This is a genomic window from Bartonella jaculi, assembly GCF_039543045.1.
GTDB classification, from domain to species: Bacteria; Pseudomonadota; Alphaproteobacteria; order Rhizobiales; family Rhizobiaceae; genus Bartonella; species Bartonella jaculi.
Map to the genome: position 1 here is coordinate 1 of NZ_BAABIZ010000014.1, position 43,304 is coordinate 43,304.

The 43,304-nt window shown below is 37.0% G+C and carries 30 protein-coding genes, 1 tRNA gene and 2 pseudogenes; 18 read left to right on the forward strand and 15 right to left on the reverse strand.

Annotated elements, in window-relative coordinates; translation table 11 throughout:
• The 8 genes and pseudogenes from ABD915_RS06155 to parE all read left to right on the forward strand — a co-directional run.
• Positions 1-343, forward strand: a pseudogene (locus ABD915_RS06155) (recombinase); the annotation flags it as partial.
• A 1-nt stretch (position 344) separates the two neighbouring features.
• Positions 345-968 carry a lambda exonuclease family protein gene (locus ABD915_RS06160; RefSeq protein WP_345116605.1) on the forward strand — a complete coding sequence of 208 codons (624 nt, stop codon included), beginning with the start codon at positions 345-347 and terminating at the stop codon, positions 966-968.
• A gap of 113 nt (positions 969-1,081) precedes the next feature.
• Positions 1,082-1,300, forward strand: coding sequence for a hypothetical protein (locus ABD915_RS06165; protein ID WP_345116607.1), 219 nt, complete (start codon positions 1,082-1,084; stop codon positions 1,298-1,300).
• 7 nt (positions 1,301-1,307) lie between these two features.
• Positions 1,308-2,351 (forward strand): tyrosine-type recombinase/integrase, encoded by a 1,044-nt coding sequence (locus tag ABD915_RS06170; protein ID WP_345116609.1) that lies wholly within the window; start codon positions 1,308-1,310, stop codon positions 2,349-2,351.
• Between the two features lie 999 nt (positions 2,352-3,350).
• Positions 3,351-3,995 carry a LemA family protein gene (locus tag ABD915_RS06175; protein ID WP_345116611.1) on the forward strand — a complete coding sequence of 215 codons (645 nt, stop codon included), beginning with the start codon at positions 3,351-3,353 and terminating at the stop codon, positions 3,993-3,995.
• The gene (locus ABD915_RS06180; protein WP_345116613.1) at positions 3,995-4,846 is read left to right on the forward strand and encodes a TPM domain-containing protein; all 852 of its coding nucleotides are present in this window, start codon (positions 3,995-3,997) and stop codon (positions 4,844-4,846) included. The genes ABD915_RS06175 and ABD915_RS06180 overlap by 1 nt, the downstream gene beginning before the upstream one ends.
• Before the next feature lie 146 nt (positions 4,847-4,992).
• On the forward strand, positions 4,993-5,730 hold the full coding sequence (gene lipB / locus ABD915_RS06185; protein WP_345116615.1) for a lipoyl(octanoyl) transferase LipB: 738 nt from the start codon (positions 4,993-4,995) through the stop codon (positions 5,728-5,730).
• 83 nt (positions 5,731-5,813) lie between these two features.
• The gene (gene parE, locus ABD915_RS06190) at positions 5,814-7,871 is read left to right on the forward strand and encodes a DNA topoisomerase IV subunit B (protein ID WP_345116617.1); all 2,058 of its coding nucleotides are present in this window, start codon (positions 5,814-5,816) and stop codon (positions 7,869-7,871) included.
• A gap of 19 nt (positions 7,872-7,890) precedes the next feature.
• On the opposite strand, the gene recJ is transcribed toward parE, so the two are convergent.
• Positions 7,891-9,675, reverse strand: a complete 1,785-nt coding sequence (recJ, locus tag ABD915_RS06195; RefSeq protein ID WP_345116620.1) for a single-stranded-DNA-specific exonuclease RecJ — start codon at positions 9,673-9,675, stop codon at positions 7,891-7,893.
• 290 nt (positions 9,676-9,965) lie between these two features.
• Here recJ and rplM point away from each other — a divergent pair, with 290 nt between their 5' ends.
• Together rplM and rpsI are read left to right on the forward strand one after the other, a co-directional pair.
• Entirely contained in the window at positions 9,966-10,430 is a 465-nt protein-coding gene (gene rplM / locus ABD915_RS06200) for a 50S ribosomal protein L13 (RefSeq protein ID WP_345116622.1), read from the forward strand.
• 2 nt (positions 10,431-10,432) lie between these two features.
• Positions 10,433-10,918 (forward strand): 30S ribosomal protein S9, encoded by a 486-nt coding sequence (gene rpsI, locus ABD915_RS06205; protein ID WP_345116624.1) that lies wholly within the window; start codon positions 10,433-10,435, stop codon positions 10,916-10,918.
• Between the two features lie 314 nt (positions 10,919-11,232).
• Here rpsI and ABD915_RS06210 read toward each other — a convergent pair whose 3' ends face one another.
• The 5 genes from ABD915_RS06210 to ABD915_RS06230 all read right to left on the reverse strand — a co-directional run bounded on the left by ABD915_RS06210 (position 11,233) and on the right by ABD915_RS06230 (position 22,622).
• Positions 11,233-11,598 (reverse strand): response regulator, encoded by a 366-nt coding sequence (locus ABD915_RS06210; RefSeq protein ID WP_345096953.1) that lies wholly within the window; start codon positions 11,596-11,598, stop codon positions 11,233-11,235.
• A gap of 1,962 nt (positions 11,599-13,560) precedes the next feature.
• Positions 13,561-13,875, reverse strand: a complete 315-nt coding sequence (locus ABD915_RS06215; protein ID WP_345116626.1) for a hypothetical protein — start codon at positions 13,873-13,875, stop codon at positions 13,561-13,563.
• Between the two features lie 2,662 nt (positions 13,876-16,537).
• A complete protein-coding gene (locus ABD915_RS06220; protein ID WP_345116658.1) occupies positions 16,538-19,306 on the reverse strand; it encodes an autotransporter outer membrane beta-barrel domain-containing protein in 2,769 nt (922 codons plus the stop codon).
• 993 nt (positions 19,307-20,299) lie between these two features.
• Positions 20,300-20,785, reverse strand: a complete 486-nt coding sequence (locus ABD915_RS06225; protein WP_345116628.1) for a hypothetical protein — start codon at positions 20,783-20,785, stop codon at positions 20,300-20,302.
• 442 nt (positions 20,786-21,227) lie between these two features.
• Positions 21,228-22,622 (reverse strand): amino acid permease, encoded by a 1,395-nt coding sequence (locus ABD915_RS06230; protein ID WP_345116630.1) that lies wholly within the window; start codon positions 22,620-22,622, stop codon positions 21,228-21,230.
• A gap of 456 nt (positions 22,623-23,078) precedes the next feature.
• On the opposite strand from ABD915_RS06230, the gene ABD915_RS06235 reads away from it, so the two are divergent.
• Together ABD915_RS06235 and ABD915_RS06240 are read left to right on the forward strand one after the other, a co-directional pair.
• On the forward strand, positions 23,079-23,288 hold the full coding sequence (locus ABD915_RS06235) for a hypothetical protein (RefSeq protein WP_345116632.1): 210 nt from the start codon (positions 23,079-23,081) through the stop codon (positions 23,286-23,288).
• 168 nt (positions 23,289-23,456) lie between these two features.
• A complete protein-coding gene (locus tag ABD915_RS06240) occupies positions 23,457-23,822 on the forward strand; it encodes a hypothetical protein (protein WP_345116634.1) in 366 nt (121 codons plus the stop codon).
• Between the two features lie 201 nt (positions 23,823-24,023).
• On the opposite strand, the gene hutH is transcribed toward ABD915_RS06240, so the two are convergent.
• A complete protein-coding gene (gene hutH, locus ABD915_RS06245) occupies positions 24,024-25,562 on the reverse strand; it encodes a histidine ammonia-lyase (protein ID WP_345116636.1) in 1,539 nt (512 codons plus the stop codon).
• Between the two features lie 488 nt (positions 25,563-26,050).
• Positions 26,051-26,127, reverse strand: a tRNA-Arg gene (locus ABD915_RS06250).
• A gap of 269 nt (positions 26,128-26,396) precedes the next feature.
• On the opposite strand from ABD915_RS06250, the gene ABD915_RS06255 reads away from it, so the two are divergent.
• Both ABD915_RS06255 and ABD915_RS06260 read left to right on the forward strand, forming a co-directional pair.
• Positions 26,397-27,170, forward strand: a complete 774-nt coding sequence (locus tag ABD915_RS06255; protein ID WP_345116638.1) for an NAD kinase — start codon at positions 26,397-26,399, stop codon at positions 27,168-27,170.
• A gap of 155 nt (positions 27,171-27,325) precedes the next feature.
• Positions 27,326-28,729: a DEAD/DEAH box helicase gene (locus tag ABD915_RS06260; protein ID WP_345116640.1), complete on the forward strand. Its 1,404-nt coding sequence runs from the start codon at positions 27,326-27,328 to the stop codon at positions 28,727-28,729.
• Positions 28,730-28,788: 59 nt separating this feature from the next.
• Here the strand turns inward: ABD915_RS06260 and gltX (ABD915_RS06265) are convergent, their stop codons facing one another.
• The 7 genes from gltX (ABD915_RS06265) to ABD915_RS06295 form a co-directional block, all read right to left on the reverse strand.
• The gene (gene gltX, locus ABD915_RS06265) at positions 28,789-30,168 is read right to left on the reverse strand and encodes a glutamate--tRNA ligase (RefSeq protein ID WP_345116642.1); all 1,380 of its coding nucleotides are present in this window, start codon (positions 30,166-30,168) and stop codon (positions 28,789-28,791) included.
• Positions 30,169-30,180: 12 nt separating this feature from the next.
• On the reverse strand, positions 30,181-31,842 hold the full coding sequence (locus ABD915_RS06270; RefSeq protein WP_345116644.1) for an NAD+ synthase: 1,662 nt from the start codon (positions 31,840-31,842) through the stop codon (positions 30,181-30,183).
• 126 nt (positions 31,843-31,968) lie between these two features.
• Positions 31,969-33,348, reverse strand: a complete 1,380-nt coding sequence (locus ABD915_RS06275; RefSeq protein ID WP_345116646.1) for a class II 3-deoxy-7-phosphoheptulonate synthase — start codon at positions 33,346-33,348, stop codon at positions 31,969-31,971.
• Between the two features lie 68 nt (positions 33,349-33,416).
• Positions 33,417-34,808 (reverse strand): glutathione-disulfide reductase, encoded by a 1,392-nt coding sequence (gor, locus tag ABD915_RS06280; RefSeq protein ID WP_345116648.1) that lies wholly within the window; start codon positions 34,806-34,808, stop codon positions 33,417-33,419.
• Positions 34,809-35,010: 202 nt separating this feature from the next.
• Positions 35,011-35,568, reverse strand: coding sequence for a DUF2059 domain-containing protein (locus tag ABD915_RS06285; RefSeq protein WP_345116649.1), 558 nt, complete (start codon positions 35,566-35,568; stop codon positions 35,011-35,013).
• A 108-nt stretch (positions 35,569-35,676) separates the two neighbouring features.
• A complete protein-coding gene (gene rpiA, locus ABD915_RS06290; RefSeq protein ID WP_345116651.1) occupies positions 35,677-36,381 on the reverse strand; it encodes a ribose-5-phosphate isomerase RpiA in 705 nt (234 codons plus the stop codon).
• Between the two features lie 379 nt (positions 36,382-36,760).
• Entirely contained in the window at positions 36,761-39,040 is a 2,280-nt protein-coding gene (locus tag ABD915_RS06295; RefSeq protein WP_345116652.1) for a ComEC/Rec2 family competence protein, read from the reverse strand.
• 112 nt (positions 39,041-39,152) lie between these two features.
• Here ABD915_RS06295 and gltX (ABD915_RS06300) point away from each other — a divergent pair, with 112 nt between their 5' ends.
• From gltX (ABD915_RS06300) to ABD915_RS06315, 4 genes and pseudogenes are all read left to right on the forward strand, one after another.
• Positions 39,153-40,580, forward strand: a complete 1,428-nt coding sequence (gene gltX / locus ABD915_RS06300) for a glutamate--tRNA ligase (protein ID WP_345116653.1) — start codon at positions 39,153-39,155, stop codon at positions 40,578-40,580.
• Positions 40,581-40,850: 270 nt separating this feature from the next.
• Positions 40,851-42,146: a citrate synthase gene (gltA, locus tag ABD915_RS06305; RefSeq protein WP_345116655.1), complete on the forward strand. Its 1,296-nt coding sequence runs from the start codon at positions 40,851-40,853 to the stop codon at positions 42,144-42,146.
• 417 nt (positions 42,147-42,563) lie between these two features.
• Positions 42,564-43,001: a hypothetical protein gene (locus ABD915_RS06310; RefSeq protein WP_345116656.1), complete on the forward strand. Its 438-nt coding sequence runs from the start codon at positions 42,564-42,566 to the stop codon at positions 42,999-43,001.
• A gap of 82 nt (positions 43,002-43,083) precedes the next feature.
• Positions 43,084-43,304 (forward strand): annotated as a pseudogene (locus ABD915_RS06315) (hypothetical protein); the annotation flags it as partial.

The window sequence follows — 43,304 nt, forward strand, 5'->3', positions numbered from 1 at the left end:
AGGCATTTATGAAGAAGATGAAGCAGCACGTATCAATGACGCAAACCATACCATACAAAAACAATTGGTGTCTCATGATATGCTTATGAACATCAGAACACTTATAGCACAAACGCAAACAGAAGAGAAAAAGGTACTTGCTTATGCAAAGGTCGAAAAACTTGATGATATGTCTGATGATCAAGCTAAAACAGTGTTGGATATCTTGATAGATAGACAAAATAAGCAAATAGCTCAAACACAACAAGAGCAAACAGACGCTCCTATACAAGATGTCGAATATATTCACGTCCAAGACATCGAATATGAACCAATACAACAAGAACAACAAACGGCGGTGTAAGATGGAACAAAGAACAGCACAATGGTTTCAAGCGCGCTTGGGTAAAGTCACCGCATCTAATGTTTACAACATACTCAGTAAGACAGCAAAAGGATTGCCTACAAGCAAATATGAAGACTACAAAATCAAACTCATTACAGAACGCTTAACGGGCGAAGCCAGCCACCATTATGAAACTGAAGATATGCGTTGGGGCATTGAAAATGAAGAAGACGCCTTGAGAGAATATGCATTCATTTATGATGCCGATATAACAAAATGCGGCTTTATCCAACATCCTACAATGGAAATGGCGGGGGCAAGCCCTGATGGGCTTATTGGAGAAGATGGTTTAATCGAGGTCAAATGCCCAAGATCAGCAAATCATATGCGCTTCTGTATAGATAACGTGATCAAGCCTGAATATATCGCGCAGATGCAATTCCAAATGGCTTGTACTGGACGCCAGTGGTGTGATTTCGTAAGTTATGACCCACGTTTTACTGGTCAATCAACGCACTTGCGCATAAAAGTCAAACGCATCCACCGTGATAAAGAACAAATTGAAGAAATCAATAAAGCCGTTGAAACCTTTTTAGCAGAAATAGAACGAGAGATAGAACGACTCTCGACAAAAGCTGCTTAACCTTATGGGGGTGCTCTTACAGCCTCTAGCACCCCCACCCCTTTCCTAACAACTTTCAAGCAATGCGTGATTCACGCCACACGTGAATTGCATCTAATGTAAGGAGAAAAGATATGGCGCCTCGTCCAGCTGCTATAACGCAACCAGCCATTGCACGCGCTTTAAGAGAAGCTAAAAAGCAAGGGTGCGAACTCGTAGAAATCAAACCTACCGGCGAACTGCTTATCTATCTTAAATCCGATATCCCAATACCAAATTCAGTTAACCACCCAGACAAACTTTTAGATTTGTCAAAGAATGAATATTACGAAAAAAAGCTCTTACAAATGTGAAACCTCTATGCCCAAGCCTCGTCCTCCTCATCTTGTGAAACAAATTACACAACATGGAAAAATTGTATGGTATGTGCGTATTGGTCATGGAAAACGCATTAGAATCCGTGGAACCTATGGAACGCAAGACTTTGTTGACAACTACAAAAACGCTCTTGCCGAATTACAAGGGATTATACCTCCTAAACCTAAAATCGGTAAACTTACTGAAGGTTCATTTGCATGGCTGCTTAAACAATATTTTAATAGCGTCAATTGGTATAGCCTCGCTAAAGCTACAAAAAGACAACGGGAACTCATTCTGATGAAAGTTTCTGACACCATAGGAAACATTCCATACCAAGCAATTGATAAGAAACATATCATAGCTGGTGTTGAACGGCGTAAAGAAACACCTTCAGCTGCCCAAAATTTTCTGAAAGCCCTTAATGGACTTTTTAATTGGGCAATTGAACAAGATCTTTTGGAAAGCAATCCAACAATAGGAGTCAAAAGACCAGCTCTTAGCAATAAAGATGGATTTGCTGCTTGGACAGAAGAAGATGTTGAAAAATATTACCAACACTGGTCACATGGTACCCATGAACGTGTTTGGATTGACGTTCTTCTCTACACGGGTTTGCGTCGTGGTGATGTCGTTCGTATTGGTTGGAAAGACGTCAAAGATAATATCATTCATCTCAAAACAGAAAAAAGCAAATTCCAAACAGATGTTTTTCTTCCCATTTTACCAGAATTAGCAGTGACACTTAAAATTGGTCCTGTTGGAGAGGAAACATTCATCTGTAGTAAAGTTAATCAAAAATTTATCAAAGAAAGCTTTGGTAATGCATTTAGAGACGCTTGTAATGCGGCTGGAATTAAAAAATCAGCCCATGGGTTGCGAAAATTAGCAGCGACGCGTGCCGCTAATTCCGGTGCAACAGTATCACAATTGAAAGCAATTTTTGGCTGGACAGAAGATAAAATGGCGTCCCTTTATACAAAGAGCGCAGACCGCAAAAGGCTGGCACTAGAAGCAATAAAAAAGCTACAAAAAAATGAGGGATAGGAACAAAAAAAACGTAATAATTCAATACCTATAAAGTTCCCTCATATCTTATTAAGATACTGATTTTGTTAAAATAAACTAGAACGCGCTTGGTTAAAAGCCATTGATTTTTAAATTATGGTCTTTATTCCCTTCGCTATTCGATTTTTAAAAATTATAGCTTGTCACCACATTTTGTATAACGTGTCACTAGCTTGTGTGCCAATTTATTTTTTGGAGTTCTTTCAAAGGATATTTGACTTCTCCTGTCTTTTTATTTGAAAGAGAACATCAAAAAAGTATATCTTGCTCTTATTCTAAAATAGCAGAATCTGAAGCTTTTTCTCGGCACATAGACAGTTTTGCATATGTACTTCTGCTTTTAATTCGTTCTTTTTCATCCAGTGGCATTATTTCTGCCCTATTATTAAAACGCGTTTATCTATAGGAATTTCTTTCAGTCCCTGTGATCTAATTGATTTATGAGATAGTAAAACATACCTCACCATAGCAAGGGATAAAAATAAAAGAGAGCGTGAGACAAGTTTTTCTCTTATCGCCCATGCTTATTAACGTAGCTTTACTCTTTTTGTGATGCAAGTTTCTTAAATAAAAATTTTAACCATATATTGCTTTCTTAAAGGAAATTACTCATAATTTATCAATAACGTATTGTTTTTACTGATTTTTTAATGATATCTTTATCTCCAAGTCATCCAGAACTTTCTTTCCTATTGTTATCTCATGAAAACAAGCAAGTTCTGAATCAAAAAGCGAAAAGAGGAGAAAATTTTATAATAATAATTAAAATTAAAAATAAACAATATAAATTGTTTTATAAATTGGTTGATAGAGTCATTATTACTTTCATATTAACTCATCGCCTTAAATACGATACATGCGATAAAAACGCATATAAATATAAATTTCTTCATAAAATGTCTTTTTATAAAATCAGAAATACTTTTTATAGAAAAGGTAAATCCTATATAATCATAAAATGGCTACGGAGATATCTTTATGTTAAATGTACAAAATGCTTCAATTATATTTATTTATCCCATAATCAAAATGTTAAGACGATTCTTAATTGCTATTCTCTTGGCATGTTTAATACCATCTTTAAGTGGTTGCGGATTTAATACAATACCAACAAATGAAGAAAAAGCACATGCAGCATGGAGTGAAGTGTTGAACCAATATCAACGCCGAGCAGATCTCATTCCCAATCTTGTAGAAACTGTCAAAGCCTACGCATCACATGAACAGGCTGTTTTTACGAACGTCATCGAAGCACGTGCAAAAGCAACACAAGTGAACATTAATGCCGACATGTTGAATAACCCAGAAATAATGCAACAGTATCTCAACAATCAAGCAAATTTATCAACTGCACTTTCACGTCTTATGGCCGTTGTTGAGAACTATCCTGATCTTAAAGCAAACCAGAATTTTCTTGCTCTTCAATCACAATTAGAAGGGACTGAAAACCGTATCTCTGTTGCACGCCGTGATTATATTGAAACAGTACGTGTATATAATACTGCATTAAAAACAATGCCAACAATGATTTGGGCAAAACTATGGTTTCGTGATGCTAAGCCTATGCCCACATTTACGATCGATACCAATAGTCAACAAACACCGAAGGTCAATTTTAATTAATGAAATCATTTCGATACTCTTCGCAACGTATTGTATTTATACAATTATGGGCTTTTATCTGCTCTCTGTATTTAGTTGCTGCATTGGGGAGTATTGCTTGTTCACAGACAAAATTTCCTCCTTTAACAGGCTATGTTAACGACGTGGCTCATTTGCTCGATAATGCAACAAAGGAAAACTTGACAAAAAAACTGGCTGCACTCGAAGAAAAAACAGGTGACCAAATTGTTCTTGTAACTCTCCCCACCCTTTCAGGAAGTGATATAGAAACCTACAGTAATTCTCTTTTTCGCACATGGGGATTAGGTCAAAAACAGCTCAATAATGGTGTATTACTGGTCATTGTACCGAATGAACGCATAGTACGTATTGAAGTAGGATATGGTTTGGAAGGAGAGTTAACAGACGCTCTTTCCTCCGTCATCATTAATAACTTTGTTGTTCCCAATTTTCGCGAAGGAAATTATCAAAAAGGAATTGTTGAAGCAGTTGATGCAATTATTAAGGTTATTACAGAAAGTGATTCTGATTTTACCTTTCGAATCAAAGAAAAAGCTAAAATTGTTGAAGAGCAACGTAAACAAGCTGAAAAAGAAGAAATGCTAATCAGTGCAATTCTGTTTTTAGTCTTTTTTATAATGTTTGGTCTCCCCATTCTTGCAATGATTTTTGGTAAAAAAATAGGTCCACAAAAGTATCTCTGGCTAGGTATCATCTTCACACCTTGGTTTCTTAACTTAAGTGCCGGTGGCAGATACCCTGGTGGAAGATTCGGTGGTCCTCCAAGTGGAGGAGGTTTCAGGGGTGGTGGTGGATCATCAGGTGGTGGTGGTGCAACAGGGAGATGGTAAAAAGAAGTGTAGATTTTTGGGCGTAACGAATTTTCTTAAAATAAAATTTATAGACCTATTATCTTTTAATAAATAGCTCTATACCTTACTCTGCAATCACCTTCGTTGATTACAATATAAACTCGAACGCCAATGTAAATCCTGCCATGACATTTGAATTGAAACATACTGATCGTAATCACTTACAACATCACTTTAAAACAATCGCTGGCAATCCACCTGTCGAATGGAAAATAAGCGATAGCTTGGTCGAATATCCTGAAGCACTGCATTATATGGAAAAGCGCGTAGAAAATATTCTTGCAAAAACCGCACGTGAACAAGTATGGCTTCTTGAGCATCCTTCCCTTTATACAGCTGGTACAAGCGCGAAAAAAAAAGATCTTTTAGCACCTCACTTATTCCCTGTTTATGAGGCCGGCCGTGGCGGTGAATTTACGTATCATGGTCCAGGACAGCGTATCGCTTATATTATGCTTGATCTTAAACGTCGAAAACAAGACATTCGTGCTTTTATTGGTGCGTTAGAAGAATGGATCATACAGATGCTTGCAAAATTTAATATTAAAGGTGAACGCCGCGAAGATCGCGTCGGTGTTTGGGTTAAACGTCCCAACAACCCTTTAATACAAAGCAACTTCTCTCCAGAAGATAAAATCGCGGCTATTGGCATTCGTGTACGCAAATGGGTAAGCTTTCATGGCGTTTCTATCAATGTTAATCCAAATTTAGCGCATTATTCAGGAATTGTTCCTTGTGGAATTACAAATCATGGTGTAACCAGTTTTCTTGATCTAGGTTTCCCTGTAATAATGCATGATATTGATATTGCTCTGAAACAAGCATTTGAACAAATTTTTGGTCCAACAGTTGATGTTTCCTAAGTTCATTGATTTTTAAATAAAAAACAGGCATAAAATCTATTTTGATTAAATAGTTTATTGAATGAGGTGGATAATCAAACGCCATGAGCGATAATAACAAAGATCTTTTTAGTGTCTTAAATAATACTCAGTCTCGGATAAATACAAAAGAAAAAAGTCCGCAAATTCCAGTGAGCTCAGAAGCGATGACTTCGAAAAAAGATACACACGAAGATAACTATAACGCGCACTCAATTCGAGTTCTTGAAGGCTTAGAACCTGTGCGTTTACGTCCTGGAATGTATATCGGTGGAACAGATAGTAAAGCGCTTCATCATTTGTTTGCTGAAATTATTGATAATGCGATGGATGAAGCCGTTGCTGGTTATGCGGACTTAATTGATGTATCTTTAGATAAAAATGGTTATTTAACGGTTACAGATAATGGACGTGGCATTCCTGTTGAAAATCATCCTCAAATGCCTGAAAAATCTACTCTCGAAGTCATTATGACGCAACTCCATTCAGGTGGAAAATTTGATGGAAAAGCTTATCAAACTGCTGGTGGGCTCCATGGAGTAGGAATTTCTGTCGTCAATGCTCTTTCCGATGATATGGAAGTAGAGGTAGCACGAGAACGAAAACTTTACCGACAACGCTTTTCGCGCGGTATTCCTCAATCTGGATTGGAAGATTTGGGCGATGTGTATAATCGTCGTGGCACACGTGTTCGTTTTCACCCTGATGGTAAAATTTTTGGTGAAAAAGCAGCTTTTGATCCAGAAAAAATTTATAAGATGACGCGCTCTAAAGCCTATCTTTTTGGCGGCGTAAAAATTCGCTGGAACTGCGATCCTGCCATACTCGAAGGTACAAAAAATATTCCTGAGAAAGCTGTTTTCCACTTTCCTGATGGACTTAAAGACTATTTACTCTCGTCTTTGGAAAATGAATATCGGGTCACATCAGAAATTTTTTCTGGTAAGACAAAACACTATAATGGTCATGGCTCTGTTGAATGGGCTGTCGCTTGGCATGGTGGTGATGCCTGCGTACAATCTTACTGCAATACTATTCCCACTGGAGAAGGTGGAACACACGAAATAGGACTGCGTCAAGCTCTTTTGCGCGGATTGAAATCCTACGCTGAATTAATAGGAAATAAGCGTGCTGCTATCATTACCTCCGATGATGTTATGATTTCAACCGCTGCAATACTTTCAATTTTCATCAAAGATCCTGAATTTGTTGGACAAACCAAAGATCGATTAGCTACAATCGAAGCACAGCGTATCGTTGAAAATGCAATACGCGATCCTTTCGATCATTGGCTGACAAATTCTCCACAGGAATCAACAAAACTTCTCGATTGGGTTATTGAACGTGCTGAAGAACGCGTTAAACGGCGCCAAGACAGAGAAATAAGTCGAAAAACTGCTGTACGTAAATTACGTCTACCTGGCAAACTCGCAGATTGTAGCCAAAATTCTGCCGCTGGTGCTGAATTGTTCATTGTTGAAGGTGATTCTGCCGGTGGTTCCGCTAAACAAGCGCGGAACAGAGCAAACCAAGCAATTTTGCCTCTTCGTGGTAAAATCTTAAATGTGGCCAGTGCCGCACACGATAAAATGAACTCAAGCCAAACAATTGGTGATCTTATACTTGCTCTTGGATGTGGAACGCGGTCTAAGTATCGCGAAAAAGATCTCAGATATGAACGTATTATCATTATGACGGATGCGGATGTTGATGGTGCTCATATTGCCTCACTCCTTATCACCTTCTTTTTTCAAGAAATGCCTGATCTTATTCGTCAAGGACATTTATACCTTGCTGTACCTCCCCTTTACAGGATATCGCAAGGAGGAAAAGTTGCTTATGCACGTGACGATGCCCATAAGGAAGAATTACTAAAAACTGAATTCACTGGGAAAACTAAAATCGAGATTGGACGCTTTAAAGGGCTTGGAGAGATGCGTGCTGAACAGCTTAAAGAAACCACTATGCATCCTCAAAAACGTACCCTGTTACGCGTTTCTATTGACGCTGTAGAAATGCAAGAAACAAAACATATAGTAGAAAGCCTCATGGGAACAAAGCCAGAAGCAAGATTTCGATTTATACAAGAAAATTCTACTTTTGCTTCTAATCTAGATATATGATTTTCAAACAATATTCCTCTCAAACCACTGCTGCTGCATCAATAACGCGTAATTGTGGATTGATAGTTCCATTCCAATAATTCAAACTAAGATTACCAGCCAAATGGATCATTTCACCAATGTTTTTAGAAAGGAAATCACCAAGTGATGTCCCTATCGCACGGAAAGCTATTCCTTGCAGTTTTTTTCCTTCCATATTAGAAATAACAAGGCGGAGATGCCCTTTTCCCACCTCACTTAAATTGATTAACCGATGAGAGGGAAAAACAAAGACAGGTGTCGTATTCCCTGAACCAAATGGCCCTGCTTTTTCTATCATATCAAAAAGCGCTTTATTGGCTCCAGAAGCAGAAAGACAACCATCTATACTAAGAGACCTTTTAGCATGCAACTGTGAAACTCTTAAAGAAACTTTTTCTTCCAGCCACTCTCGAAAATGATCAATTTTTGTCGATTGAATTGTGATTCCAGCTGCCATACTATGCCCTCCCCCCTTTTCTAATAAATTTAATGCAACAGCTTCACGAACAAGTTCTCCTAAGTCTATACCGCTCATTGAGCGCCCAGATCCTACTGCGCTTCCATCTTCTTTCAAAGCAATTGCAAAAACAGGACAAAAAAAACGCTCTTTTAAGCGGGATGCAAGAATACCAATGATTCCAGGATGCCATTCTTGATGAGCAATCACAAGTGACAACGGTGTTTCTCGCTCTTGACAGAAAGAAGCAATATAAGATTCTGCTTGCGCTAATTGAATACCCTCCATTTCTTGGCGTTCTTGATTAAGCCGATCCAATTGTTCTGCTATTTTGTCAGCTTCATCTTTATCATCACAGCAGAGCAAACGTGCTCCCAAAGCTTGGTTTCCAATACGGCCTCCTGCATTAATTCTAGGACCTAATAAAAAACCTAAATGAAAACTATTAAGCGGCTCACCTATACGCGCAACTTTAGTTAAAGCTGCTATCCCGAAATTATGCATAGAACGAGCAACTTGAAGCCCTTTCACGACAAAAGCGCGATTAACGCCTTGTAACGGAACGACATCACATATGGTCGCCAATGCAACAAGATCAAGCATGCTTAAAAGGTCAGGAAGCTTTCCAGCAAAGTTTTTCTTCCGCAACAAATGATGAACCCAAGCTAATGTAACAAAGACAACGCCAGCGGCACATAAATGCCCTTGTCCAGAAAAATCATCAGGACGATTAGGGTTGACAAGAGCAACAGCTTCCTGATGGATCTCTGACATTTGATGATGATCTAAAATCACAACATCAGCCCCTGCAAGCCTTACTGCTTTTACTGCATCTGGACTGTTGGCACCACAGTCAACGGTGATAATCAAATGGGCACCTTCTTGCACAAGCATTCTCATTGCTTGTTCATTTGGGCCATATCCTTCAACAATACGATCAGGAATATAAATTTTTACTTTGATACCCAAATAACGAAGAAAGCGCGCTACAAGTGCCGATGAACAAGCACCATCAACGTCATAATCACCAAAAACAGCAACCTTCTCTTGATTTAAAATAGCTTTAACGATGCGCTCTGCTGCTATTTCCATATCCATAAAACTTTCTGGATCAGGCATGAGCGTACGCAATGTGGGATTGATAAAAGCAACAGCTTCAGATTCATCCACATTTCTTGCCGAGAGAACGCGCGCTAACGCATCTGGAAAACCAAATTTTTGAGAAATAGCGCGCGCATTATTTATTCCTCGAATATCAAGGGCATCTAACCAAGCCTGACTACAAGCAGAAGATTCAACATTGAGAAAATAACGAGGACGCTGCATCGTCGTTCGTTTTACAATGAAAGCAAATAAAATACAATCAACAGTTAGAGATAAAGCACTCTTTTGGAATATCCATTCTCACTTAAAATGTATCTACACCCCAATGTGGAGTACCATAATACCTCAATCATAAGACTCTGTTTTTATAAGTTTTTATTTTCTCTTGACGTGCAACAAAAGACATTATATCAGAGCGGATGATACGCGTTAAATATCGCTATGGTAACAATTTTCAACGCAAAGCAACAAAAATGCCCTTATGTTAAAGGGTTTTAATAAAGGATACTTCTATGGCAACTTTTTCACAAAAGCCAACTGAAGTGGTGAAAAAATGGGTTATTATTGACGCAGAGAACCTCGTTTTAGGTCGTCTTGCCACATTCGTTGCTAACCGCTTACGTGGCAAACATAAAGCTACATTTACTCCACATGTCGATGATGGTGATAATGTTATCGTCATTAATGCAGACAAAATATCTCTTACTGGTAAAAAATATACAGATAAAAAATATTATTGGCATACCGGATATATTGGTGGAATCAAAGAGCGCACAGCACGCCAAATCCTTGAAGGACGTTTTCCTGAACGCGTTATTGAAAAGGCTGTGGAGCGCATGATTCCTCGTGGACCACTTGGTCGTCGCCAATTGAAGAATTTACGTGTTTATGCTGGAAGCCAACACCCGCATGCGGCACAACAGCCCGAAGCTCTTGACGTTGGTGCTTTAAACCGCAAAAACAAAAGGATTGCTTGATTATGGCTGAAATTAATTCTCTTTCTGAGCTTGGTGCAGTAACAAATATTGTAGAAGCCAATGAAAATGTCGCTCCTGTCCATGTGCAAAAACTTGATTCACAAGGACGTGCCTATGCAACAGGAAAACGTAAGGATGCTGTTGCTCGCGTATGGATCAAACCAGGCTCTGGAAAAATCATCATTAACAATAAAGAATTCGACAAATATTTTGCGCGTCCTGTTCTTAGAATGATTCTTCGTCAACCGATTGTTGCAACCAACAGAGATAGCCAATTTGATATTGTTGCGACCGTTGCAGGCGGTGGTCTTTCTGGACAAGCAGGTGCAGTACGCCATGGTATTTCCAAAGCTTTAACCTATTACGAGCCAGAACTTCGCGCAATTTTGAAAAAGGGGGGCTTTCTTACCCGTGATAGCCGCGTTGTTGAACGTAAAAAATACGGTAAAGCAAAAGCGCGTCGTTCTTTCCAATTCTCAAAGCGCTAATTTCAACTTTTGTTGCAAGACATCGAGCCCCGTTTTTGCGGGGCTTTATGCTTATTAAAGCGATTTTTTGAAGAGAACGGGGGTAACCAATCCTTCTCTATCGTGAGAAAAATTTAAGGGCGTAAAACGATTATTTTTTTCCTGATAGATAAGAGCTCAAAGGAGCTTGATCGGAAGCCTTTGGAAATCTTGGATTCAATTTTTAAGATCTATACTTCAGTAGCTCAGACCTAACTGTGCGCCCGTTTACAAAAACATTCGCGATACAACTGCAGTTCCCTCATTAGCTTTTTCTATCATCACTTAGTATAGCTTCAGTCTAAAAAGTGCTTTACCATTGTGATAAAATGCGGAACAGAGATCGGCTTTGACATATATTCTTCACATCCACTTGCACGAATTCGCTCTTCATCCCCTTTCATAGCAAAGGCCGTTACGGCAACAACAGGAATAGATCTCAATTTTTCATCTTCTTTTAATTGTTTAATGACATCGATTCCTGATACCTCTGGCAACTGAATATCCACAAGGATAAGAGAAGGCATTGATGAACGCGCTAAATCTAATGCCATAAGACCATTACGTGTTTCAACGGTTTCATAACCACTCGCCTCTACAAGATCACGAAATAATTTCATATTTAGTTCGTTATCTTCCACGATCATGACTTTTTTTGACATTAATATAACTCCACCCTTTTTAGATAAAATAGATAAATGAAACTTAGTACATATTACCTCTTAGCTAAAGTAAGATGATAAAAAAAATTGTAAATCACAAAGAGACTAAATAGCTCCTGATAAACGCATTTTGCACAACCATTCGTAATGCTAATCATTATGCTTCTTTTAGTTTATAAGAATGAAATCCATAATAATCATAAGATTGTATTATTGTATTTTTTGGGGAGGGATGCAAAAGTTTCTGGATATCAAAATCACAGCGCATACCCTTTTATCGTAAGACAAGGTATCAATCACGAAAATTAGTTCAAATGCCAACTTTAAATAAAAAAATTAAGTAACTTTGAGGTGCATAGATTGTTTTGATCAATAAGCAATCCAGTGTTGTGTATGTGAATTCAAAAGCGTTTACTATTGTGATGTTTTGTTATCTCAAACACTTGTATTATATATTAATACAGCTATTGAATAACAAATCAGAAAAAGGTTATCTACGGATTTCAAATGAAATTTTAGAACAAATCATACCATGCAATTAATACATTATTAAATGCAAAAGCGTTAGCATCAATGGAAAATCTCATTATAAATGCTCAGTATTTTCTTAGCACTTATTTCCTCTCTTGTATTATTTTCAAAAGGTGTTGGTAAGAAGGTATGAATTTCAGGCAAAAAAAATCTCACTCTTTTTTAACCTCTACATCATCAATCACATTAGTTTTATCATCGATAAGCAACAACATCCATATAGCTATAGGTTTATTTTGTACAACATCAGATTAAAGAATCATCTTTGTTTATTGAAAAGAGGATACAAATTTTTATTTTGCTCTTTGACCCATTAGCCACGAAAAATAAGCTCATTAAGATTTTAAAATAAGAAAAATAAATTTTATACAATATAATAATAGCAATTGTAATAAATAATAAAAAATACAGTTTATTTTATAAAGTTTAATATAGAATTAAGTAAATTAAACTTATAAAATATAATAATAAATGTAACAAAAGACATTATGGAAGAAAAATATAAAAAATAAATTTACTAGTGATAATAGCTTTTTCTTAGTCTATTTTTTACTGTAACCTTTAGATTCATAGTACAAAAAAATATAATTGTAAATGTAATTACAATTATGATTGAATGCAACAATTCTACAATAAAATTAATAAAATCCATCCACATCAATAACGCCCACCATAACAATTAAAAACTAAAATATACATATATTTCAATAACATCTACCGATAGCACCTACTTGCCTGATATGAAGCTTTCATTATCCACTTTGTAGAGTTGAAAAAGTATAAATACTGTTTACGTTTATTAAAAATTTATATATTTAATTAGTTTAATAAATAATAAAGTCCAAAATATATTATAAAGTAAATAACAATTATAATTGATCCTAACTTTATAGACTGACACCAAGTAGGAAAAGTTGATTTAGAAAAATATATACTCAAAAGTACAAAAATATTTGTTGCAAATAATGCGTTTTTAATAATAAAAATAATATCAGTCATAATATACTTCATTTAAAATAGTATAAATATCACAATAATAGTTATTTATTATATTATTTTTACTTTTTATATATAAAATAGTTAATTAAAATAAATGATTAATTACATAAAACTTAATATAATAAAATAATATAAAAAATGAAATTACTCTTATTAATTACTTTTTTCTTAATACCGTTTTTACTACATCCTTTATAAGTATAATATAATTCAATAAAAGATATAAATATAATCAAGCAACATATTGCTAAAAATAACTCAAAAAATAATATTAAAAATATTCATAACAAATAAAATTTCCGAATAAAATATATATAATTATATATTATATATAACTGAAACTCATTTCACAAACAAATGTAGGCATATTTAATTAAAATATGTCTACAAATATATTATTATTTTAAGTATATATCGTGTATGTTTTATAAATTACTTATTAATACATTGATAAGTATTATATACGAGACCCATCCCACCCCCAGTAATATAACCAGCTGCACCATCGATTACTGAACCCACATAACCTCCCGCTGTAGCGGCTCCTAAGGCACCCGCTACAACACTTAAACCTCCTGTTTCCGGTGCAAGTGCTAGTGCTGCACCCCCTCCTAATATAGCTCCTTCAACTTCATCTACATGCGATCCTATCGAGTGACCTACTTGCCCTGCTGAATGCGCTGTATTAAAAAAAACTGAAGGACTACATGTATTGCCTGAATCATGTGATAAACTTGAAATACTCATTTTAATTCTCTTTATATATTTAAATGACATATCATAACGATACAGTTGAAATTGCCTATCATACGATTTAGAACAAAATCAATACAGTATTAAATAATAAAAATACGCATAAATATATAAAATACATTATTCTTATATTATTTTATATAAATTGTATATTTTAATTAAGCAATAATAGTATTTACAATACTTTTAAAACATGGACATGAAATACAGTTTTCTCTTAACAAAATAATAAAATCAAATGTATTATTTACCCGAAAATTTGCTATCCTTCTCTTGTTTTACAAAAACCATCAAGAAATATATTCACACCGTCATCGAACTCAGTTTTGTTGCTATTGTCTTGCGTGCGCACTGATTAATCCTTTTATTTTTCAGATGATTATCTGATCGCATCTTTACCATATCAGCGCATTGATTTATAAAGATAAGTTATTGTTTTGCATATTGAATGAGAATACCGAATACAAGTAAGATTCTTTCATTTCATCCCCTCTTACAGTGAATCAAAAAATATTCGCTTGAACATCATAAGCGGGATCGCCTGTGTTGATAACAAACCGTTTAATAAAGGAGTGAAATGCCTCTAATAAATCGTTTCAATACAAGGGCTGTCACAACATTCCGGCGAGCAGAAAACCCCTATATTATTCGTTGATCCCGATGATTGTTATCATGTTGTTTAGCATAATTCTTAGCACTATGTCAGGCACTTTAAGAGCTTATTTAGCCAATCGGCTTACACTAGAATTTGAGTGTCGCATTCACAGTCACGTTTTCAGCTTCTCCTCATCTGTTTTACACACTTAACACGTAGAAAAACTATCCAAACGTATCTGAAAAGTTTCTACATTGCTATAAATAAACATATGTTAATAACATAATGAAAAAAAACATAATCGTATAAACACTAAAACTCTTATTGTTAGTGATTTTTTTCAGATTTTTCCAACCATAACCGCTAAATTTAAAGAGAAAAATAACTATAAAAATACATATTTTTTAATATTACAAAATTACCAATAATGTCTACAACAAAAAATAAATTAATATATTTCATTATAAATATACATGAATTATTTTATATGAAAAATGAACATGAATCATTATGTTGCAATAATACATATAAATAAAAAACGATATAATAAACAAAAATATTTTCAATTTCTTTTAGTGCAACACTTATATTCATGGTACAAAAAAATAATTCTACAACAATATTAATAAAATCAATTATAAAAAGAAGAAAAATTTTAAATATATAACTTTGCAAAGTAAAAATATTCTTTAAGTCTTTTTTATTAAGAGCTGTAAACACATAATCTCGTATATTCATTGCCATAAATCTATGCTTCATAGGCTCCTGATAACATTGAGTTACCAAAAATTAAAAAAATCGCATTTATTACAACTACAAAAATAATAAATTGATGAGAAAGATCACGCAAGATTGGAAACAATAAAAGCATCGAAGCATTTCTAACGTAAAGCATTCCATCAAAAAAACACTTTTTTATGCTTCACGCGATCAGCTAAAATACCGGTAGGAATATCGGCAAAAATTCTAATGCAAAGATATTGATACGAAAAGCACAAATATTTCATAAGAAAACCCGCCTATAACACCTAAAACAAGCGCATTCATCGTGTTAGCAACAGTTTTCCTTACACAACTATAAATTTTACGTATATCCAACACAGCGCTCAAAAAAACTGGTTCCCTCCTGTCCCCCATAATTTTTATTTTCTATAATCGTCGATCTTAATTTATAAATTCTATCGACATAGTATTACAAAATGCACTACGCTTCGTATTTACTCTTATCATGGATGAAAAGCAATTTATGCTTAATTATTTAAAAATCTTCCGCTTACACCACGAAACATAAAAAGGCTTTCAAAGTATGACTGTCTTTAAATATAAAAAATACAAAACGAACGATATGAATTAGTTTTCTATCAGAGTTAAGCAGAAATTTTGTAAAAAACTCTAATATCTCATTATCGTATCTCTCTCACTTATAATGAAAAATCATAGCTTTTTCCAAGCTACATTGGCAAAGAGGTTTCATAAAGAATTAGTTTCTAAAGAGACATTATCATTTAATTCGTCATTCTTACCGTGCTTCATATCAGATTACTCATATATGTCACTCTCGTTTTGGCCATTTCAGATTAGCGTCCTCCTTGTCCATTTGGCGTTTCTTCGTGTTCAATAAAAATTTGTACCAGTTGCTGCTTTTTTGTTCTAACTTATACATGAAAATCTTTATAAAAGTTGAGCGATTAAGGCAGACATTAAAGAATAGCTAAAAAATAAAAACATATAGCTTATTGATTATATTTATTTTATAAAGGCTTTCTATAAAGATCCACTCTACAAGTTGCTATAGCTGCAAAAATTCTAAAAAATAATCAATCCGAGAAAAATCTTTAGAGTGATGACAGCTTTCATTCTTTTGATCTTTCCTCCAGTAATAACAGATTCGCTTAAATTAATTTAAAAAATGGAAAAACATCATAAAGACAAAAGCAAGACATAATAGCAAACATTACCACTTTCTGATGTACTCAACACATCTTAGTATTTTCCATTTCTGTCTTAAACTCAAAAATACACTAAAGCCTTTATCTTCATTACAATTTTCCAAAAGATTGATTAAAAATGATAACGCAATCCACCAGAAAAACGAACTCCAGAAAAACCAGCTTTAGTGAATTTACGTTGATAGATTAGATCACTACGGAGTGTCACTTTAGGGGATAAATGCGAATGGATACCCAATCCAACTTCTAAGAAAGAACCAAAGGCTCCCAACTGGAAAGCATCTTTAAAATGCACAAATTGTTTTTCTCTAAAACCATGTGCAAAATGAAGCTTGCCATTGAAGGAAATAACGCGCCCCTCTTGAGAAGCAGGAAGCGTTTTTGTTAAACGCCCACCAATACGCATAACCAACTGATCCAATTTTCCCATCTCAATATCAAAACCATCAATATCACGAGCCTTATGAAACTGAAGATGTTGATAAATAAGCTGAACCTGCGGGTCAAAAACAAGACCTTTATCCCCTGTCGTAAATTCTTTTCCAGCAGATAAAGAAATGTTCAGAGGATTTGCTGTTAATGCTGCTGTTTTTCCCCACGTATGGGTAAGAACATCACCTTTAAAGAGACCATAAGATAAAAAAGCATCCACATAAAAGCCTGCATTATGCATCATGCTGCCATACGCCGTAACTGACCACTTATTAAATGTGCTTTTTTGGCTTTGTTCAACATCCAAAGGACGCAAAGAAAGTTTTCCGTGTGTCCCCGTAACCCCAAAGGATGTAATACTGTATGCGCTCTCTATTGTTTTGAACAAAACGCCTGTCTCTACAGAGTGATAGTCAAAATTGCCTGCGTACCCATATTCAAATGCGGAAAGATCTGAGACATAATGATAATTTCCACCATAACCACGAACAAATAAAGCAGGAATTTCATTGTTTTCGAGCAGTCTTCCGGAGACAAATCGCGTAGTTCTCAACTGTTGGTTTTGATTGCTGATATCCACCAAACCAGCATGGAATAAAACATTGGGTAAAAGAAGATAGGTTGGAACTTGTGGAACAACATCCTTCACCTTTAATTCAGATAATTCAGAATCAGATGTCACAGATGCAACCGAAACAGACTGAACATACTTACTCTCGAGGCGGAAATCCCAAAAATCTCCATCGCCTTTAACTAACCTTTGAGCAGTCTGTGCCTTCCCCAAAGAAGAACTTGGTCCATACGCGTGGAGATAATATTGGTATGGCAAACCTTCCAACGCAATATAAGTACTACTCAACTGAAAAGCATCTTCAGCGGCTTTTCCAGAAACTTGAATAAGTGAAATACTTTGAGAATCCCCGTTACCTGCCATCCCTTTCTGAGAATCTTCAACAAATTGCACATAGACTGTTGTTTTTCCAGAAACATCACCATGAATCAAAAGCCTGTCAGTCTTTTGATTGTTGAGCGAACCATCAGCATTAAGATGCGTATTAAGATAAAGGCGTGCATTATCCTGCGCACTATAAGCTTCTTCCGCCCCTTTTCCAATATGAAGTATCTGATACTCCTGAAATCCTAGAGGTTCGAAGGCAATAACACTATCAGAAAGTTTTACAAACGAAATTGACGACATTACACCGTTCAAAACTTGCTGATTTATGTCTTTCCTTTTTGTTAAAACCCATTTTGACCCTTCCGTCAAATAAAGTTCAGCAATAGAATCATCAGCAACACGGGTGCCCCCTGTCAAAGAAGAAGAAGAAGCCAAAACCGCCACAGAAGCCCCCCTCTCAGCTGTTAACAATAAATCACCGGAAATCTTTGAGCCTTCTGTTAGTGCGATATAACTACTACTCTTCTTGCTATAAATAGCCGTACCATCTGGTACCTCAAAAATCGTCTTTTTTAAAAAGACTATTGCTTTTTCGTATTCATGGTTTTCTTTATTTCTATCAAAATGCATACCATGCTTGTTACCTGTCACCGTCATTGTCGAATCTTCAATATTAACCCGCGAAATTAAAATATCTTCTTCTTGGTTGACGGCTGACTGTACGTTAAAATCCGCTCCAACTCGTAAAATACCAACATCAGCAGCCATAATATTGCTATCCTTTAAATAAAGAGAGCCATGCGGATTTACATTTAAAACTGTATGAGCAACCTTACCTTCTTTATTCGTATTTTCTTTATCCACCGTTCTCTGGCTTTGTGATGTAATGGTCACACCATCTAAAATTGTACTCCCCCTTGATCCCACATAAAGGGCAGCCGCCCCTGTTACATCAATAGAGCCTCCCGTCATCTTAATACGCGCATCAGCACCACTGAAAAGAGCTACCTCTTGGCCAATACCCTGACCTTCTATCTTAATTTGGGTATTCGTTAAAAGAACAGATGTTCCTTGCTTCTCTGCGTAGACACCTACCTGAGAAGCCTCGATTGATCCACGATTTACCTCAATTGTTCCATTATCAGCCTTAAAACCTGTTGATACATTGTTAAAAGTTGAATCACCCAAAACAACTTTTCCACCTTGCAATGCAATTACGCCATAGGTACCTTTCACACTATCAGTACCTTCAACGTGTACACGCATTGCCTGAATAACTGTATTTGGCTCCTCTGCTACTATAACAGCAGATGATATAAGAGAGTTGTTACTCCCATTCTTTTCCCTAGGTAGTGTAACAAATTGGTACGCTTTATCACTTATTGTATGTTTTGCACCATCATTGCATCGATAAGGTAATTGTCCTTCATCGCACGAAAGCGATACCAATGAAGAAGAACGTGCCTCAACATCTATGTTTGGTAAAAAAGAAAAAATAGCTACCGTAAAAACGTGCGAATATAAGCGATTTTTAGACGCTCTCATCATCATCATTCTTTAAACTTTCTTTTTCTTAACAAAAACAAAAGGTTTAGATACAAAGATTTAAAATTCAATAAGTATAAAATTAACAAATAAAAATACCGCTTACATCATTTATAATAGTATGAATAATTTGTTTTGTGCTTTATGTAAAGCGAGAATGAAAAATAAAAAATCACAATTTACGCTTGTTGCAACTTTTTGAAAATGATCCCCCAAATTATAAAAAGTCGTGCAAAACACCAAAGAAAAATCTCAATGGGCTTATATTGATAATGAAAAGTACTATGAAATACAAATTTTGAAAAGAATTGAATTTAAAAACTTAACTCAGTTTTTAGGAAATACAAAAGCAATAAAAATACAAAAGAGATAAAGTTTGTGGAAAATAAGACAACAAAAATCTCTTTGATAGCAACAACAATCTAAAGTGATGTTCACCAATATATACCAACTGATGTATCCAATTTTGATATCAAAGCGGCCAATGTTTAAAATAAAAATTTTAATATGTAAACAGAACCTTTGGATAAAAACAAAGCTCCCTTAGGGCCCTATCATAAATGCTTCACCAATAGTCCATGAATCGTTTCGAAGATGTTCTTTAACATCGCTGCCTTTACCTCATGCAAAGATGAAAGCAATCCCTAAATAGACCATAAGGTGAGAGAATATTTACGTAAAATGACTTGCGTAATACCGTGGATCTCCAGATAATAACCTAAGATACAGTGTGCGTGAGGGGACACCATTCTGAAATTGAGAACAATCAAAGCCAATTATTCAGCAAAACCAATTTTACTGACGACGAACCAATGTAATTTAGCAAAACTATTTTTTTATATCGAGTAAGTTTCAATAAACAATAACAAATAAGAATATCCACACAGTCTAGACGTCAATAATACCATTGCTGATCTGAAGCCTGATTGATTTTATCTGTAATTGGGTTAAGAGAGGCATTGTTTTTAGCTCTCTTCCCTATTCGTGTTTTTCAACCACTTACTTCTTTGAGGATGTGCGTGACGCTGATGGTCGCTTTTGTAAAGCTTTTTTCATTTGTTGACGCTTTCTGTCATTCTCAAAATGCGTTATCAAAGCACGTTCTTTTTTCGTTGCATTGCTCACACCAAAAGTATCATTATCCATAAACTGCTGATATCCCGCTATCATAAGATTGGTGAGGAACGAGTCACCTTTCGGAGGTTGTGTAAAATAGATCCCTTTTGAATCTTGCAATTTATACCGGAAACCGGCTTTTTTCATGCACTCATAAACTGAGGCAAATTCACTCGCATACGAATCCATATCTTGAGGAGAAGAATAAACTGGTTTCCATCCACATTTTAACAGTGCTTGTTCAACTACAGCTCGATCTGTCCTAGGCTTTTCCCACAAAGCCAAAGTCGATGGGGGAGGATTTCCTATCTGACATCCCGCCGTGCTTAAGAGCGTTATTCCACTCAATAATTTCAATATTTTCTTCATTTCCCCCTCTTTCAATGATTTATTTACTATAAAAAGGCTCATAAGCCTGTTAATATTTTACGATTATAATATCAATATCATATTTAATTTTAAATGAAATAATATTTGCATACAACTTAAAATAATAACAATAATTCTTTTATCAAAAAATACTGCAAAAATCGGAGGAAACTGCTTCTCTTTTCAGAGTACTTTTGTATGAGAGTAAAGCTTGTATCCAGCACTGGTGTAGTTGAAGTTAGGGAGGTAAATTTACGTTATTGCTAATTCGTCAACAATGACCTGTTGATTTTGTAACTATCTCTACTTTATATGACTCGACAGCTATTATCAGCAATAACACACGTATATCTTCCAAACAAAATGAGGATTAACAGGTTGTATCTAATTTTTGTTGAGCAGTTACCCTTCTACCATGAAATCACCAGCCTTTTATTCTAGCTTAATTCTTATTCGCACTTTGCCGTCTCTTATTTTTTTCTGGATTACAAAGTTTAAGTGCATAAAAGCAAACAACAAGCCAAAAAATCCAACTAACACCTACGACTAACACTGGTCGTGTATCATCAAAAAAACATAACAGCACAAAAATAAAAATCATAAATAAGATAGAAAAAATAGGTCCTATTGGCCAAAATGGAATTGGAAATTGCAAACCAGACTGCACTTCTTTAGGCATTTTAAGCCGCATAAAAATTTGCGAAAATAGTATCATCATCCAAACGAAAACTGTCGCAAATGTTGCCATTGCTGCGATAAGAAAAAAAAGCTGTTCATGGTAAAAATAATTCAGAACAACACCAAGAAGGAAAATACCTAAGATCAATAAAATAACAAAGATTGGTATACCATTTTTCGATAAATATTGAAACTTTCTTAAAGCATAACCTTCCTGCGAGAGCCCATGTATCATGCGAGCAGCGCCATACATTGCACTGTTCATTGCCGAAACAGCCGCTATAACAACAACAATGTTCAGAATATTAGCCGCTGCTGAGATCCCAAGACTTTCAAAAATTGAAACGAAAGGACTATCCATAAGGCCAATTTTATTCCAAGGATAAAGTGACATTAAAATGGCTAAGCTCATGATATAAAAGAGCAAAATACGTAAAGGAGTAGAATTAATTGCCTTTGAGAGTGTTTGATGAGGATCTTGTATTTCCATCACTGCCATGCCGATGATTTCTACACCACCAAAAGCAAAGATAACAACACTAAAGCAAGCCAAAAAACCAAACCAACCATTGGGAAAAATACCGCCATTTTTCCATAAATTATGGATACTCACAGTGGAAGAAATAGGAGTTGTTCCCCAACCATACAAAATAATTGCTACCCCTAAGACAATCATAGCAATGATAGCAACGATTTTAATAGAAGACAGCCAAAACTCTAACTCACCATATACTTCTACCGCCGCCAAGTTAATAGCAGTAATGATCAGTGTAATGCTGAGCGCCCATATCCAAGGTGCAACGTCAGGATACCAAAAACCCATATAAGTTGCAAAAGCGGTGATATCAGCCAAGCCAACGAGAAGCATCTCAAAAACATATGTCCATCCTGTTAAAAAACCTGCTAATGGCGATATGTAATTTGCAGCATAACGCGCAAAAGAACCAGGTAGTGGATTGTGAATAATCATCTCACCAAGAGCTCGCATAACCATAAAAATAGCAAAACCAGCAATACAATAGGCTATGAGAACACTTGGACCAGCAAGCTTAATCGCTTGTGCAGACCCGTAAAAAAGACCCGTTCCAATAGCGGAGCCAAGAGCTAAAAAAATAACTTGGCGCTTACTCATACCTCGTTTAAGCTCATTTGTTCCCATTTTTTTCCTTCTTCACTGAATTGTTGATAAAACTCGCACCACAATGCTCACTTTACGCATCATAAAGCCTTGCATTTTTTTCCAGAAGATATCTTTTATAAATAGCATTGAACAATGCCAACCAGACTCTCTATCGTAAACAACGAAAAAACGCTCTTTTTACGCGTTATTCAACTTTTTCATAGTTTATTTTTATCATTTTATTTTGATCAAGTGGTAATGCAATTTTTTATAACTGTCCTTTAATTCATTTTCGTACTCTCTATTTTTTGCAGAAAAAATGCTGAATTTGATGAAACTATTCATTGCAATACTCTCTTCTCGTTTACAAAAATAGAAACTCAAAATTCGTACAGCTACATTTAGAGCGAGTCGTTAAATTTTTTATCAGTACCTTAAGCAAACTCTTTATTACTTTTTTCGCTTAAAACAAACACAAATTGTGCAAAACAGCACATGAAAAAACTTTTAATACCACTGGAATGGCTTTCAATCAGTGATAAAGTGCAACGCAATCCACGTCTTAAGAAATCTGATTGCTTTAAAACACACGTTTTCCCTAAAATGACTATTTTGCCTCATGGTGATCTGACTTATCAACATAAATTCATGAAAGCCAATATTGAAAAAATTGCTTTTGGAAGTGGATTAGCCTTTTGTTTTTAGCAAATACGCTATAAAATCATGAATTATGACTTTATGAATATTTTATTGTGATTTTACCATTCATGAAAGAATGAATTATGTGTATCGCATCCAGTAGAATGAATAATTTTTTATGTATTTCTCTTGTTTTTAGGATATTTTAGAATTACTCAAAACAAAGGAGGAAACATGTTTAAAAACAACATATTATATATTCTCATAACGATTATTTTCTGTTTTTCGCAAATCGTGGAGGTTAATGAAAAACTTTGGAAAAGCAGATCTCAAGAGAATATTTTCACTGCCATGCTAGCATATAATAAAGATATCATTGTTCAGACGAAAGATATGGTTGTTATTCGCATTTCAAATCAAAACGCTGGAGAAAAGAATAGATCTATTATGAGAGAAAACATTAAAAAGAGCCTTATTAACGCTACAATGGCTGTTGTTCTTGGAGAACTTATGCTTAAAGCGGGAAGCTGGTTTAAAAGGTGGGCCGTAACAAAACTTTCCAAAAGCTTTGAAAATTGGCGAGACTCGCTTTACCACTGATTTTAAGCCATTCCAGTGGTATTAAAAATTAGTTCATGCACTGTTATGCATGCTTAAGGAGATAATTGGATACAAATATCCAAGAGATAAGCACATATGCATTTATTACTCAAATATATCATTTCCCCAATTTTTATATAAATATAAGAAAATTCATAAATTAAGTGCCTCTTTCTTCCCTACTTGATATCAAAATAAATACTACTTTAATTCTAGTGATGGAAAAATCTTTTCTGGTAAAATGGACAATAAATGCCCTTCACTTATAAGTATGTGCCCCTTATAAAGATCTGGAGCCATATAGCGATCTCCTTTAAGAGTATCAATATTTTTGCGTAGATGCTCCAGGACAAACTGTAATAAGGAACTTGTTTTCAAAGGAGCACGACACTCAATTCCCTGTGCAGCAATAAGCGTTTCAATAGCAATAATAGTGAAAAGATTTTCGTTCATTGCCAACAATCGACGAGCACCATGACAAGCCATTGAAACATGATCTTCCTGATTTGCTGAAGTCGGCGTTGAATCGACTGAAGCTGGGTATGCCATTTGTTTATTTTCAGACATTAAAGCAGCTGCTGTCACTTCAGCAATCATAAAACCTGAATTAAGTCCCGCATTTTGGGCTAAAAAGGCTGGAAGTCCGTGAGAAACTGCTGGGTCAACCATAAGGGCAATACGCCTTTGAGAAATGGAACCTATCTCACATAAAGCAAGAGCGATCTGATCAGCCGCAAATGCTACAGGCTCAGCATGAAAATTTCCACCTGATATAACCTCACCACTGCTTAAAATCAATGGATTATCTGTAACTGCATTTGCTTCAATAATCAGTGTTTTTGCTGCTGCTATCAGAAGATCAAAACATGCTCCCATAACCTGTGGTTGGCAACGTATACAATAAGGATCCTGTACACGGGCATCATCCCGCAAATGTGCAGCCCGAATTCCTGAATCCTTTAGAAGCTTTTCTAGTGTTTGTGATACGACAATTTGCCCATAATGTCCCCGTAAAATATGGATATCAGGATGAAAGGGAGCCGTTGATCCCATGACGGCATCTGTCGTCAATGCTCCTGCAAGAAGCCCACCACACAATGCCCTATAACCGCGAAAAAGCCCCGTCAAGGCTAATGCTGTTGATGTTTGGGTGCCGTTGATAAGAGCTAGACCTTCTTTTGCTTCTAAAATAACAGGCGATAACCCTGCTTTTTCCAGAGCAGCTGCCCCACTCATGCGAACGTTTTGAAAAAATGCTTCTCCCTCCCCTATCATAACAGCGGCCATGTGAGCAAGGGGCGCAAGATCACCTGATGCACCAACAGATCCCTTTTCAGGGATGACAGGAATAACTCCATTTGCAAGCATGTTTTCTAATAAATGCACCAATTCTAGACGAACACCAGAAGCCCCTCGTCCTAATGAAATGAGCTTTAAAGTCATCACCAGACGTACAACATTTTCAGGTAAAGGTGCCCCCACACCACAGCAATGTGATAAAATAAGATTTCTTTGCAAAACCGTCACATCATTTACATCAATTTTAATCGACGCTAATTTGCCAAAACCAGTGTTGATGCCGTAAACTGGTTCACTCCCCGCAGCAATTTCAGCAATGCGATCTGCTCCCTTTTTGATAGCTAAATGCGTATCATTATGAAGTTTACTTACTTCACCATCCCAGTAAATAGCCTCAAGTTCGCTAAGCGTTACTTTACCCGGATTTAATACAATAGTCATAATTTTCTTTCTCGCTCATTTATAGCCTAATATTCATACTGCTCATTTGTTTATGAAACAGAAAAAAGCACTTTTGTTCTCTAACGCTTATGTGAGGATTAAAACTGATTGGATAAACAAATTACGCTCTTAAATAACGAAACAAAATTTCTCAATTCCAATCTACTGACTCAAATAACGGAAGGAATAGCTTTACCTCATAAATTAAGAAGCATTCTCTGTTTTGTGTACAGAGCGTAATACCTCTGATAAAATAACAGCAATTCCCCCATTAAGCCCCCCTACTCTCTTGATTTCGATATTTGAAATAATTAACAGAACTGCTCCATAAAAAGCAAAAAACTTTCTCAGTTTTAAACTACTTTTACCATTTTAGTATATAACTTAATAATATAATTTAATGAAATTTTCTTTTTAAAATAGGGGTAATTTATTCTCAAAAAAATCAATATTGTTACAAAAATGATACAAAATGGAACTGAAAAGTTTGGTGCACCCGACAGAATTCGAATCTGTGACCTCTGCCTTCGGAGGGCAGCGCTCTATCCAGCTGAGCTACGGGTGCTTAAAACTGATTATTAAAATCATCCGTAGCCTTTTAACTGATCACACTCTCAGCTTCAATGGTGAATTATCATTCTGATAAAAAATACTTGTTTATGATTTATGCAATTACACACACTTCTTATCCTCTCCTGCCATGATACTTTACCTTTAAATAGCTTCTTTTTCGCACAAAATTCTTTTCTTGTTGAGAAAACAGCTTTTATTACAACTTCAAAATTCTCAAAAAGTAAGCTACAAAATAAATTGCAAATATTAGGATAACCCTTAATGACGAAATTACCAAGCCGCTTTCATTTTATCTCTGCAGAAACTACAGAAGCCACCAAAGCTACCCATAAATTAATTTCCATTTATGGTCATTCTTCTCTCGAAGAAAGTGATGTGGTTGTTGCAATCGGTGGCGATGGAACAATGTTACAAACAGTGCGGGACGTTATGAACACCGGAAAACCTATTTATGGCATGAATCAAGGCTCTGTAGGATTTCTTATGAATGAATTTCATGAACAAAAATTGCCAAATCGCATTGCTGTCGCACATAAAAAGGAAATTCATCCCCTGCGTATGATTGCAAAAGCTGAATGTCAAGAGTACATTGAAGCACTCGCTATCAATGAAGTCTCCCTCTTTCGTCAATCTTACCAAGCAGCGAAAATTCGTATCAGCATTGATGATAATGTACGAATGGAACAATTAAGTTGCGATGGCATCCTTGTTGCGACACCAGCAGGATCTACTGCCTATAATCTATCAGCACTGGGACCTATTTTGCCCCTTATGTCCCCCCTTATGGCACTTACCCCCGTTAGTCCCTTTCGCCCTCGCCGCTGGCATGGAGCACTGCTTCCCAATACGGCAACAATACGCTTTGATCTGCTCGAAACTGATAAACGTCCCGTAAATGCTGCTGCCGATAATGTTGAAGTTAAATCTGTCCATTCAGTTACGATTTCAACGGCAACAGAAGTGACAGCCTCAATCCTTTTTGACTCTAATCATTCATGGGATGAACGTATCTTATCAGAACAATTTCGCCATTAATTATTGTATTATCCTCTCTATAGATATATGGCCGTTAGAGTTGACTTTTTTATGAAGGAACCTTAACCCTCTTTATCTTTAATAGTGTAGGATACTTAAATCTTACTAGTGGTTCGGATAAAGAAGTTAAAAGCGCAGAGCAATTGATAGAAAAAATGATACCAACTTTAAAAAGTTTTGATGATTTAGGCCTTTCCGAAAAGGTTATTAAAGCAGTAAAGGCAGCAGGATATACAGTTCCGACACCTATTCAGAGTGGAACGATCCCTCACGTGCTTCAAAGAAAAGATGTTCTAGGAATTGCTCAAACTGGGACTGGGAAAACAGCTTCTTTCGTCTTGCCTATGCTCACACTGCTTGAAAAAGGGCGTGCAAGAGCGCGAATGCCCCGTACTCTTATATTAGAACCAACACGGGAACTCGCAGCTCAAGTCGAAGAAAATTTCGATAAATATGGAATAAATCATCGTTTAAATGTTGCACTTTTGATTGGTGGTGTTTCTTTTGAACACCAAGATCGTAAACTCGAACGGGGTGCAGATGTTCTTATAGCAACGCCAGGGCGTCTTCTCGATCATTTCGAACGCGGTAAATTGCTCCTGATGGGCGTGGAAATTCTTGTTATTGATGAAGCTGATCGCATGTTGGATATGGGCTTTATTCCTGATATTGAACGCATCTGTAAACTCACCCCTTTTACGCGCCAAACTTTGTTCTTTTCTGCAACAATGGCGCCAGAAATTGCAAAACTAACAAAACAATTTTTACATTCTCCTGTTTCTGTTGAAGTTACAAAAGCATCCTCAACGGCAACCACAATTACACAGCGGCTTGTCAAATCGGGAAATAAATCATGGGATAAAAGAGCTGTTTTGCGAGAACTTATCCATAATGAAGGCGAAGAACTCAAAAATGCTATTATTTTCTGTAATCGAAAGAGAGATATCTCTGAACTTTTTAGATCGCTTGTTAGGCATAATTTTAGTGTAGGCGCGCTTCATGGAGATATGGACCAATATTCGCGCATGAGCACGTTAGCCGATTTTAAAGACAATAAACTCACACTTCTTGTTGCTTCTGATGTTGCCGCCCGTGGACTTGATATCCCAGCCGTAAGCCATGTCTTTAACTATGACGTTCCCACACATGCGGAAGACTATATTCATCGAATTGGTCGTACAGGGCGCGCAAATCGTAGCGGAAAAGCTTTTACGATTGTCACAAAAGCCGATCAAAAATATATCAGTGCCATTGAAGAGATGAGCAACGAAAAAATTGAATGGCTCAATGGAGATCTCTCTACTTTAACGACCGATGATCAAGAAGGCGATATTGCTGTAAAGAAAAAATCTCCAAAATCAGCAAAGGGAACTTCTCAAAAAGGACGTGCTGTTCGAATTAAAAAGCCTTTAAAAGATGACAAAATAGATAAAATAGAAATTGTGAACAATAAAGAAAAAACATCTGAGCAGCAGCATACTCGCAACAATAAGAATTACACTCCCCTAGGATTCGGCGATGATATCCCAGCATTTATGTTCATAAAAACCCGCACTTAAATGAAAATTTGATTTTTTATAGGGCAAAAAATGAATAAAATACTCTGAGGGCGCTGCGTTTACTCCTCTCGGAGTATCAATCTTTCTATTACTTTCTCACGCCCTAAAAGCTGCAAAAGTTTTCCCATTTCAGGTCCATGATCCATTCCTGTAAGAGCTTGACGTAATGGCATAAACAGAGCTTTCCCTCTACGAGCTGTTTTTTCTTTTAACGCCGCCGTCCAAACTTTCCAACTTTCCTCATTGAATGCACCTTCAGGTAAGAAATCAAGTGATTGACGCACAAAAGCACGATCCTCGAGCGCCACTGTATCAAAGATTTGTTCATCATGAATAATTTTCCACCACAAAACAGCATCATTCACTTTATCAATATTGCTTCTTATCGCGTTCCAAAAACACTCCGCCTTTTCTCCATCAATAGAGAGATCTTTAAGCCGTATTTTAACTTCTTCATAAGTTAGTTCATGGACAAGATGACTATTCAAAGTAAGAAGATCAGTAACATCAAACTTTGCAACTGATCTTGACGTATCTTGAAGATTAAAATGCTCTAAAAGAGCTGCTTGATTAGGATAGGGGTACACATTTTGTGACGTTCCAATCAAAACAGCAAGACACTGAACAGCTATAGACTCAAATCCCTCTGCCCGTAGAGAACGAATAGAAAGATCATTGTCACGTTTTGAAAACCCTTTTCCTAAAATTGTAGCCAGTAAATTGATATGTCCAAAAATTGGCAATTTTGCATTTAGCGCTTTAAAAAGAGCAATCTGAGCACCTGTATTTGTAATATGATCATCCCCACGAATAATATGGGTAATGGCCATATCTATATCGTCAACTACAGAGGGTAACGTATAAAGGTAGCTGCCATCTTCACGAATTAAAACGGGATCTGAAAGAGAAGCCAAATCAATTGTCTGCTTTCCCTTTACTGTATCATTCCAGCAAACTTCTGTTCGCTTTATTTGCAAAGGATCATTTTCAAAATTAGGGAGAAGAAAGCGCCAATGTGGTTTACGACCTTGCAATTCAAACACTTTTTTATCTTCTGGTGTCAATTTCAGTGCAGCGCGGTCATAAATGGGAGGTAATTTGCGTGAAAGCTGGATTTTACGACGCCTATCTAATTCTTCCGCAGTCTCATAACAGGGATAAAGAAGACCGCGTTGTTTGAGAGTTTCTGCAACTTCATCATATCGACTAAACCGTTTAGATTGGTAATAAATTTCATCCGGTTGAATACCAAGCCATTTAAGGTCAACCGCAATAGCATCAATATATTCCTGTTTAGAACGTTCAATATCTGTATCATCATAGCGCAAAATAAATGCTCCATTATGCATTTGCGCATAAAGCCAGTTGAATAAAGCAGTACGGATATTGCCAATGTGAATATAACCTGTTGGAGAAGGTGCAAAACGAACTTTTATCATAAAAAATAATACTCAATTTTTATCGCGAAAACGATTGACAATCGGATAACGACGATCGCGTCCGAAGTTCTTGTAACTGATTTTTACGCCAGGTGCAGATTGTCGTCTTTTGTATTCAGCTCCATAAAGAAGATGTTCAATTTTCTCAACTGTTTCCCGTAAATAACCATGTTTAACAATATCACAAATACTCATGTCATTTTCTACAAGAGATTGCAAGATATTATCCAAGATCGGATAAGGAGGAAGAGAATCTTCGTCTTTTTGATTTTCCCGAAGTTCCGCAGAAGGTGCTTTTGCTATAATATGGGCTGGAATAACAATCCCTTCTGGCCCCTCAAAATTTTGCACGTGATTTTTATTGCGCCACTCAGCTAATGCATAGACCTGCATTTTATAAATATCCTTAATCGGATTGAACCCTCCATTCATATCACCATAAAGTGTTGCGTATCCTACAGCCATTTCCGACTTATTGCCTGTTGTCACCACCATTGAACCAAATTTATTCGAAAGAGCCATTAAAATAGTCCCACGTACGCGGCTTTGAAGATTTTCTTCTGTCACATCTGACGGTAATCCTGAAAAAACAGGCGCCATTGTGTTCAAAAAAGCTTCAACAGCTTGCACAATCGGTATTATTTCATAATGACATCCTAAAAGACGTGCGCACTCTTTAGCATCTTTTAACGATTCTTGCGAAGTATAATGATAAGGCATCATTATGGTGCGAACCCTCTCAGAGCCAAAAGCATCCACCGCCATTGCCGCGCAAAGTGCTGAATCAATCCCTCCTGAAAGACCAAGAATAACATCCTTAAAGCGGTTTTTATTGACATAATCTCTCAACCCCAAAACACAAGCTTGATAATCAGCAGCTAACCCATTGAGAAGATTTTCATTAGGACCTGAAACACATTGCCATCCTGTCGTTTTTCGTTGCCAATGGCTTAAAGCAATATGACTTTCAAAATGTTTCATTTGAAACACCATTTTGCCTTGCCCATTCAATGCAAAAGACCCCCCATCAAAAACAAGCTCATCTTGACCGCCAACTGGATTAGCATAAATAATTGGCACACCAGATTGAAGAGCTTGCGCACGCACAACTTCTATACGTCTTAGTGTTTTCTTGCGACAATAGGGAGATCCATTAAGAACGAGAATAATCTCTGCTCCTTTATTGCCAAGCTGTGCACAGAGTGAGGAATCATTCCAAATATCTTCACAAATCACTATTCCCAGTCTTACCCCATGATAGATAAGAGGCTCAGGGCGAGGACCGGGAGAAAATACGCGCTTTTCGTCAAACTCTGCATAATTAGGTAAGTCAAATTTCAAACTTTCAGCAATTATCCGTCCTTCATCAAGAAGCATGGCACCATTGTAAATTTTACCATCCCGCCTTAAAGGAAGACCAATCACGATTCCAGCTCCCCCTGCTGTTACCCTTGCTAATTCCTTAACAGCATCTTCACATGCTTTTACAAAAGAAGGTTTTAGAACAAGATCTTCCGCTGGATAAGCACTGATAAAAAGCTCAGTGAATAAAACAAGGTCAGCTCCCTTTTCTTTAGCCTCCTGATACGCCATTACGGCAAGAGAAAAATTTCCCTCAATATCACCAACGACAGGATTTAATTGGGCAACAGCCACCCGAAAATCATCTTTCATAAGCTTTTGTATCATTTCATCAGTTTGGTAACCAAAACTCTATTTTAATCACCAAGAATATTCCTTTTCTCAAAAAAATGCCCCCTTACAAAAACCTAAAATAAAAAATGTTATGTCGCTTTCTGTCTAATCATTCGCAGCAACTGCTAATGAATCAGTACCACGATTTTTTTTTAGGAGTTCAGCAACAAGAAAGGCTAATTCCAAAGCCTGATCTGCATTTAACCGCGGATCACACTGCGTATGATAGCGATCAGATAAATCCTCTACAGAAATAGCATGTGCACCACCTGTACATTCGGTTACATTACGACCAGTCATTTCAATATGAATGCCACCTGGATAAGTTCCTTCCCCGCGATGCACTGAAAAAAAGTTTTCTACTTCTTTTAAAACATAATCAAAGGGGCGAGTTTTATAGCCATTTACAGTAACTGTATTACCATGCATTGGATCACACGACCATATAACCTTACGTTTTTCCCGTTCAACGGCACGAATCAATTTAGGAAGATAATTTTCAACTTTATCATACCCAAAACGCGTAATGAGAGTCAGTCGACCCAGCTCGTTTTCAGGGTTCAAAATATCAATCAGTCTCAAAAGTTCATCAGCTTCAATGGAAGGGCCACATTTCAACCCAATCGGATTTTTAATACCGCGACAATATTCAACGTGAGCATGATCAATCTGACGTGTGCGATCACCAATCCATAACATATGACCAGACGTTGCATACCAATCTCCAGAAGTCGAATCAATCCGTGTTAAAGCTTCTTCATAGCCAAGCAAAAGCGCTTCATGGCTGGTATAAAAAGGTGTCTCACGCAATGAAGAATTCGTTTTGGAGGTAATCCCTATGGAACGCATAAAATCAATCGCTTCAGAAATACGCTCTGCCAATAACTCATAACGCTCACCTTGTGGACTGTTAGAAACAAAACTCAACATCCATGCATGAACGTTTTCTAAATTGGCATAGCCCCCTTGTGAAAAAGCACGCAACAGATTAAGCGTTGCTGCGGATTGGCGATAAGCCATAGACATGCGTTGTGGATCGGGAATACGAGAATCCTTGCTAAATTTAATACCGTTAATAATATCTCCGCGATAAGCAGGAAGCTCAACTCCTCCTTTGCTTTCGACATCAGAAGAGCGTGGCTTTGCAAACTGACCAGCAATACGACCAATTTTAACAACTGGCTTAAAACTCCCAAAAGTTAAAACAATCGCCATTTGCAAAAATACACGAAAAAAATCACGGATATTATCAGCTTCATGTTCTGCAAAGCTTTCAGCACAATCTCCACCCTGTAATAAAAAAGCTTGGCCTTTTGCAACTTCTGCCAATTCATGTTTCAAATCCCGTGCTTCACCGGCAAAAACCAACGGAGGATAGCTGCACAACTTTCGCTCAACATCTGCTAATAGAAATTTATCAGGATAAGTCGGAACCTGTTTAATCGGCTTCGCTCTCCAAGAGCTAGGCGTCCATTCTTTTATCATTACACTCTCTCCGCAGCTTAAGCTCACAGCTTGTGATCAAAAGCTCTACCGCTTACAGTAATCACTTTTCAAATTTCTAGTTTTTTTCCATTTTCATATACATAACTTGGTTTATACATGGTTACCAGTTCTTCTGCCATCGTTGGATGCACAGCCATGGTTTCGTCAAAGATATCTTTCGTCAGCTTCCCTTTGAGAGATATGCCAATAAGCTGCGCCATCTCACCAGCGTTTTCTCCTAAAATATGGGCTCCCACAACGATACGACTTTCACCATCAACAATGAGCTTCATAAACATTTTTTCTGAACTACCAGAAAGAACATTACGCATAGGACGGAAAATTGTACGATAAATTTCAAGATGCTTATAACGGCGTACAGCATCTTCTTCTGAAAGACCAACTGCCCCGATCTCCGGCTGAGAAAAAACAGCTGTCGTAATTAAATCATAATCAGGTACAGTGGGAATATTCTCAAATGCAGTCTTAATGAAACACATTGCATCATGGATCGCAACAGGTGTCAATTGAACATGGCCTGTTACATCACCAACAGCCCAAATGTGAGGTATGTTTGTTGTCATCCTTTCATCAACAATAACTGCACCAAAGTCATTCACTTTAACACCTGCCCGATCAAGCCCTAAGCCTGTTGTATTGGGCACACGTCCCGTGGCCAACATTACTTGATCAGCATTAATTCTCTGTCCACTCGATAAAAAAACATCATAATCATTTCCTGTAGATTGAACTTGAGAAACTATTGCCCCGTAGAGAATAGAAATCCCTTTCTCAATCATTGCATCACTAAGCAATTGTCGCAAATCATAATCAAAATTACGAAGGATTAAATCACCACGATGAAGGAGCGTCGTTTTTACACCTAATTCATGAAAAATATTAGCAAATTCAACGCCAATATACCCACCACCAACAATGACTATTGATTTTGGTAATTTTTCAAGGTCAAAAATTTCATTGGAAGTAAGACACAAATCGCTGCCTCTTATTGAGGTATTTGGCGCAATTTTTGCTCCCGTTGCGATCAAAATTTTTTCTGCTCTTACCCGTTCACCTGTCACAGAAAGCTCTAATGTATGATCATCCACAAAGACAGCACGACTTTCATAAATATGAACATTGTTATTTTGTAGTCCTTTGCGATAAAGCCCTTCTAATCTTGATATTTCTTTATTTTTAGCCGTAACCAATTTTTCCCAGCTAAAAATTGGATCAGCATACTTCCATCCAAAACCAACGCTTTTACTGAACTCTTTTGCATATTGTGACGCATAAACATACAATTTCTTGGGAACACAACCGCGAATAACACAAGTACCCCCTATACGATATTCTTCTGCTATAGCAACACGCTTACCAAGCCCTCCAGCAAGGCGCGCAGCACGTACCCCACCAGAACCGCTTCCAATAACGAATAAATCAAAGTCAAAAGATCCCACGAACTATTCCTTCTTACACGTCTATAACAAAACGTTCCTGTTATTTATTATCAAATGGAAGTTCTTTTTATTTTCAAGTATTCTTTTGTTATAAAAAGCAATATCCTAAAAAAAGATCCATTATTGATTAAAAACGGCGGAAAACCGCCATTTTTAACAATAAAAAAGGAAGCATTCATTCTTGTTAAAGATATCGATCACGCTATTTGGATTTCGTTGAAGAACCAGTTTTTGCAGGCGTAATGGAATTTTCCAAATTAAGTGTTTCAGACATCTCTTTTTTCACATTTTTTACAAGATCCTGCATAATAGCAGAACGCCATGTATCAAATGTAGAATAAGCATCACGCGCAATACTGGGAACTTCTGTTAAAAACTTTTTACCGGTATCGGAATTATAAAATGCTGTGATTGCATCAAGCTCTTCCTGAGTGAAATATTTTGCATATACCTGAGCAATTTCTTTTTCTAAATCAGCTCGCCGTTTAGCCAAAGCAAGTGCTTGCTTATCAACAATCTCAGAAATAGCCGTTGCTAAATTAGGATCATCACCTATCAATTCGTTTTTGAGATCACGTGCAGCTGTTGGTAAAAAGTTATCAAATTGATCCGTTGCATGAATGGCATTGATAGCCTTTCTCGCTGAAATTAAATGCTGTTCGCTCACACCCTGCGCATAAACCATCCCAATATTCAAAACCAAAACGGTAATGACACCCAAACATGCTATAATACGCTGAAAAGAAAATATTTTTTTCATTTAATGATTACCCCGATAATTAATTGTAATTTAAATTTGTTTATTCTACCCAAGACTTTCAAAGACCCCTTTTATTATGCTAACATAATGACATGTAAACTGTCTTATTTAAAAATCAAACGATTCCAAAACTTTTATTTGACCATCTGCCATCGCTACAATAGCACGCGAAGCTAACCCTAAAAAAAGACCATGCTCAACAACACCAGGAATTGCAAGAAGTGCTCCCGATAACAATTTTGGCTGCAAAATACGCCCCCAAGATGCATCAAGAATGAAGTGACCACCATCTGTTTCAAAAGGATTTTCCCCATTCATTCGGAGCGTAATTTTCCCAAAAAGCCCTAGATCTTCAGCTGCTTTCTCAATGGCTCTGCGTGTCGCATGCAAACCAAACGGATTGACTTCAATCGGCAATGCAAAAGCACCAAGCGTTTTTACTACCTTTGTTTCATCAGCGATGACAAGCATCGTGCGCGATGCCGCTGCTACAATTTTTTCATGCAATAATGCCCCCCCACCCCCTTTAATGAGTGCCATTTCTGGGCCAATTTCATCCGCCCCATCAATAGTAAGGTCAAGCTCAGGCATTTGTTCTAAAGTAGCGACAGGCACCCCAAACTTACGACAAAGTTGTTCAGAACACCCTGAGGTAGCGACCCCAGTCACACGTAAACCACTCATAACACGCTCACCAAGGAGACGAATAAACTCATTTGCTGTAGAACCAGTTCCTATACCAAGCCGCATATCATTCTGAACAAACTCAAGCGCTTTAGCAGCCGCCATTTTTTTTAACTGCTGAACATCCATGAATCACTGTACCCTTTTAACTATGTTTCATCACAAATGATAACAAAAAGTAATCTATTGCCTCCATTCGCCATAAATTTACTTACCATCTTTTGCTGAAAAAATATTTATTAAACTATAATAATAAAATAGAATAATTAATAATTTTGCTCTTTTAAAACTTATTTATATATCCCATGCTCAATCTGCAAAATTATTAATTACTCAAACATCAAAAAATATCTCTTTTTCGAAAACTGTTAACAATTGGTTGCTTCTGATAAAATTGATACCTTTACAGCATTATGAAAAAATGAAGTATAATCAAAAAATGTTCCTATTGTTTCCTATTTTTTTGTGCCTGCAATGTTGTAAACCTAGAGACCTGAGAAAACTCCAATTAGTTATGCATTTTTTGTGAATATTGCCTGTGTATATTCCAAGGTCTATAGGCCCCCATAGAAGACCACATGATATCTCCGCTTTTGGTCATCATAACGCTTCCTCGTAATAACAATTGTTGAGGCGTAAATGTTATTTGTACCTTCTTTGTGCATATTTGATCGCTCATTGCAAATGTTTTAATTACGATATCTGCTTCTACGCATTGATCTGTTTTTTCATGCAAAACAATGACTTTTAATCCATTTTCTAATAGAGACGTGCAAACATGGTTATCACAAACGAATTGCCCACTCAACGAAGGTCCGTATTGCGTTGGCTTGATCGTCTCATTCACGCGAAACGATTTTTCCCATATAGATGTTGTAAACCTAGAAATATGATAACGATCAATATAGAGTTTTTTCTCATTGATGACGCCCACAAGATTCATATTATCTGCTATAATGAGTTGTACGGGAGAGTGCACCAAACAAACGTAAATACCAACTAAAATAAACAGACTAAAAAAGAATCTGATGGATGTTTTGCAAAAAGTCAGGCCAATCAAACCTACACTCAATAAAACCAACGCAGATAACGGCATAAATCCAGGATTCAGATCAGGGGAAATGGCCTTTATAGCGTGAGCAATTTTTGTGACAAGATCAATACCAAAACCCATAATTTGTAGAGGGTACCATTCAAACCCCACCAACATTGCGAGTACCGCTATTAATCCAAAAGGTATGATGAGTATTGATATAACAGGCAAAGCTAAAGCATTGCTGATAATGCTAAAAAATGCAATATTGGAAAAATGATAAGCAGCGTAGACTCCACTCGAAGCACCCGCTACAAAGGAAGATGCGCATGTTGAAACCACCGATAAGAAGATAAAATGAATGACTCTCCCTCCAACATAGAATGGAGTTGTTTTTCTTATACGAGAAGATAACCTACCACTCCACCAATCAAAAAAAGCAATCAAAGCTGCAGTGGCGGAAAAAGACATTTGAAAGCTGGGGCCTAATATTTCATGGGGACTAATAGCTAAAGTGATCAAACCCGCAATAGTAAAATTACGCATTGTTATAGCGGAACGATTGCATAATACAGCAACCAACATAACAGCAATCATCACAAAACTTCTTTGCGCTGATACAGCTGCACCTGATAATAGCAAGTAAAAAGCTGTGGTCATTAATGCAGCAATGGCAGCAAACTTTTTAGCAGAATAATAGGATGAGAAAACTATAAAAAGTGCTAAAAAACTACGGATAATAACAAGAACCATACCGCTCAACAGAGCCATATGTAAACCTGATATTGATAAAATATGCGCTAATCCAGCAGTACGTAATGCTTCATTTGTGTTATTTGAGATACCACCTCGCTGTCCTGTTATGAGAGCCGCCGCAACACTACCTTTTTCGCCGTCAAGCGCCATACTGATTCTTTGAGTCATATTCGTCCGTAAATTTTCAATTTTCTGTAGAACACTACCCAATATTGTATCAGTCCGCGGAACTGATACTTTGATTGGTTTTCCCAAATAAATTCCCTGAGCACCAATCCCTTTAAAGTAATTATGAAAACTAAAATCGTATCCCCCAGGACGCACAGGCCCAGATAATGCACGAATCTTGACCTTCCCATGCAGCCCATCGCCAATCGCTATTCCATATGGCAAATGCCTTGCCGATAAACGGACACGATGAGGCCCATGACGTAATGCTGGCTTTTCTATTCTCAAAATATCCAGAACTAAACGAAATCCCCCTCTTTGCATTGACTCAATAGAAACAATTCTTCCCGTTAATGTTGTGACAACATCACCACTTAACATTGGTGTAGATATACGCCACGTTTCTATTTTTGCAGCTAAAGCGCCTAATACAATACAACACAGCAATCCTACGATAATCCATATTCCCCGATAGAAACGTAAAATATACAATATTCCAAGGAATACACTCACCAATACAACAAGTTGCCCCCAACTTGGTTCTCGCTCTAAATTGAAATAAAAGATGATGCCTGTGGAAAAAAATACTAAAATCAACGAAAAAAGAAGTCCAAAAGAAATTTCTTTATTGATACAATCTACAAACCACTCCCAGAAAAAAATGATTGCTTTTTTTAAAGAACTAAATAGAAAAATTCTTTTTGCGTTACAGCCAATATTCTTTGCACCATCAAAAGCTGAGAGCGCATCCTGCCATATCAGACCTAATTGTTTTCTTGTTAACAAAAATCTTTTTGATAAATCATCCTTAACTTTATTTTTATTTAACATCCGCCCCCCCACTTTACTTGCAAAGCGGCTCTTGCACACTCTCTCACCTATGCTAACATAAGCCTTCCATAAAGCTCCATAAGTAATGTCTTAAATTTAAAGGAAGATATCCGTGTCTGTTATTACTCGTTTTGCTCCCTCACCAACAGGATTCCTGCATATTGGAGGTGCCCGTACAGCCCTGTTTAATTGGCTTTACGCAAAACATACCGGTGGGAAAATGCTGCTCCGTATTGAAGACACAGATCGAGAGCGCTCAACAGAGGCAGCCGTGAAAGCTATTATAGATGGTCTGCACTGGATGGGGCTTAGCTATGACGGTGCCCCTATTTCGCAATTCCAACGCGCAGAACGTCATCGCCAAGTTGCTGAACAATTGGTAAAAAACGGCAAAGCTTATTATTGCTATGCTTCACCTGAAGAATTAGCTGAAATGCGTGAAAATGCCCGCGCAGAAGGCCGTCCACCACGTTATGATGGACGTTGGCGCAACCGTGATATTTCTGAAGCTCCTAAAGGTGTAAAACCTGTTATTCGTATCAAAGCTCCACAAGATGGAGAAACCATTGTGCATGATCGAGTCCAAGGTGATGTTCGCTTCCCTAATAAAGATCTGGATGACTTTATTATTTTGCGTTCCGATGGCTCGCCTACCTATATGCATGCTGTTGTCGTTGATGATCATGATATGGGCGTGACACATATCATACGCGGTGATGATCATCTTACAAATGCAGCCCGCCAAACAATTATCTTCAATGCAATGGGGTGGGATATCCCTGTTATGGCGCATATTCCACTTATCCACAGTGAAAACGGTGCAAAACTATCAAAACGTCATGGCGCCTTAGGTGTTGATGCCTATCGAGCAATGGGATACCTTCCTGCTGCTTTGCGCAATTACCTCGTTCGTCTAGGTTGGAGTCATGGCGATGAAGAATTGATTTCAATCGAAGATATGATTTCTTGGTTTGATATTGATGATATCAATAAAGGTGCGGCTCGTTTTGATTTCAAAAAGCTCGCTGCCATCAATGGACATTATATACGTATGAGCCCAGATCAAGAGCTTTTTGAGGCTGCTCTTAATATTTTGCCAGAAATTGAAGGTGGATTAGAAATAATTAAAAGACTTGATCAACAACGCCGTGATCAATTTTTAGCAGCTATACCACATTTAAAAGAACGTTCTAAAACACTCTGCGAACTCATCGACAATGCCTCCTTCATTTTTGCGCAACGGCCGTTGCTTCTTGATGAAAGAGCACAGGCGCTTTTAGCCCAAAATGGCCAAGCTATCTTAGAAGGTATCTATATTGCCCTGAAAGACTGCCCCTCTTGGGATGCAAAAACGTTGGATGAAACTCTTCGATATTATGCACAGACACAAGATCTCAAATTAGGAGCTGTTGCTCAACCACTTCGAGCTGCTCTCACAGGACGAGCAACATCACCAGGAGTTTTTGATGTTCTGGTTTTATTGGGACGGGATGAATCTCTCAACCGCATCAATGACCAACTTATCACAACCACAAGCTAAATATATGTACCTAGACCTAGTAGATTTGAAGAATGGGCGCTTAAGTATATAAGTATAGATGTCTCGATACAAATTGAAAATTATCTTCTACCTTAAGGTGTCGAGCTATATATTTGATGAAATTGCAAACAAAAAGTATTTTTAGATTGCATAAGCCAACTTTTAGAGTAAATCTACCCTCAACATAGTTAGAAAAGCTTCCGTTATATACCTGCCTATCTGATAGCGGCATCTTGATTTTTAGTGCGAAGGATCTGAAAGGAATATCTAATGTCTGAGAATAAAGCACATATTACCGTGAATGGTAAAAAAATAGAACTCCCCATGCGTAAAGGCACTGTTGGTCCTGACGTCATCGAAATTGCTTCTCTCTATAAAGAAACAGATACTTTTACTTATGATCCTGGTTTTACCTCAACCGCTTCTTGTGAATCAAAAATTACTTATATTGATGGTGACAAAGGAATATTGCTTTATCGTGGTTATCCTATTGACCAACTGGCTCAAAAAGGAGACTTTCTCGAAAGCTGCTATCTTTTACTTTACGGTGAACTCCCAACAAAACAAGAAAAAATCGATTTTGATCGTCGTATTATGCAACACACAATGGTACATGAGCAGTTTGCACGATTCTTCCACGGTTTCCGTCGTGACTCTCATCCTATGGCCGTCATGGTTGCATGTCTTGGGGCTATGTCGGCATTTTACCACGACTCCATTGATATTACAGATCCTCAACAGAGAATGATCGCTTCTATTCGTCTCATTTCAAAGGTTCCAACTCTTGCTGCTATGGCGTATAAATATAGTATTGGGCAGGCATTCGTTTATCCACGTAATGATCTTAGTTACGCTGCTAATTTCCTCCGTATGTGTTTTTCTGTTCCTTGTGAAGAATACAAAATCAATCCCGTGCTTACTCGAGCTATGGATCGAATCTTTATCCTTCATGCAGATCATGAACAAAATGCTTCTACATCCACAGTACGTCTTGCTGGATCATCGGGAGCTAATCCGTTTGCATGTATCGCAGCAGGTGTTGCATGCCTTTGGGGACCAGCGCACGGTGGAGCAAATGAAGCATGCTTAAAAATGCTGCAAGAAATAGGTTCCGTTGAGAGAATTCCTGAATTCATTGCACGTGCAAAAGATAAAAATGACCCCTTCCGCCTTATGGGTTTTGGTCATCGAGTGTATAAAAATTATGATCCACGTGCAAAAATCATGCAACAAACCTGCCATGAAGTCTTAAAAGAACTGAATATTCAAGATGATCCACTTCTTGATATCGCCATAGAACTTGAAAAAATTGCCCTGAATGATCAATATTTTGTTGAAAAAAAGCTTTATCCGAATGTCGATTTCTATTCTGGCATTACACTAAAAGCTCTAGGCTTTCCAACTGAAATGTTTACTGTTCTTTTTGCATTAGCACGCAGTGTTGGCTGGGTCGCGCAATGGAAAGAAATGATTGAGGATAGCGCGCAAAAAATTGGCCGACCACGCCAACTCTATACAGGTTATGCAGCGCGTGAATATGTTCCTATAGATGAGCGTATAAACTAAAAAAAATACAACCAAAAATCAATCAAGCCTTACTTTACTGGAGCTCTTTATTGTGAATGATAAATAGCTCCATATCAAAGAGTGTTTTAAAAGCTTTGATCCACTGGTTCTCTCTAATATTTCACATATTTTCATTTATAAACCAAAGAAACTCAGCGGAGATAAGAATTTTTTCTCTGCTTCTTACCAAAAAATCTCGCAAAAAAATATCAAAGTGCTATTTTTCAGCTATACGTTCAATTCCTTTTATCCTTCTCTTCTGTAGCTTTTGTGAAAAAGGTGAAACACTCTTAAAGTTTTTTTACGCAAAATAATGAAGCACTCTAAAAAACATCGTTATATGGCTCTATGTTAAATCAATGATAAAAAGTGCCTCCAATATTTACCCTTCACACTCTTAAAGAAGAAAGATCAGAGATGATAGATGTCCCACAGATCACTATAAACAAAGTCCTGTTGATTGATCTTGTTAATAAGATTGGACAGGAAACCATATATTATGGTGTCCGTTCGCCTGAAGATGCATCTTTTGAAATAAGGATAGATCCCTCATCAACAGGTTGTCTTGTCTATATGCTGCATAGTATCTTTGCGCGTGATGATAGAAAATATTTTCCGTTATTTCCGTACGATGATTTTAATCAATGGTTTTTATCTGTGTTTACGCAAACTTTCACAACTTGGTTTGATAATTATTTTTCTCAAGAGTTGTTATCTTTTTATCGTTTAAATGAGCTGATCTTGTTTACAGTCTTAGTCAAAAGTAAGCTTGATCTCTTAAGGGATAAACTCATCGAAAAAAGAAAAGAAGAAATCGAATTAATAGATGATGCATGCAGTGTGTGTCTGAATTGAGTTAATCCAATTTTAAAACTTATAACTACGCGCTCCGTCATAGCGCACATATAAATACGTAGAGTCTTAAGGGGGGGGGATTATGATCACGCATGCACAAACCATTCTCTGTCTTGATCTAGGTAGCAAGACTGGCTGGGCTATTTGTAGTGCTGATGGTCACATCATCAGTGGTGTCATGAATTTTCACCCCCGATATTTTGAAGTCGGTGAAATGCATTATTTACGCTTTAAGAGATGTCTATCAGAAATAAAGAAGACCGTAGGCAGCATTGACGCGGTGTATTTTGAAGAAGTCCGCCG

What these genes read in the sequence shown, in the direction of transcription:
- ABD915_RS06160 (WP_345116605.1), top strand. Translation starts at nt 345, where the DNA reads ATGGAACAAAGAACAGCACAATGGTTTCAAGCGCGCTTGGGTAAAGTC.
- ABD915_RS06165 (WP_345116607.1), top strand. Translation starts at nt 1,082, where the DNA reads ATGGCGCCTCGTCCAGCTGCTATAACGCAACCAGCCATTGCACGCGCT.
- ABD915_RS06170 (WP_345116609.1), top strand. Translation starts at nt 1,308, where the DNA reads ATGCCCAAGCCTCGTCCTCCTCATCTTGTGAAACAAATTACACAACAT.
- ABD915_RS06175 (WP_345116611.1), top strand. Translation starts at nt 3,351, where the DNA reads ATGTTAAATGTACAAAATGCTTCAATTATATTTATTTATCCCATAATC.
- ABD915_RS06180 (WP_345116613.1), top strand. Translation starts at nt 3,995, where the DNA reads ATGAAATCATTTCGATACTCTTCGCAACGTATTGTATTTATACAATTA.
- lipB (WP_345116615.1), top strand. Translation starts at nt 4,993, where the DNA reads ATGACATTTGAATTGAAACATACTGATCGTAATCACTTACAACATCAC.
- parE (WP_345116617.1), top strand. Translation starts at nt 5,814, where the DNA reads ATGAGCGATAATAACAAAGATCTTTTTAGTGTCTTAAATAATACTCAG.
- recJ (WP_345116620.1), bottom strand. Translation starts at nt 9,675, where the DNA reads ATGCAGCGTCCTCGTTATTTTCTCAATGTTGAATCTTCTGCTTGTAGT.
- rplM (WP_345116622.1), top strand. Translation starts at nt 9,966, where the DNA reads ATGGCAACTTTTTCACAAAAGCCAACTGAAGTGGTGAAAAAATGGGTT.
- rpsI (WP_345116624.1), top strand. Translation starts at nt 10,433, where the DNA reads ATGGCTGAAATTAATTCTCTTTCTGAGCTTGGTGCAGTAACAAATATT.
- ABD915_RS06210 (WP_345096953.1), bottom strand. Translation starts at nt 11,598, where the DNA reads ATGTCAAAAAAAGTCATGATCGTGGAAGATAACGAACTAAATATGAAA.
- ABD915_RS06215 (WP_345116626.1), bottom strand. Translation starts at nt 13,875, where the DNA reads ATGAGTATTTCAAGTTTATCACATGATTCAGGCAATACATGTAGTCCT.
- ABD915_RS06220 (WP_345116658.1), bottom strand. Translation starts at nt 19,306, where the DNA reads ATGATGATGAGAGCGTCTAAAAATCGCTTATATTCGCACGTTTTTACG.
- ABD915_RS06225 (WP_345116628.1), bottom strand. Translation starts at nt 20,785, where the DNA reads ATGAAGAAAATATTGAAATTATTGAGTGGAATAACGCTCTTAAGCACG.
- ABD915_RS06230 (WP_345116630.1), bottom strand. Translation starts at nt 22,622, where the DNA reads ATGGGAACAAATGAGCTTAAACGAGGTATGAGTAAGCGCCAAGTTATT.
- ABD915_RS06235 (WP_345116632.1), top strand. Translation starts at nt 23,079, where the DNA reads ATGAAAAAACTTTTAATACCACTGGAATGGCTTTCAATCAGTGATAAA.
- ABD915_RS06240 (WP_345116634.1), top strand. Translation starts at nt 23,457, where the DNA reads ATGTTTAAAAACAACATATTATATATTCTCATAACGATTATTTTCTGT.
- hutH (WP_345116636.1), bottom strand. Translation starts at nt 25,562, where the DNA reads ATGACTATTGTATTAAATCCGGGTAAAGTAACGCTTAGCGAACTTGAG.
- ABD915_RS06255 (WP_345116638.1), top strand. Translation starts at nt 26,397, where the DNA reads ATGACGAAATTACCAAGCCGCTTTCATTTTATCTCTGCAGAAACTACA.
- ABD915_RS06260 (WP_345116640.1), top strand. Translation starts at nt 27,326, where the DNA reads ATGATACCAACTTTAAAAAGTTTTGATGATTTAGGCCTTTCCGAAAAG.
- gltX (WP_345116642.1), bottom strand. Translation starts at nt 30,168, where the DNA reads ATGATAAAAGTTCGTTTTGCACCTTCTCCAACAGGTTATATTCACATT.
- ABD915_RS06270 (WP_345116644.1), bottom strand. Translation starts at nt 31,842, where the DNA reads ATGAAAGATGATTTTCGGGTGGCTGTTGCCCAATTAAATCCTGTCGTT.
- ABD915_RS06275 (WP_345116646.1), bottom strand. Translation starts at nt 33,348, where the DNA reads ATGATAAAAGAATGGACGCCTAGCTCTTGGAGAGCGAAGCCGATTAAA.
- ABD915_RS06285 (WP_345116649.1), bottom strand. Translation starts at nt 35,568, where the DNA reads ATGAAAAAAATATTTTCTTTTCAGCGTATTATAGCATGTTTGGGTGTC.
- rpiA (WP_345116651.1), bottom strand. Translation starts at nt 36,381, where the DNA reads ATGGATGTTCAGCAGTTAAAAAAAATGGCGGCTGCTAAAGCGCTTGAG.
- ABD915_RS06295 (WP_345116652.1), bottom strand. Translation starts at nt 39,040, where the DNA reads ATGTTAAATAAAAATAAAGTTAAGGATGATTTATCAAAAAGATTTTTG.
- gltA (WP_345116655.1), top strand. Translation starts at nt 40,851, where the DNA reads ATGTCTGAGAATAAAGCACATATTACCGTGAATGGTAAAAAAATAGAA.
- ABD915_RS06310 (WP_345116656.1), top strand. Translation starts at nt 42,564, where the DNA reads ATGATAGATGTCCCACAGATCACTATAAACAAAGTCCTGTTGATTGAT.